General features: G+C 40.3%; 77 protein-coding genes, 1 tRNA gene and 1 pseudogene (1 of these 79 only partly in view). 28 read left to right on the forward strand and 51 right to left on the reverse strand.

Going from position 1 to position 54,444, the window contains the following annotated elements:
• Positions 1-120: 120 nt before the first annotated feature.
• The 13 genes from A9500_RS10685 to A9500_RS03600 form a co-directional block, all read right to left on the reverse strand.
• Positions 121-294, reverse strand: coding sequence for a hypothetical protein (locus tag A9500_RS10685; protein ID WP_179854551.1), 174 nt, complete (start codon positions 292-294; stop codon positions 121-123).
• Between the two features lie 56 nt (positions 295-350).
• Positions 351-707, reverse strand: a complete 357-nt coding sequence (locus A9500_RS03550) for a hypothetical protein (RefSeq protein WP_065243913.1) — start codon at positions 705-707, stop codon at positions 351-353.
• The gene (locus A9500_RS10690) at positions 688-840 is read right to left on the reverse strand and encodes a hypothetical protein (protein WP_179854552.1); all 153 of its coding nucleotides are present in this window, start codon (positions 838-840) and stop codon (positions 688-690) included. The genes A9500_RS03550 and A9500_RS10690 overlap by 20 nt, the downstream gene beginning before the upstream one ends.
• Positions 840-1,181, reverse strand: a complete 342-nt coding sequence (locus A9500_RS03555) for a hypothetical protein (protein WP_065243914.1) — start codon at positions 1,179-1,181, stop codon at positions 840-842. The genes A9500_RS10690 and A9500_RS03555 overlap by 1 nt, the downstream gene beginning before the upstream one ends.
• Positions 1,162-1,665, reverse strand: a complete 504-nt coding sequence (locus tag A9500_RS03560) for an enoyl-CoA hydratase (RefSeq protein WP_065243915.1) — start codon at positions 1,663-1,665, stop codon at positions 1,162-1,164. The genes A9500_RS03555 and A9500_RS03560 overlap by 20 nt, the downstream gene beginning before the upstream one ends.
• A complete protein-coding gene (locus tag A9500_RS03565) occupies positions 1,658-2,203 on the reverse strand; it encodes a hypothetical protein (protein ID WP_373554054.1) in 546 nt (181 codons plus the stop codon). The genes A9500_RS03560 and A9500_RS03565 overlap by 8 nt, the downstream gene beginning before the upstream one ends.
• Before the next feature lie 64 nt (positions 2,204-2,267).
• Positions 2,268-3,932, reverse strand: a complete 1,665-nt coding sequence (locus A9500_RS10860; protein ID WP_257005666.1) for a tail fiber protein — start codon at positions 3,930-3,932, stop codon at positions 2,268-2,270.
• A gap of 10 nt (positions 3,933-3,942) precedes the next feature.
• Positions 3,943-4,518 (reverse strand): DUF2612 domain-containing protein, encoded by a 576-nt coding sequence (locus A9500_RS03575; protein WP_065243917.1) that lies wholly within the window; start codon positions 4,516-4,518, stop codon positions 3,943-3,945.
• Positions 4,518-5,660: a baseplate J/gp47 family protein gene (locus tag A9500_RS03580; protein ID WP_065243918.1), complete on the reverse strand. Its 1,143-nt coding sequence runs from the start codon at positions 5,658-5,660 to the stop codon at positions 4,518-4,520. The genes A9500_RS03575 and A9500_RS03580 overlap by 1 nt, the downstream gene beginning before the upstream one ends.
• A gap of 113 nt (positions 5,661-5,773) precedes the next feature.
• Positions 5,774-6,661, reverse strand: a complete 888-nt coding sequence (locus A9500_RS03585; protein ID WP_065243919.1) for a phage antirepressor N-terminal domain-containing protein — start codon at positions 6,659-6,661, stop codon at positions 5,774-5,776.
• Between the two features lie 307 nt (positions 6,662-6,968).
• On the reverse strand, positions 6,969-8,285 hold the full coding sequence (locus A9500_RS03590; RefSeq protein ID WP_065243920.1) for a DUF4041 domain-containing protein: 1,317 nt from the start codon (positions 8,283-8,285) through the stop codon (positions 6,969-6,971).
• Between the two features lie 129 nt (positions 8,286-8,414).
• A complete protein-coding gene (locus tag A9500_RS03595) occupies positions 8,415-8,768 on the reverse strand; it encodes a hypothetical protein (protein ID WP_065243921.1) in 354 nt (117 codons plus the stop codon).
• Positions 8,765-9,409, reverse strand: coding sequence for a Gp138 family membrane-puncturing spike protein (locus A9500_RS03600; protein WP_065243922.1), 645 nt, complete (start codon positions 9,407-9,409; stop codon positions 8,765-8,767). Before A9500_RS03600 ends, A9500_RS03595 begins: the two co-directional genes overlap by 4 nt.
• Before the next feature lie 69 nt (positions 9,410-9,478).
• Here A9500_RS03600 and A9500_RS03605 point away from each other — a divergent pair, with 69 nt between their 5' ends.
• On the forward strand, positions 9,479-9,799 hold the full coding sequence (locus A9500_RS03605) for a type II toxin-antitoxin system RelE/ParE family toxin (protein WP_065243923.1): 321 nt from the start codon (positions 9,479-9,481) through the stop codon (positions 9,797-9,799).
• Positions 9,789-10,073 (forward strand): helix-turn-helix domain-containing protein, encoded by a 285-nt coding sequence (locus A9500_RS03610; RefSeq protein ID WP_065243924.1) that lies wholly within the window; start codon positions 9,789-9,791, stop codon positions 10,071-10,073. Before A9500_RS03605 ends, A9500_RS03610 begins: the two co-directional genes overlap by 11 nt.
• A gap of 30 nt (positions 10,074-10,103) precedes the next feature.
• On the opposite strand, the gene A9500_RS03615 is transcribed toward A9500_RS03610, so the two are convergent.
• The 24 genes and pseudogenes from A9500_RS03615 to A9500_RS03730 all read right to left on the reverse strand — a co-directional run bounded on the left by A9500_RS03615 (position 10,104) and on the right by A9500_RS03730 (position 27,594).
• The gene (locus A9500_RS03615) at positions 10,104-10,961 is read right to left on the reverse strand and encodes a hypothetical protein (RefSeq protein WP_065243925.1); all 858 of its coding nucleotides are present in this window, start codon (positions 10,959-10,961) and stop codon (positions 10,104-10,106) included.
• 2 nt (positions 10,962-10,963) lie between these two features.
• Entirely contained in the window at positions 10,964-11,122 is a 159-nt protein-coding gene (locus A9500_RS10695; protein ID WP_005654633.1) for a hypothetical protein, read from the reverse strand.
• 92 nt (positions 11,123-11,214) lie between these two features.
• Positions 11,215-11,523 (reverse strand): hypothetical protein, encoded by a 309-nt coding sequence (locus A9500_RS03620; RefSeq protein ID WP_065243926.1) that lies wholly within the window; start codon positions 11,521-11,523, stop codon positions 11,215-11,217.
• A gap of 11 nt (positions 11,524-11,534) precedes the next feature.
• The gene (locus tag A9500_RS03625; protein ID WP_065243927.1) at positions 11,535-12,308 is read right to left on the reverse strand and encodes a phage baseplate protein; all 774 of its coding nucleotides are present in this window, start codon (positions 12,306-12,308) and stop codon (positions 11,535-11,537) included.
• 5 nt (positions 12,309-12,313) lie between these two features.
• Positions 12,314-14,404: a tail length tape measure protein gene (locus A9500_RS03630; protein ID WP_065243928.1), complete on the reverse strand. Its 2,091-nt coding sequence runs from the start codon at positions 14,402-14,404 to the stop codon at positions 12,314-12,316.
• A gap of 150 nt (positions 14,405-14,554) precedes the next feature.
• A complete protein-coding gene (locus A9500_RS03635; RefSeq protein ID WP_065243929.1) occupies positions 14,555-14,965 on the reverse strand; it encodes a phage tail assembly chaperone in 411 nt (136 codons plus the stop codon).
• Positions 14,965-15,396, reverse strand: a complete 432-nt coding sequence (locus A9500_RS03640) for a phage protein (protein WP_065243930.1) — start codon at positions 15,394-15,396, stop codon at positions 14,965-14,967. Before A9500_RS03640 ends, A9500_RS03635 begins: the two co-directional genes overlap by 1 nt.
• Before the next feature lie 50 nt (positions 15,397-15,446).
• A complete protein-coding gene (locus A9500_RS03645) occupies positions 15,447-16,955 on the reverse strand; it encodes a DUF3383 domain-containing protein (RefSeq protein WP_065243931.1) in 1,509 nt (502 codons plus the stop codon).
• Positions 16,956-16,959: 4 nt separating this feature from the next.
• Positions 16,960-17,463, reverse strand: a complete 504-nt coding sequence (locus A9500_RS03650) for a hypothetical protein (protein WP_257005667.1) — start codon at positions 17,461-17,463, stop codon at positions 16,960-16,962.
• Positions 17,387-17,758, reverse strand: coding sequence for a hypothetical protein (locus A9500_RS03655; RefSeq protein WP_065243933.1), 372 nt, complete (start codon positions 17,756-17,758; stop codon positions 17,387-17,389). The genes A9500_RS03650 and A9500_RS03655 overlap by 77 nt, the downstream gene beginning before the upstream one ends.
• Positions 17,755-18,267: a hypothetical protein gene (locus A9500_RS03660; protein WP_065243934.1), complete on the reverse strand. Its 513-nt coding sequence runs from the start codon at positions 18,265-18,267 to the stop codon at positions 17,755-17,757. Before A9500_RS03660 ends, A9500_RS03655 begins: the two co-directional genes overlap by 4 nt.
• Positions 18,268-18,630 (reverse strand): DUF4054 domain-containing protein, encoded by a 363-nt coding sequence (locus A9500_RS03665; RefSeq protein WP_065243935.1) that lies wholly within the window; start codon positions 18,628-18,630, stop codon positions 18,268-18,270.
• A gap of 9 nt (positions 18,631-18,639) precedes the next feature.
• Positions 18,640-19,554, reverse strand: a complete 915-nt coding sequence (locus tag A9500_RS03670; RefSeq protein ID WP_065243936.1) for a major capsid family protein — start codon at positions 19,552-19,554, stop codon at positions 18,640-18,642.
• Between the two features lie 10 nt (positions 19,555-19,564).
• Positions 19,565-20,014, reverse strand: a complete 450-nt coding sequence (locus A9500_RS03675; RefSeq protein ID WP_065243937.1) for a hypothetical protein — start codon at positions 20,012-20,014, stop codon at positions 19,565-19,567.
• 10 nt (positions 20,015-20,024) lie between these two features.
• Positions 20,025-21,128, reverse strand: coding sequence for a DUF2213 domain-containing protein (locus A9500_RS03680; protein ID WP_065243938.1), 1,104 nt, complete (start codon positions 21,126-21,128; stop codon positions 20,025-20,027).
• Between the two features lie 62 nt (positions 21,129-21,190).
• Positions 21,191-21,547, reverse strand: a pseudogene (locus tag A9500_RS03685) (DUF2513 domain-containing protein).
• Positions 21,548-21,728: 181 nt separating this feature from the next.
• On the reverse strand, positions 21,729-22,946 hold the full coding sequence (locus A9500_RS03690; RefSeq protein WP_257005668.1) for a phage minor head protein: 1,218 nt from the start codon (positions 22,944-22,946) through the stop codon (positions 21,729-21,731).
• Entirely contained in the window at positions 22,918-24,249 is a 1,332-nt protein-coding gene (locus tag A9500_RS03695) for a DUF1073 domain-containing protein (protein WP_065243940.1), read from the reverse strand. Before A9500_RS03695 ends, A9500_RS03690 begins: the two co-directional genes overlap by 29 nt.
• Before the next feature lies 1 nt (position 24,250).
• The gene (locus tag A9500_RS03700; protein WP_065243941.1) at positions 24,251-25,591 is read right to left on the reverse strand and encodes a PBSX family phage terminase large subunit; all 1,341 of its coding nucleotides are present in this window, start codon (positions 25,589-25,591) and stop codon (positions 24,251-24,253) included.
• Complete coding sequence (locus A9500_RS03705) at positions 25,581-26,090, reverse strand: terminase small subunit (protein ID WP_065243942.1); 510 nt, start codon at positions 26,088-26,090, stop codon at positions 25,581-25,583. Before A9500_RS03705 ends, A9500_RS03700 begins: the two co-directional genes overlap by 11 nt.
• 22 nt (positions 26,091-26,112) lie before the next feature.
• Entirely contained in the window at positions 26,113-26,313 is a 201-nt protein-coding gene (locus A9500_RS03710) for a hypothetical protein (RefSeq protein ID WP_065243943.1), read from the reverse strand.
• Positions 26,314-26,508: 195 nt separating this feature from the next.
• Positions 26,509-26,841, reverse strand: coding sequence for a DUF2570 family protein (locus A9500_RS03720; RefSeq protein WP_065243945.1), 333 nt, complete (start codon positions 26,839-26,841; stop codon positions 26,509-26,511).
• The gene (locus A9500_RS03725) at positions 26,802-27,356 is read right to left on the reverse strand and encodes a lysozyme (protein WP_065243946.1); all 555 of its coding nucleotides are present in this window, start codon (positions 27,354-27,356) and stop codon (positions 26,802-26,804) included. Before A9500_RS03725 ends, A9500_RS03720 begins: the two co-directional genes overlap by 40 nt.
• Positions 27,337-27,594, reverse strand: a complete 258-nt coding sequence (locus A9500_RS03730) for a hypothetical protein (protein ID WP_065243947.1) — start codon at positions 27,592-27,594, stop codon at positions 27,337-27,339. Before A9500_RS03730 ends, A9500_RS03725 begins: the two co-directional genes overlap by 20 nt.
• 252 nt (positions 27,595-27,846) lie before the next feature.
• Here A9500_RS03730 and A9500_RS10865 point away from each other — a divergent pair, with 252 nt between their 5' ends.
• On the forward strand, positions 27,847-28,035 hold the full coding sequence (locus A9500_RS10865; RefSeq protein ID WP_257005669.1) for a hypothetical protein: 189 nt from the start codon (positions 27,847-27,849) through the stop codon (positions 28,033-28,035).
• Positions 28,036-28,154: 119 nt separating this feature from the next.
• Here A9500_RS10865 and A9500_RS03740 read toward each other — a convergent pair whose 3' ends face one another.
• The 9 genes from A9500_RS03740 to A9500_RS03780 form a co-directional block, all read right to left on the reverse strand.
• Positions 28,155-28,673: an antiterminator Q family protein gene (locus A9500_RS03740; RefSeq protein WP_065243949.1), complete on the reverse strand. Its 519-nt coding sequence runs from the start codon at positions 28,671-28,673 to the stop codon at positions 28,155-28,157.
• On the reverse strand, positions 28,674-29,234 hold the full coding sequence (locus A9500_RS03745) for a recombination protein NinG (RefSeq protein ID WP_257005670.1): 561 nt from the start codon (positions 29,232-29,234) through the stop codon (positions 28,674-28,676).
• A gap of 168 nt (positions 29,235-29,402) precedes the next feature.
• Complete coding sequence (locus A9500_RS03750) at positions 29,403-29,822, reverse strand: recombination protein NinB (protein WP_257005671.1); 420 nt, start codon at positions 29,820-29,822, stop codon at positions 29,403-29,405.
• Positions 29,812-30,345, reverse strand: coding sequence for a phage N-6-adenine-methyltransferase (locus A9500_RS03755; protein ID WP_065243951.1), 534 nt, complete (start codon positions 30,343-30,345; stop codon positions 29,812-29,814). Before A9500_RS03755 ends, A9500_RS03750 begins: the two co-directional genes overlap by 11 nt.
• Positions 30,346-30,981 carry a replication protein P gene (locus tag A9500_RS03760; RefSeq protein ID WP_065243952.1) on the reverse strand — a complete coding sequence of 212 codons (636 nt, stop codon included), beginning with the start codon at positions 30,979-30,981 and terminating at the stop codon, positions 30,346-30,348.
• Positions 30,978-31,778: a replication protein gene (locus A9500_RS03765; protein ID WP_065243953.1), complete on the reverse strand. Its 801-nt coding sequence runs from the start codon at positions 31,776-31,778 to the stop codon at positions 30,978-30,980. Before A9500_RS03765 ends, A9500_RS03760 begins: the two co-directional genes overlap by 4 nt.
• Positions 31,775-32,536 (reverse strand): KilA-N domain-containing protein, encoded by a 762-nt coding sequence (locus tag A9500_RS10870; RefSeq protein WP_065243954.1) that lies wholly within the window; start codon positions 32,534-32,536, stop codon positions 31,775-31,777. The genes A9500_RS03765 and A9500_RS10870 overlap by 4 nt, the downstream gene beginning before the upstream one ends.
• Positions 32,537-32,578: 42 nt before the next feature.
• Complete coding sequence (locus A9500_RS03775) at positions 32,579-33,022, reverse strand: YmfL family putative regulatory protein (protein ID WP_065243955.1); 444 nt, start codon at positions 33,020-33,022, stop codon at positions 32,579-32,581.
• A 54-nt stretch (positions 33,023-33,076) separates the two neighbouring features.
• On the reverse strand, positions 33,077-33,316 hold the full coding sequence (locus A9500_RS03780; RefSeq protein ID WP_065243956.1) for a hypothetical protein: 240 nt from the start codon (positions 33,314-33,316) through the stop codon (positions 33,077-33,079).
• A gap of 100 nt (positions 33,317-33,416) precedes the next feature.
• Between A9500_RS03780 and A9500_RS03785 the strand changes: the two genes are divergently transcribed.
• From A9500_RS03785 to A9500_RS03795, 3 genes are read left to right on the forward strand one after another with little or no spacing between them, the layout of a single operon-like run.
• Positions 33,417-34,082 carry a S24 family peptidase gene (locus A9500_RS03785; protein WP_065243957.1) on the forward strand — a complete coding sequence of 222 codons (666 nt, stop codon included), beginning with the start codon at positions 33,417-33,419 and terminating at the stop codon, positions 34,080-34,082.
• Between the two features lie 60 nt (positions 34,083-34,142).
• Positions 34,143-34,880: a HipA family kinase gene (locus A9500_RS03790; RefSeq protein ID WP_065243958.1), complete on the forward strand. Its 738-nt coding sequence runs from the start codon at positions 34,143-34,145 to the stop codon at positions 34,878-34,880.
• On the forward strand, positions 34,877-35,692 hold the full coding sequence (locus A9500_RS03795; RefSeq protein WP_065243959.1) for a DUF3037 domain-containing protein: 816 nt from the start codon (positions 34,877-34,879) through the stop codon (positions 35,690-35,692). The genes A9500_RS03790 and A9500_RS03795 overlap by 4 nt, the downstream gene beginning before the upstream one ends.
• Before the next feature lie 98 nt (positions 35,693-35,790).
• On the opposite strand, the gene A9500_RS10700 is transcribed toward A9500_RS03795, so the two are convergent.
• The gene (locus A9500_RS10700; RefSeq protein ID WP_179854553.1) at positions 35,791-35,958 is read right to left on the reverse strand and encodes a hypothetical protein; all 168 of its coding nucleotides are present in this window, start codon (positions 35,956-35,958) and stop codon (positions 35,791-35,793) included.
• 725 nt (positions 35,959-36,683) lie between these two features.
• On the opposite strand from A9500_RS10700, the gene A9500_RS03800 reads away from it, so the two are divergent.
• Positions 36,684-36,761 (forward strand) — tRNA-Met (locus tag A9500_RS03800).
• Positions 36,762-37,296: 535 nt separating this feature from the next.
• Here A9500_RS03800 and A9500_RS03805 read toward each other — a convergent pair.
• Positions 37,297-37,629 (reverse strand): hypothetical protein, encoded by a 333-nt coding sequence (locus A9500_RS03805; protein WP_065243960.1) that lies wholly within the window; start codon positions 37,627-37,629, stop codon positions 37,297-37,299.
• A gap of 424 nt (positions 37,630-38,053) precedes the next feature.
• Between A9500_RS03805 and A9500_RS03810 the strand changes: the two genes are divergently transcribed.
• The 17 genes from A9500_RS03810 (at position 38,054) to A9500_RS03890 (ending at position 47,630) form a co-directional block, all read left to right on the forward strand.
• Positions 38,054-38,704, forward strand: a complete 651-nt coding sequence (locus A9500_RS03810; protein WP_065243961.1) for a P22AR C-terminal domain-containing protein — start codon at positions 38,054-38,056, stop codon at positions 38,702-38,704.
• A gap of 91 nt (positions 38,705-38,795) precedes the next feature.
• Positions 38,796-39,062 carry a hypothetical protein gene (locus tag A9500_RS03815; RefSeq protein WP_065243962.1) on the forward strand — a complete coding sequence of 89 codons (267 nt, stop codon included), beginning with the start codon at positions 38,796-38,798 and terminating at the stop codon, positions 39,060-39,062.
• Positions 39,062-39,256: an ANR family transcriptional regulator gene (locus A9500_RS03820; RefSeq protein ID WP_065243963.1), complete on the forward strand. Its 195-nt coding sequence runs from the start codon at positions 39,062-39,064 to the stop codon at positions 39,254-39,256. The genes A9500_RS03815 and A9500_RS03820 overlap by 1 nt, the downstream gene beginning before the upstream one ends.
• Before the next feature lie 4 nt (positions 39,257-39,260).
• Positions 39,261-39,554, forward strand: a complete 294-nt coding sequence (locus tag A9500_RS03825) for a hypothetical protein (RefSeq protein ID WP_065243964.1) — start codon at positions 39,261-39,263, stop codon at positions 39,552-39,554.
• A 12-nt stretch (positions 39,555-39,566) separates the two neighbouring features.
• Entirely contained in the window at positions 39,567-40,487 is a 921-nt protein-coding gene (locus A9500_RS03830) for a recombinase RecT (RefSeq protein WP_065243965.1), read from the forward strand.
• Positions 40,462-41,112, forward strand: coding sequence for a translocation protein TolB precursor (locus A9500_RS03835; RefSeq protein WP_065243966.1), 651 nt, complete (start codon positions 40,462-40,464; stop codon positions 41,110-41,112). Before A9500_RS03830 ends, A9500_RS03835 begins: the two co-directional genes overlap by 26 nt.
• Positions 41,112-41,543: a single-stranded DNA-binding protein gene (gene ssb, locus A9500_RS03840; protein WP_065243967.1), complete on the forward strand. Its 432-nt coding sequence runs from the start codon at positions 41,112-41,114 to the stop codon at positions 41,541-41,543. The genes A9500_RS03835 and ssb overlap by 1 nt, the downstream gene beginning before the upstream one ends.
• Positions 41,544-41,552: 9 nt before the next feature.
• A complete protein-coding gene (locus A9500_RS03845; protein ID WP_065243968.1) occupies positions 41,553-41,732 on the forward strand; it encodes a hypothetical protein in 180 nt (59 codons plus the stop codon).
• Positions 41,733-41,755: 23 nt separating this feature from the next.
• Positions 41,756-41,893: a hypothetical protein gene (locus tag A9500_RS10705; RefSeq protein WP_179854554.1), complete on the forward strand. Its 138-nt coding sequence runs from the start codon at positions 41,756-41,758 to the stop codon at positions 41,891-41,893.
• Positions 41,890-42,450, forward strand: coding sequence for a DUF5420 family protein (locus A9500_RS03850; protein ID WP_065243969.1), 561 nt, complete (start codon positions 41,890-41,892; stop codon positions 42,448-42,450). Before A9500_RS10705 ends, A9500_RS03850 begins: the two co-directional genes overlap by 4 nt.
• Before the next feature lie 453 nt (positions 42,451-42,903).
• The gene (locus A9500_RS03860) at positions 42,904-43,383 is read left to right on the forward strand and encodes a class I SAM-dependent methyltransferase (RefSeq protein WP_065243971.1); all 480 of its coding nucleotides are present in this window, start codon (positions 42,904-42,906) and stop codon (positions 43,381-43,383) included.
• An 18-nt stretch (positions 43,384-43,401) separates the two neighbouring features.
• The gene (locus A9500_RS03865; RefSeq protein ID WP_065243972.1) at positions 43,402-43,926 is read left to right on the forward strand and encodes a DUF551 domain-containing protein; all 525 of its coding nucleotides are present in this window, start codon (positions 43,402-43,404) and stop codon (positions 43,924-43,926) included.
• A 157-nt stretch (positions 43,927-44,083) separates the two neighbouring features.
• On the forward strand, positions 44,084-44,881 hold the full coding sequence (locus A9500_RS03870; RefSeq protein ID WP_065243973.1) for a hypothetical protein: 798 nt from the start codon (positions 44,084-44,086) through the stop codon (positions 44,879-44,881).
• Between the two features lie 249 nt (positions 44,882-45,130).
• A complete protein-coding gene (locus A9500_RS03875; RefSeq protein WP_065243974.1) occupies positions 45,131-45,799 on the forward strand; it encodes a BRO family protein in 669 nt (222 codons plus the stop codon).
• Positions 45,800-46,042: 243 nt separating this feature from the next.
• On the forward strand, positions 46,043-46,321 hold the full coding sequence (locus A9500_RS03880) for a hypothetical protein (protein WP_065243975.1): 279 nt from the start codon (positions 46,043-46,045) through the stop codon (positions 46,319-46,321).
• Between the two features lie 21 nt (positions 46,322-46,342).
• Positions 46,343-46,585 carry a hypothetical protein gene (locus tag A9500_RS03885; protein ID WP_065243976.1) on the forward strand — a complete coding sequence of 81 codons (243 nt, stop codon included), beginning with the start codon at positions 46,343-46,345 and terminating at the stop codon, positions 46,583-46,585.
• A 13-nt stretch (positions 46,586-46,598) separates the two neighbouring features.
• Entirely contained in the window at positions 46,599-47,630 is a 1,032-nt protein-coding gene (locus tag A9500_RS03890; RefSeq protein WP_065243977.1) for a tyrosine-type recombinase/integrase, read from the forward strand.
• Between the two features lie 148 nt (positions 47,631-47,778).
• Here the strand turns inward: A9500_RS03890 and rplY are convergent, their stop codons facing one another.
• Entirely contained in the window at positions 47,779-48,066 is a 288-nt protein-coding gene (rplY, locus tag A9500_RS03895) for a 50S ribosomal protein L25 (RefSeq protein ID WP_065243978.1), read from the reverse strand.
• Between the two features lie 226 nt (positions 48,067-48,292).
• On the opposite strand from rplY, the gene A9500_RS03900 reads away from it, so the two are divergent.
• Positions 48,293-48,901, forward strand: a complete 609-nt coding sequence (locus tag A9500_RS03900) for a DedA family protein (RefSeq protein WP_065243979.1) — start codon at positions 48,293-48,295, stop codon at positions 48,899-48,901.
• Positions 48,902-48,965: 64 nt separating this feature from the next.
• Here the strand turns inward: A9500_RS03900 and A9500_RS03905 are convergent, their stop codons facing one another.
• A complete protein-coding gene (locus A9500_RS03905; RefSeq protein WP_065243980.1) occupies positions 48,966-49,577 on the reverse strand; it encodes a riboflavin synthase in 612 nt (203 codons plus the stop codon).
• A 54-nt stretch (positions 49,578-49,631) separates the two neighbouring features.
• Between A9500_RS03905 and A9500_RS03910 the strand changes: the two genes are divergently transcribed.
• Positions 49,632-51,029 carry an MATE family efflux transporter gene (locus A9500_RS03910; RefSeq protein ID WP_065243981.1) on the forward strand — a complete coding sequence of 466 codons (1,398 nt, stop codon included), beginning with the start codon at positions 49,632-49,634 and terminating at the stop codon, positions 51,027-51,029.
• 43 nt (positions 51,030-51,072) lie between these two features.
• On the opposite strand, the gene rng is transcribed toward A9500_RS03910, so the two are convergent.
• A complete protein-coding gene (gene rng / locus A9500_RS03915; protein WP_065243982.1) occupies positions 51,073-52,548 on the reverse strand; it encodes a ribonuclease G in 1,476 nt (491 codons plus the stop codon).
• Between the two features lie 117 nt (positions 52,549-52,665).
• Between rng and putP the strand changes: the two genes are divergently transcribed.
• Both putP and cmoB read left to right on the forward strand, forming a co-directional pair.
• Positions 52,666-54,180 (forward strand): sodium/proline symporter PutP, encoded by a 1,515-nt coding sequence (putP, locus tag A9500_RS03920; protein ID WP_065243983.1) that lies wholly within the window; start codon positions 52,666-52,668, stop codon positions 54,178-54,180.
• Positions 54,180-54,444: the start of a tRNA 5-methoxyuridine(34)/uridine 5-oxyacetic acid(34) synthase CmoB gene (cmoB, locus tag A9500_RS03925; RefSeq protein ID WP_065243984.1), read on the forward strand. The gene runs 701 nt beyond the window's last position; only the first 265 of its 966 coding nucleotides appear in the window; its start codon is at positions 54,180-54,182; its stop codon lies beyond the right edge, outside the window. The genes putP and cmoB overlap by 1 nt, the downstream gene beginning before the upstream one ends.

Raw genomic sequence — 54,444 nt, forward strand, 5'->3', positions numbered from 1 at the left:
TTTGAAGTCAAAACGTACAAATTTAAAAACACCAATTTTTAATTAATAAAATCAGCTTATTACGTGTATGTAATATTATTTACTTCCGAAACTATATACATTTTTCCGAAACTACGAAAGTTACAAGGCTGTAATAATGCCATAAAATAAGGCATAAAGACATTCGGATACTTCAAAATGTCTATTACGCCCCTGATATGGCGGAGGTGGCGGCATTACTTGATTAGCTAATACGTTTAGCATTGATCCGCCCCCAGCGACAAAAACAAATAAAACGCCCCCATAAATCATCATTAAAGGGCGTTTAAATTTAGATATATAAAAACGGCGGTTACCCGCCGTCACTTTTATCACCCCGCCTCACTCACAAAATCCACCTGTTCAGGGTCTGCAAACGCAATGAAATACGCAGGTAAAATTTCTGGATAATTAGGTATTTCGTAAATTTCTTTGAAATAGGCTTTTTCCACGGTAGCATTGGCAAATAATACCATACCCGCTTTCCCCACTAATTCAGGATTGACTTTCACATTAATCCAAGATTCGGTTGAACCTGGTTTTAACGTCACTTTCTGTACCCATTGGTTTTTTGGGCGAGCGGTAGCGGCGGTTTGTAATGCTGCCACAGCCTCTTGTAAGTGGGCAATGTCTTTTCCAAGTTGATAGATAAAAGCTTGGTCTTGTTGGTTAATTTCTAATTTTTCCATTTTTGTAGTCCTCTTTAGCTTGGTTGTAAATTGTTAAAAGTGCTTTATCAAACAGTGCAAGGCTTGCCAGCTTTACACAAGGCTTAACCTGGATTTGCACGGTTTGTTTGGGTTTTACTTGGATAGTTTGCATCATACTCTCCGCGTAATATCGTGTTGTAACCGCACTTTGCCGTTACACCACGTTTTAATTTTGCCGTCTGGCGTGGTTTGTTGCAGGTCAAATCTTGCCTCTTTCCACGTTACATTTTCTGTTTGTTCATGGGCGATAATGAGGCTGACTTCATTTCCACTGATAAGAATGCCTTGGTTGTCCGTCGATAGATGAATCTTCTCGCTCGTACTGCCAAAAGGCACGATATCGCAATCAAACCGACTGCCTGTAAAATCTAAGGGTTCGCCGTTTTCTTCAGTAAAAACGAGGGTTTCTGCTTCGTCATCGCCACGAATCCAGTTAAAGATAATATCTTGCATGGTGTGCTCCAAATATAGCCACTAGTTGATTCGGACTAAACCGCCAGCCGTTCTCGCCCCCCTGAATCGCATTAAAACACCATTCTGAACAAAAATATTTTGAGCGTTTTTGTTTGATGCCAAGTACGATTCCTAGCGCTCCCCACCAGTCGTATTTACAACCCAAAGTGCGGTCAAAATAGGCTTTGATTTGTGCTTCGGTTATACCGTCGAGCGGAATTAAATCCCATTTTGTGCTATCGGACACATCAATCTGTTTGCAACGCACGCCACCGTCTTGTACCGATGATGAGTAGCAGTCATATACTGTCGCATGCTCATAATGATGTCCGTTGCCAAACTCAATGCACTCAATGGCAATCTCACAGTGCGAGTATTTGCCCTTTGTGAAAAATCGCGTTACTGCATCAGCTACCGCTTTTAACGGCTCTTTTAAAAAGCTGCGCTTGTGCTTATAAAAAGCGAGATAAATACGGTTAGCCATTGTTATAAGCCTCCATTAATGCATCCATTTGTTTAATAATGTCATCCTGAATGGACTGCATTTTATCTATTGTCAATCCAGGTACTTTAAGCTCATATTTGCGCATGCGCTGATTAGCCAGCTCAACTTGTAGCTTCTCAAGGCCAGCCGCTTGCACCAAAATCAAATCTGTTGCAGATTGATTGTTTAAACCTGCACGTTTGGCAAAATCTGTAATATAACGACTACAGTCACCTTGATAGTTTGCTGCCTTATAAGCTTCAGCTGCTGTTTGGCGCTCACGATATTCCGATTCAAACCGCGTCCACGTGCTGTAGATTTTTGCTGCATGGTTGTCAATTTGCTCAATTAAGCTGTTACGTTTTTCCGTTAAAAGTGCGACCTGTTTCCCTGGAGGAAGCACCCAGCCATTACCATTCCACACGTGGTCTAAGGTCGGCTGTTTTTCAACTAATAGAATTTTGTCGCCTTTTAATATTGGGGTGTACTCCTCCAAGTTTTGTTCCGGGTCGATTTCCAACTCAATGTATCGCTCCAAATCGTCCGGGGCTGGAAAAATAACGTATTCACTGATGTTCTCTTTTAAAAAATAAACTTTCACTTTATGCTCCTACAACAACTACCTTCTTAATAATAGGCTTACGGGCGTTTTCCGGCGTAAGGGTTATTGATTTACCGTTTTTGGTAATTTTTAAAGCCATCGAAAAATTATAGTCCCCCGCAGAACCACCCGCGTCCTGGTCACCAATCGACGTATTGTGGCAATTAGCAATAGGTGCAGATAACCACATATCACTAACCGTCCCCGCTCCACTTGATTTTGTTACGCAAACAAATAAGATCCCTTTTTCAAAAGGGATATTCACAGTTATGGCATTATTGCTCGACCCTTGCCATACCACTTGTTCTTTTATCTGTAGTTGTTTATAGAGTTCACTCAGGGCATATTCACTCACGACTTTATCTTTTGCTTCACCGGTCGTTGCATGAGATATTTTGTTAGATTGGATAGCATTATTAAGACTAGCACCTCTGCTAGTTTTAACATCAGCGGCTGATAAAAAATCGCCGTTATGCTCAAAGCCCCAATATTTATGAGATCCATTATCTTCAATAAGATGGATAACGCCTCGGCCAAACCCATCGCCTTCGCCTTGCTTGGTCGTGTAACCAAGTGAAAATCCAGCGCCATAACGTCCTTTTGACCGCACCAACCCTTTAACAAATGGATGATACGTATCACGATCTTGAGATCCCTCGGCATTAACTAAAAACGGTGCGCCGCTGGTATATTGATTATCATAGTTACCATACCCATAATGTTTAGATGAGATGCCGACGGAATACAAAATGCCAGTCATAGAATCACCAGCTTTATTTACCGCCCAGCTTCGATAGGCAACAACTTCACCGTCATTTCCCAGTGTTGGGAATGATAGATAGACACGATTGCCTATATTAGGGATAAACATCATATTAAAACGACGATTAGCCTCTTCGTGCGAATTTGGGTGAACCTCTAACTGCCAAAAGCCTTGTGATGTCTCAAATTGATAAGCGCTCCATCCTCCAGATGTATTTTTAGCCCTCAATGTACCGTTTATAGTTGTGTCACCTGTTTTCGGTACTCGACCCTCAGCGTTTTGGTTTGCATTATCTGCGGCAGTTTTTGCTTCCACTCCTTTGTCATAAGCCGTTTTAACCGCAGCACTGGTTGCGACGGTGTCTGCACTATTACTATTTACTGCAGAGGATTTTTTGCTGTTTGGGATAACATTGCCAAGCGCACGTGTGTTGGAGTCAATAAGCTGTTTTAGCTGATAGGCGGTTTTAGGTGTTAAGGCCAAATCCTCACTTTGGCTATCGTAGCCAGTGTAGAGTTGGGTTACCCCATATTGAGTTAATGTTGCGCGAGCAATCTCACTCAACGCAAACCCCCAGCGTACCCAATATTGGGAATTTGATTCATTCGGGCGGTTGTTTTTACTGTCTTTTAATGCACGGTAGCTTACGCCATCAAACTGGACACAAGAGCCTTTTGTATAGTCTTGTGTAGCAGACCATTCGGGCAACCCTCGCTGCATCAAATAAGTGTGTTTTTCGTCAAGTCGTTTAAACAAGAAGTTAAACCACTCCATCGGTGGAATTCCTCCTGTTTGTTCAAAGGAAATTCCCCAACCACGCAATAAGTCGGGGAAATTATCGACCTCACCCTGTTTTGCAGATGATGCAAAAATGCTTTCATCAGGCTTATTTACTAATGCCATATGTGACCTCTTATATTAAGTTGAAAAGATATTGCACACCTGCTTGGCGTGGCAGAATATCTAGGTGATTGATTGCGAATTTTTTAAAATCAGATGTGCTAGCACTTGGCACAGCGATAGAGACGGTCATATCGTAGTTATCGACAATGTGGCTGCCTTCGCCAAAAATAAATAGGCACGCCTCAATCAAGTTTGGTAGCGTGCCTATTTGGTAGTTTTTAAGAATTCTGCATTTAATCAGGAACCGATAATCATCATCAGATAATCTGACAGAATCAGACAGTGGGTCTCGTTTTCGATACCATTGCGCACCGCCTAGTCTTTTTTTGCTAAATCCCAGTGCGTGAGGCGAATTGCGGAAACCAAAAAACTTACGCAATTGATAGCCATTAATAACCCGAAACTGCCCGACGTGTTTACCGACCAAATCAAGCTGATGCCCTGTTGCTGTTTCAATGTTCAACACATCTTGCAATCGATATAAATCGATAAAGCCTTGCCCGATAATGTTTTCAAACAGCTTAATCGTTGAGACGGCCTTTGGCTTGTTTCGGTATTGCCAAATCAACAAATCAGAATAGCCCATTATTCCACCTCAATGGTTATATCCGTTGCTAAAATTCGGATTAATTCACGTGGTTGCGCGGTAATGTTTTCCGTGGTGAGAGACTGCCCTTTACGCCCGATTTTTAGTTCTTTCACCCAGAAACCGCCTACTTTATTAATTGGCGAATAAAGTCGGGAAAGCGAAAGATTTTGCCCGATGCCAAAACGTTGAATGGATAATAATCGTTTGATTTCATCCTTATCTACTTCAGTAAAATCCTCATATCGAACACAACGCATAGACACTTGCACATCAACAGGTGTTGCACGGTCGAACCGCAATGCTCTACGTTCGCCATTTACCGTTAAAGTTGTTTCTGTAGCACCTTGCAGCCCCACCCCTGCCCCTTTGTTTTCGTAAATAACGTGGGCAATTTGCTCATCTGCCCCGCCATCTACAATAATATTCAAGGAGTTAGGCTCGACCCCATATTTATCACGTTGTTTAGTGTTATTTTCTAGCACTTTAACTTGTCTAACATCAGGTAATGCGGCAATTTTGGATTGGATAGCATCGGCAGAATTTTGCGCATTTTTGGTTCGGCTGATGAAAAAGCGTTCTCGTAATTGCAAGTCGGTTTCTTCTTCCTCGCCAATTTCGGCATTTTCGAATGTGGTTGCCGAGGTTAGCCCAAGCGTAACGGTCTCAATGGTTAAATTCGTGTTTTTTATGAGGTTAAACGCACCTAATTCTTCGCCGCGGAAGTCCGCACGGGCAGAACCATTGCTATCTAGTTGTACATCTGCCGTTAATACCCACCGCACTTTATGTGGGTCAGACACTACAATCCCCGCATAAAGGTGAGTTAATGGCTCTCCTGTCAAAATCACTGAGCGCAAATAGCTATAGCTTGCCGCTCGTCTTATCAACCCTGCATAAGCAACTCGCTGGTCGAGCCAAGCACCTGTTGCAACATTAGGATCTAACTGTCGATATACGTTCTCGGCAAGCTCCTCAATATCCATCTTCATTTGAGCAAGTAAGCCGACCATTTGCCCATCTGGCGAGTTGGGCGATAGGTCGATATTCTGCCCATAGATTTGTCTAAATCCATCTTCAAATCGTGCCACGATTTCGTTTAATCGCTCAATTTGAATCCCTGTTTCAATCAGTTTTGCCATATTTTCTCCAATAAAAAACCCGATCGGAAATGATCGGGTGGTGATTTTAAGCACGCCAAAAGCCGCTTACAGTTTCCCGTAAGCGGTAAGTGCGGTCGGATTTTCCGTTGTTTTTAGAAGTCGATTTTGACAGCTTTCTGGTCAAACTGGCGCAAGTGTTCTAATGCTCGCCAATTTGTCATTGGGTCAATCTCAAACTCTTGTGTAATGCGGTTTAAGATTTTGTTTGTTGAGCGTAATACACTTAAATATTCGTAAGCCTGTCCGTAGATTTGCCCGCTCATATTTGAGCCTAACACGTTAAAAGCTCTTTCAATGTGTTGGAAAGTGCCGACACCACGTTTGAAAGCGAACCATAACCAAATAAGCTGTTGGAGTTCGTACTCGGTAAATTCAAAGGTGAATTTCTTTTCACGGCTAGGCAATTCAGCCTCAGTGATTAATTCCCCTTCTAAAATTATTTTGTGAACATACTCTACTGCTTGCGGTAATTGCTCAAGGGTTAAATCCTCTATGCTTTCCACATTAAAGCGTTGATGGACTAAATGATAAGCCTCAGAATAAATTAATCCCTTTTTGCTCACGAGCATATTCACGGCATTGCGTAATCCTGTGCGATCATCTACTGTGGTTTTACGTTCAGCTTTACCGTTAAACCAATAATCATGTAACGCTTGATAACACTCTTTTTTGTATTTGATTAATGTGTCACGGATTTCTGGTTTACAACGATTAATATCAATACCAAATAACCAACCGTTTAAATATTCGATTGGTAAGCAAATCATATTTTGGTTGCCGCCATTAGTAGGTATGATCATAACGATCATACCTTGAGAAAGAACTTCATCACGTTTGATACGTAATACTTGAGGTTCCCATGCAAGACCAATATTTTCACAAATAGGCTTCATTGCAACATAGTGATTGCCATTTTGTTCAACGGTAATTAATGACTGATTGTTGAATGAAATTGTTTGGGTTGAGATTTGATTAGCCATTTCTGACTCCTTTGTTTTATTTTACGAAGATTTGACCTAATAGGGTCGCCAAGAGGTTCGTAAACCGAAACAAAGAACGGCCGGGATTATTCCCCTTTCGGGTATTTTATTCTCCGCCCTCTCGGCATAGATAAGATGTGGTTATGCGTAATGAATGTTTAATGGCAATAAACAAACAAGGTTACTAAATTTCACGCATAAAAAAACCGCTATGCTATCGGGTGCGGACTTCCGCTTTGTTTTAAGGTTACGAGCCTTGATACACAATATAAAGTAAAAACCCCGTCTTGTAAACGGGGTTTTGAATTTATTCTTCTTCTGATAAACCTTCATCATCAGATCCAATAATATCAGTATATTTGTGCTCTTTCTCCATTGCCAAGGATTGATAATATTCCGACGCTTCGGCCAGCATTGTAAACTCAATTTTAGCATTGCGTTTTTTGACCTCGTCGGCAATTATCTCTAATGGTACCTTAAAGAACTCTTTACGTGGATTGACACGGTTTACTTGATGATCCGCAAACACCTTGTGCAATTCATTTTCTAATGCCGGCGCATCTTCACTATAGATCAATGCGTGAACATCAAAAGAGAATGGCACGCTAGCATCGCCCAATTCTCTTATACGGTCTAATGGCTCTAATCGGCGTGTCATACCAATTTTAAACACATTCTCACCAAATGAACCAATATTACTGATTACATAAACGTGACCTGATTTTGTTAGTTGAGCTTGAGAAATAGCCCTCTGGCTATTTTCCAAGGCTTCTTGATATTTCAGCTCCAACTCGGCGATTCTTGCCTGAAGCTCAGTGTTAGCCTGATCTTTCTCAAGCAGTTTCCGAGCATTTTCCAACTCTTTCTCGGCATCTCGTTGAGCTCTTTCCGCCTCAGCTTTAGCTTTCTCTAATTCTCTTTGTGCTCTAGCCTCTTCTCTCATTTCCTCTTTAATTCTGGCTTGTTCTGCCTTTTCTTCCTCTTTCTTCAAGGCATATTCATAGGTAGCCATTAATTCTTTTAGCTTAAGAGATAAATAAGCTGGATTAATAGATATTAAATTGTGTTGATTTAGCTTATTAATATGCTCATAAGAATGTTGGATTCCATTTCGTATTTTTTCAAAATTACTACTGCTAACTTTACTAATCAGCGCATCACATTCATTATTGAAAGCTCTTAAAGCTAAATCAATATTATTTTTTGTCATTTTAGCACCTTGCTTTTTAGCATCTTTACCTGTCCCAACAGTCCATGTTGTAGAGCAAGTACAAGCCAAATTACTTTTAAATAGTGCTTTTTGCTTTTCTCTTAATTCAAGAATTTTTGCTTTATATTCTTCAGAGGTATCAAAGCTAAATATAGGCTGATATAATCCAACCCTTAATAAAGCCCCTTCTGGTTCATAACTCTTAAGCTCATCCTTAATTAAAGATAACTCTTTTGACTTTTCATTAATCTCATCTTGTAGGTGTTTAATTTTTGATGATAGGTCGTTATATTCCGATTGTATCTTTTGATCCTTGCCTTTTCTTATTTTCTTTATAATCAGATAAACAAGATAAAAAGGGCTAAGTAACATTAAAATTACAATAATTGTGGCAAAAATATTGCTTGGTTCCATAGTATGCATCCTTCATTAAAAATAGGAATATCTATTCTACGAAACCAAAATTGCTTATGTAGGTTTTTAATCAGAAATTTTCTATTTTTGCGATCTCCATCACAAAACTTTACTTAATTTAACCGCACTTTAAGCGTCATAACGTGCGGTTTGTTGTTGTCCGTAAATATCTTGGTAATCAATTGATATGGTCAGCTTGCGTGTGTCTGCATCAAAATTAGCTTGGTAATCGGTAATTTTCGACACACCTTCAGTTTCCAACACATAGCGTTTTATTTTGATTTCCCAATCTGCCATATTTACCCCTCGCCCCATTTGTTCAAGCCAAGGCAAACCGTGTTCTAGGTCTAAAAACCAATCATTAGTAAATGACCAAAGGCGAGTTTGTACATTTTGAGCAATGGCATCTGATTCTGTTGCGTAGTTCGAAAAGCCTTGTCCAAATGTCCAATCGTGCTCTTTATTAAGTCGTCTTACTCTCATTCTGGCACTCCTGTTTTACCGCCACTATCGCCTGTATGTTTATGGTTTTTACCTGAAATACCGCCAGCTTTCACATCCGTATCGCTCGAGATAACGCCTGTGGAGCTATGCGAGCCTGTTTGCGAGGTATCGCCATGATGTTCGATATTTCCTTTAATCAAAATCGAGCCGTTTTTGATTCTGATGTATGTGTCGCCATCAAGGGTTTGCATAGATAGCCCTTCGGTAAAAAATCCATTGATAGCTTTCGGCACAGAGCATATGCCAGGAATAAACATCGCATCGGATAAATCATGTAGCCTAAAATCTAAAGGAGTTGATGCGCTGCCGTTTTGCCACCATCCGTCAATGCAACGCTCGGAAAATATCGCTATCCCCTCATCGCCTGCTTTAAGCGGGAATGTCACTGCAAAGCCCCCGCCTCGAGGAAAACTCACGGGCACATCAAGAAGTGGCGGTATATCTGCCCCACTCCCATCAGCTAACTGCATTTTTATTTGTATCGCAAGTGATACAGTTTGTTTTGCTGGGTCAAAACTCACAACTTTTGCAGGAAGTGCGGTATGTAAATTCAGTTGGTTTTGTTGGATTTGATGGTCAGTTGCGGTTTCTGGCGTTGCTAAGGTTTGTGCGTAGTTCATTAAATATAACCTTTGATTTATATTTTAAATATGTTATGATTTGCATAACTTAAAAGTTATGAGAGTTTTATGTTCGAGTTATTATTTCACCCTGAAGCATTCGCAGAAATTGAAGCCTTATCTCCAATAATGCGAGCTAAAGCGTTAAATGCTCTGGATAAGTTAGAAACATTAGGCAGTGAGCTTCGTTTCCCGCATACGCGCGCAATGGGTAATGGTTTATTTGAACTGCGCGCCGGCAATAAAGATATTTCGCGCACCTTTTTTGCTTTTGCCATGGGGAAGAAAATTTACATCCTGCGCACTTTTGTTAAGAAAACACAGAAAACCCCACCGTCAGAAATTGAATTAGCTTTAAAACGTTTAGGAGAAATGACCGATGAAAGTTAAATCGATAAGTTACAAACAAGTAAAAGAGACCTTACTTCAAGACGAAGAAACTAAAGCACTTTATTTGCAAGAAAAACGTATTGAGGAACTGCAATCACTACTCCAAGAAATGCGTATTCGTGCAGGTCTCACTATTTCTCAAGTTGCCGAAAAAATGGGTGTAACTCAACCGGCAATCAGCAAATTAGAAAAGAATGCCAGCCGGGCTTCATTTCTAACACTACAACGCTATGCGCATGCTTGCGGTGCCGAATTGCGTGTAGGTGTCATTTAATATAAATGACTGCACTTAACAAAAGTGCGGTCATTTTTCCCTGTCTTTTTTGTCCGATTTTTTAGGCTTTTCTACCTTTTGGAACTTGCCGCCGACAACTGTTAGTTTGCTGTGCCAATCCCCACCGATACCATCGCCAGAATGCGCAAGTTTTACAATCTTGTACTCCCCATTGAAGTACTCAATGATAGATTCAACTTTCACAAGTCCGCCAATTTGTAATGCAGGGTTGAGTAAACAAGTCAGCTCTAATCCCTCATCAGTTTGCTCTGGTGCATTAATCATTCCTGTATCTTGAGAAATCAGTACGGCATCATCACTTAGCACTTTATCTTTCGGCAGGAAAATAAGCGAGCCATCTTGGATAGACCAATCAGCCTTATTATTGCGTGCAATTTTGGTGAGAATATCTCGACTATTGCCGTTTAATACTCTGCCACGAGGGAGTTTGCGCTGATTAGGAATGTCAATGGCACCAGTCTGCACTTTAGGCATCGTCTTTTGCAATTCCTCAACAATCTGTTTGTCTGTTGCCCCTGCTTTTAATGTTGTTTTAGCTCTCGACTGAGTATAAGCTTGATGCCCATCTGAACACTCAAGCGTAAGAACAAAATCCAATCCCTCTCGTTGGATTCTTGTCTTGGTAATATCTCCCCCATAGATTTGGCGTAACTCGCCATAACCAACCGATAAGGCGACTTTCTTATAATCTTGGCTTAATAATTGGTTGATATGGTCTCGATTTAAGTTCCACACTTGGATTTTAGCGGGATTAGGCTTTTCATTGATGGTTTTATCAATTTCAAATGCAACACGTAATTGCTCAATGCTTAACGTTTCTTGGTCGTTGCTAATGTCGAGTTTCCAAAGTCTGCCAAATTGTTTCATATTTACCACCAGCGAATTGCAGTAATTAATTCAGGCGCACGCCATACTGCAAAAGATAAAACCACTGCAATTAAAATGGCAATAAATCGCCACGCTTGTAATTTTGACGTCATTTGCAATACCCCTTTAATTAAAATCAAAATAGATGTAAAATTATCCACAGATGTATCTACTCCTTTCCTGCTTGTGGAATGGAAAAACCCCGAAGTGCTTGCAACGCTTCGGGGTTTGTTCTTAAAAGTGCGGTCGTTTTTTAAGATGATTTTTCGCCTATATACAAAAAACAGCGAGTACCCAAATCTTCCATACTCATTGGGTCTAATTCAGCACCGCTTTCATCGTCCAAATAGAAGAAGTAAGGCTGTGTAGTGCGAGCCAATAATGGCACTCCGCACGCAAGCGCATGGCCTCGGCAAATCTGCTTTTGGTTTACTGGCTCAAATACATCCATTGCCCAAAACTGCCCAATACTATTAAATCGCAAGGTTAAGCGGATTTTTATGCCGTTAAATTCAAAAGTTTGCTCCTGATAAGGATGTTGTGTTAATGGAATTTTACGCATACGTCTTACCACTATTTAAAAAGATTGAAAAGCGAGGAGGTTCTTTTAGGTGTATCGTTTTTTGGTTGAGTCGAGCCTTGCTGTGATTTTGTTGCGGATTGAGCCGCTGCTCTACCGCTTTTACTCTTGCCCGATGCAGATGATTTAGATTGAGCTGTTTTTGTCTCAACAATAAATATCTCACGAGCCGTTATCGTAAATGTTGCACTGCCATCTTGTGATTGATTGACCGCTACAGATTGGATTAGCATGTTTTTGTACAAGTTGATACCTGTCTGTATGTCAATCGTTTCCCCTGATTTCTGGCAAGCAACAAGGTCGGCATAGCATTTTTGTACTCTGCTATCCCCTGCACTGCTATCAAGCAATCCGCCTAATCCAAAGTCAGGCAAAAAAGGGGCAATGGCTCGCGCTTGATTAAGGATGCTCTTCGCTTGACTATACGCCCCTGCAACTTGGCTAATCGCTCTCCCCGCTCTTGCGATAGATTGTGATGTTTGAGTGATAACCTTAACTGGCAAAGGGAAGTCATTAAGAAAGTCTATCCCGCCACGAATATTGCCGATAAACGGAAGGTCTAAACCAAAAGTCGAATGGTCGTGATCAACCATTACACCATTAATGGTAACTTGTTTAGGCTGAATAACCGCATGGTCAGCAATGGCAGCCCCTGATTCAATCGGGTTTTCTGTAATAGATAAATCCGACTGATGGTCTTCTGTTGTGACCACATCAAAGATAATTTTGCCAATCTTGCGATTGGATACTTGAGCAAAATTTAACATAGAGGCTACCCCACAACAGGTGAAAGTTGATTATTGATCGCTCGAGCCGATTGGTCTGCCACTGCTTTTGGATTGTCCGTACCTTGGATATTTTGCGTAATGGTGATTTTGTTATTGCTGTTCTTTTGGCTATTGTCTGTCATGGCACCATTTGTTGTTGCACCTGCCGCTGCAACTTGTGGTGCAGAAGCATAAGATGGATCAAACATCATCGTGTCATAGGCTTTCGTATTTTGACTTGCCGTACCTACCTTTTCGCCACTATCACTAAACCACCCTTTTATTGTATCAACAATCGGTCCGATATATTGGTCGTAATAGCCCTTAACCCAATCAAATGCACTTTGGAATGGCTTTTTAATCCAGTCTGTAACTTGAGCAAACTTGGTCTCGATAACATCCAAATCTAACTGTTCGCCAGTAAATAAATTCCACAAACCACCAACAAGCGCGAGCCCAAGTTTAAATGGTAACTCAAGCATATCTGTGATGAGGGATAATGTTGCACCAATTGGATCGACACTAAAGTTATCAACAAAATCTTTCCACGTGGATTTTACCCATAAAAGTGCGCTCTTAAATGGCTTCCAAAATTCACCTAATGCACTTTCACCACCTTCAAGATAAGTGATAAAGTCATCAAAAAGTAAAAATATAACAGAAAATATAGCAATCCATTGAGTAAGTGGATTAGACATAAACGCTAACAATATCCGACGACTTAACCATAATAAAACCCCGCCTAGTGCGATTAATACCGTTTTCCAACCAACGGTATATTCAACAACATTATCGATGGCTGCGGCTAACTCAAACAAGAATGAAAGAATTTTGCCAAAGCCGTTGAGTGTGACCTTGATAAACTCATTATTCTCAGTGAACCATTTTGTAAATCGCTCAGCTAATCGCTGAATGGATGGCGCAACACGGAGTGATACATATTCGCCAATAGCTGTAAATGCCTGAGAAACCTGCGTCAATGCATCTTTAAAAGCGGCGGCAGTTTCTGCATTTTCAGCATTACCTACGCCAAGTGTGAGCGCACTTGCAAGGGCGATTTGTTCTTTCAGCTCATCATTACCAAGACGCAAGGTTTGAATCATCGAACCATCAATACCAAGCTTAGCAAGCATCGCAATTTGCTCTTGCTCGCCCATGGCTTTCATCTTGTCCGAGATTTCACCTAGCATTTCGCTTGAGGTTTTAACATCTCCATTCGCTTTTTTGGCGCTTAGTCCATATTGCTCAAATGATTTCGCTCCTCGCCCGATACCTGTTGCCGCCTCACCTATAACACGAGACAACCCTTCAATAGACGATTGGGCAGCCTGTGCGGATGAGCCATTGACCTCTGCAACCTTGCCTAAGTTGTAAATTTGGTCAGCTGATTCGCCCGTGACAGCTGAGAGTTGTTTAATTTCATCAAGCGCATCAAGATTAGCATCAACAAAATTCTTCACCCCGATTGTGGCAGCATAGAAAGCCGCACCAAATGCCGCAACTTTAAGTGTGGTTTTATTGATGCTAATGCCAAGCAATTCGAATTTATTCAATAATCCGACTGCGCCATATTGGGTCGCCCATAAGTCAATGATATTGTCAGATAAATTTTCTGTGCTTTTGGCGTTATCTTCTACTGCTTTTGTATCTTTTTCGGTAGCATCGGTTTTTTGCTCAATTGCAGATTTGAGTTTGCCAATAACTTTCTCAACCTGCTCCACACTTAATCCCGCTTCTTGTAACTCCTTCGAGAGCTGTTCGGTGTTTTGAAGAAAGCTCTCACCAAACTCAGATAAGAGCTTATCCCCCTCGATAAGTTTCTGCACCCACGCATCTAAGGCTTCATCTTCAGAAAGATTTTCTGTTTCGTCTTGTAGTTTCTCAAGCGATGCAAAAAACTCGCTGAACTCAGGCATGTCTTTGACTTGCTCGGTTGCTTTATTCGTAGCCTCTTCTAGCGCTTGACCAAAGGCTCCTAAACTTTCTGCTGCATCTTCAGTGCCGTCTCCAATTACATTGAGGAATTGCTCAAACTGTTGCATTGCTTGGCTATCCGCATCAATGCCGATTTTAATCAGTAGTTCATCGAGTAGCATTACGTTGCTCCATTTGATTTAATTCAACAATGACTTCATGGAAAGATAAAAGGTCGGCTAACGAATAAACCGACCTTAATTCGTATAGTGAACAAAAGTTTTTTACAATGGGCGTAAAAATAAACCAGTCAACTTTGCTGTCTGACTGGCTTATTTCTTCGCTTTTAGATTGGCTTGAATATTGCTCAGCAATCCGCCCCCACCGATAAAAAAATCAGCAAATTGATACATCAACCCTTCTTTTAATACTGGGATTAAATGCCCACGGTGTTGGTTAAAATGGCTATCAAAGCGTTCAGACAGTCGGTATAGTTTGCCATCTTGCTCACATGAGGTATGTTTAAGCACGATATCCTCAAGCTCTTTAATGCTTGGGTCGCCTAAATTCGCCAACACGGTAGTTAATACGCTTGCACCGAGCTTTTTATTGTTACCTAATGATGATAAATCGACTGATTGCAATAATTTCATTGCATTTTTGAGTGCAGCCCATGCTGTCATCGCATTAGCTGGCGTCATCGTATAAGTGACATTTTCAATATTGATTTGTTTACTTTCCATTATTGAACACCTTTTTCAAGATTCATCGTCATTTTCTCAAACACAATCGTCCAGGTTGTTGCATTGTGTCCATTTCCGCGCACGTAAGGCGCAGGCGTGGTAAAATACCCTTTGCTTGCCGTGACAACATCATCATTGATTAAGTCGCGGATAGCGAGTGTCATTGGTAAATAGGTTTTAATACTGGTTTTTTGTTGATTAAACAACTTAGATAAATAGACGTTATCCTCAGAATGCTGTTTAATTTTCAGGGTTAATTTGCCTGATTGGTCAGGGTTTGCGATAAATACGCCTGTGCCATTTGCACCAATAACCATTTGCCCTGCATCAACTTGGTTGGTCGCATTAATCACATCTGAGCCGTCTGCCCAGTCACTTATTTCTTTGCCGTCTAATAACACGACAACTTGTTTTGGATCGAAAACTGCCATTGTTTTTCCTCTAGTAGAATAAAGCCAAGAATTTCTCCTTGGCTTTTGAATTATCGGTTATAGTTAACAATCACATCGCTTGAATGGATTGCGCCGGCTAATTTCACTGCGGTTTGAATTGGTGTCGCACGGCGTTGCTCACGGTCGCTATCAGATAGCGTATCCATTGGTGCTGCCCATACATAGTAACCCTTTTCAAGATAATCACCTGTCGTCAAGTTACCAAAGCTATCGCCCGTCCATTGACCTGGTGCGAAAGCACCATTGTTTACACCCTCTAAACAAACTTTCTCCACGGCAGCAATTAATACCGCTTGGCCTTTGTCTGTTAATGGGATTTTGGTCGGTGATTTATACAATCGAGCAAATACCTCTTTTTGCACAGCATCGGTAAACCAGTCTAAGATAACGATTTCATCCGCAAATTTACCGCTCATCACTGTACCTTCAGCAATCATTGCCACATCATCAAAATAGGTGTACACATTGATGCCTAAGCGTTTAGCCTTGGAGAACTCCGTTGCCGTAATTTCATCTGCCGTAATAGTTGGTTGTTGCTTGAATTTAAGCGTTAAGGTTGAATTGTTTGCCGCAAAGTTCGTTGATAATAAACGAGCCAATGCAGAAGATGCTGGGTACATATCGTTTTTATCGAACATCGCTAATGTGTGATCTAAACCTGCATCATATAATTTCTTATAGATGTTATCAGCAGACCATTCAAGCTGTTCAACGCGAATAACATTCGCACCAAACATTTTGGTATTAGCTTGTGCGTATTTTGCAGCAGATTCCACTTCACCATCAGTAAGCTGTGCAGCAAACGTAAAGCCATACCACGCATTATTCACTTCGGCTACGTTAAATAATGCCTCTGCAACGGTTTCTTTTTTCAAAGAAATTGATGCCTTACCTACTTTTCGGCTTGCTTGGCCATCTTCTAATTTAAGCAATGAGCCAATATACTCACCGTCACCGCCACCATTAAAGGCGTAATGGATTTCGGTCGCTTTATCTTCTCCAGCGTTGTTAGAAGTGATGATAAAACGTTGTCCTACGCTATCGTAAGAGATAGATAAAGATGAAGGAAGCGCGGTCAATTTTGCTTGGATTTTGGTTGCAATCGCATTGAAATCTGATGCGTCAGCAAAAGATAGTCCATTTACTTTCTTGGTTTCAGTGCCAATAGTCAGGGTGAATCGACCATTTACAACCGTTTTAAAACGCTCTAAATCATCCGATAAGGTTGCACCGCTTAATGTGTTTTTGGTTGCATCAATGGTTGCGGGTTCTTTTTGCCAACGCGCAATAATTAATTGTTTTGCACGAGGGCTTTGAGCAAAAAATGGCTGTGCCGCTTTCGCTGTTTCTGAATTGGTGCCGAATAACTGCTCTACATCACGTTGATTTTCGACATAAACATAACGCGTAGTCGCATCAGCAAATGCTTGTCCTGCCTCTGGCGTGAACAATGCCACGATACCGAATGATTTACGCGCGGCAGATTTAGGCACAGTATTTAACTGCACATTGACAATCTGCGAGATAGATAATGCCATAAGGCTATCCTCCTATTTGTTGAATTAAATGGTTTGTGCGTTGTTCAACGTTTTCTATCGGATCTAGAGGTGTATCAACAATGTGATGATGGCTAAATACAACATCAAACTGCCCTCGTTCTTCATAATCCGCCCCGACGGTAGCCGTTAAATTGCGGACATCTGAGAAACGAATTACGCCCCAGTGATTCGATTTGAGAAAGGAAAGAAACGCTGAACTTTGGAAAATGGCTTTTAGCTTGTAACACTGCGCAAGGGAATGTCGACCGAAACAAGAGACACTCACTGTGCTTTGCATTGTCTGGGTGATACGCTCACGCTTGCCGTCAAATTCTCTCGTGGCCTGCCCGATTTCATTGCTTGTCATCAAATCCACGGTAATAAAAGCAGGTAAAGGATTTTCAGGGAGCCAGCCACCAATAACAGCGCCATTAGGTAACTGTAAAGCCAGTTGAATCCACTTTCGCAGTTTGGCTGTGTCTAACGCCGATATTGTTGTGGTATCCATATTTTCCCCAATTTGCTACGGTTTTTATTTTGTAGGTTTCCCCCTCATAAATAACCAAATCACCTATTTTTAACGGCTTAATGGTGTAGATTTTTATTGAGGGAATAAAACGCTCACCTTCTGGCAATAACAACACATCATTAGGAGAGGTTGGCATAACAATGGCAGTCACGCTTTCATCGGTATAACTCGCCCCAAACCCATCAGATGAATGCTCACCTTGCAGATGTTTTACAGTGACAATTTGGCTAAATTTACTATTTATAAAGCGAGGATATTGGTTGATTAAACTCATTTAACGATACCTTTTACAGAACCACGCAAGTGCCCATCCCATATGAGTGGGTTTTTCTTAATACTTTTGGGATCTAATGTAGCCCTAAGTTTTTTCCTACGTTTAGGGTCTTTAACATCCTTAAGTTTCCATGCTATTTTGGTTGAATCTGCATTTTCAATCCATTTACCACTTGCTATATTAAGCTTGACGTCACCTTCAGCCTTAATCGCTAACTCTTTATAAATTTGCGCAATGTCCATCCCTTCCTGAAAATACCGAACAAAAAGTGCGGTGTATTTCTTTTGGTTTTCTGAGAGCGTTTGGCGTAAAAAAGGACGCGGTTTAATATGTTCATTGCCAAGCTCCAACACGGCCGCCAAAGAGGCAAGATTAAAATTCTCAGCCCCCTCGACTGGCTTATCAAACTCAGCAGGAAATCCAACGTAAACCGCTTTGTCTTTATCAGCCCTCAATCGCTCAATCAATGCTTTTGCTTGCGCTAAATTCCCCGTAATTTGCACCGCCACTTACGCCACCATTACACCAATGCCAACCAATCTACGTAATCGCAAATACTCTTGCCCATACGCTGTTAATTGATAATCCGCATCGGTGCCTGTTAATGTTGGTACAGCATAGCTAACCGATAACTCGCCAGCACTTTCACTGGCGAGATTCCGATTTGCTCCACCGCCACCTTCAGTCGTCCAAAGCGACAAACGCAATAGATGAGCAGTCAATGCCAACACACCACGTTGGTAGAGTTTTCCCCAACGAGATTGGCTTACTTCCATTTCTGCATCCGATAAAAAAAGGTCGATTTTTGTATAATCGACCTCATTAAATTCAGGATAGCGCTCAAGGAATACATCCGTATCAAATGTTGGCATAATGACTCCCTAGTAATCTACGTAAAGTGCGGAATTTGGCTCCATAAAGGTTACGCCGCCAAATGCCATGCGTAAGCCAGATTCATAAGCTAATAAGCCTTTTTGTTGAGCAGCTAACACAGTTGGCGACATTGGGACATCAAAGATAACGTGTTCTTTGCTGTTTACATAAACCATTGCACGAGTTTTGCCACTTGTTACACGAGTACCAAAGTTTGATGGCAAGGCTTTAATTGCCACTTCACGACCTGCAGCTGCAGACAAGCTCTTAGTTAGGAACTCTAATGCGGTTGTGTCAGTATTATTGCGTTGTGTTAACGCCAAGTGCGCTAAATCAAGTGAATCAATCGCAAAGGTGTTTGGTGCTTCAATGCGCTTGGTTTTTTCCATGCCTTGTAGGAAAATTTCTTTGAAGAATGCCACCGCTTTATCAAAGTCCATCGCCTGAACTTTGCTATTTTGCGCCGTGCCTTTGATGTTATACACCTCAACAGACTTGTTGTTTAGCAAACCAGTTAAGCGAGAATCTTTGGCATGACCCAAGAACGCAACTTTTTGCAAAGTTTGTTGTGCGTTTTTATTTAACGCCATAATTTTGGCGGTATCTAACGCTAATCCTAATAATTTACCCTGTTCAAGCTCTGGTGTTGTCCAGGTTACAGATTTAGCCCACGGCACAATGTAAGAGCGAGTTGGTGTAAAGCCTACTTCCACTTGGTCTAATGTACTTGTGCCAGTGGTAATTAAACCATCATCAAGCGAACCGTGCTCATCTGCACCATAGTGAAGTTTTTCAGTAATGCCTACTGCTGCTTGTTGGTCAACATAGACAAATTGCGGGAACACAATTTCAGGATATTTAGTTTCTGAAATTTCTTTGCTGACAGCCGTTAAGCCATTTTGTACATAAGTTAATAATGACATTCATCACCCCTTATAATTTTGTAATCATCGCTAATTGACCTTTAACGTCAATCACGGTGTAATCAGTTGCGATCGCATTGGTTGCATCCGCTTTGCCTTGGATTGTGCCGGCTTTCTTATTGCCATTTGCTACGGCAATAGCATAAACCTTATCACCACGCGCAACAGTTTCACCTTCTGCCACAATCACCCAAATAGCGTCGGCGGGAGCAATGTGCATTACATCAACCAGCTCACCTTCCGCCCATTCGTCTTTGATTCGGCTTGCTAAAACTACACCGGCGATCACGTCAGTTTTTGCCGCTAAGGCTTTTACACCGCCGGCAGCATTTAACGCAACGAATAATCCCGCTTTTAATGCGCCACCGGAAACCATTTCGGCACTTGTTTTTGCACTGGCAAGGTTGCCCTTACCTAATTCACCCGCACGAGCAGGCGCTTGTTCATAAGCGTAACTCATCTAATTACTCCTAACTGTTGTAAGTTTTATTAAAATCGATAGACGGCGCAGTTTTATTCATCGCAGCGTCACCAAGCAAAATACTGCCAAGTGATTTGCGTTCATCCGCTAATTTCGCCGCAACCGCTTTTGCTGTTTGATATGCGCCAGAAATTTCCTCATCGGATAATTTGGCCGCCTCATCTTTAGTAAAAATACCCTGCGCCACGACCGCACTTTCTTGGATTTCACGCACAGTAGCGTTATCCGCAAAATTGACTTCTTTAAATGCGGTTTTAGCATCAGCCAATACAGCAGCTTGTTTTGCTTCTGCATCACGTTTTGCTTGCGCATCTTTTAACTGCTGAATTTCTTCATCTTTAGCTTTAAGGCGTTTTTCAAGCTCTTCTTTTTCCACGTCATCTTCCTTTTTATTTTCAGGTTCAGATTGTTTTTCTTTTGGTTCGGTTGGTTGTTCGCCTTTTGGCTCTTTCCCTTCTTCACCACCAGACTTTTCTTCTTTATCAATTTGTTTTTTCTGTTCATCCGACAACTTGATGCCGAACGCACCTAAAAACGCATCGAGAATTTTTGCGGTTTTCCCCATAATGGTTTTATCCTCATCGGCAAGTTTTACACTTCCACCGCAGCGACCCTTTGCCACAATCGCTACGTGGTTGCCGATCATCGGCGACATCTCAAAATCTGCATCTTGTACAGTGGATGGCTTAATATCGCAGTCATAACCACAAGATAATTGCTCAACACCATTCTCCTGCACGGTCTTAATCGCAGATTCATCATAAATCCAAGCCTCTGCCGTGAGTTCATCGCCCACTCGCTTAACATTGCGCACGACACCGACAGAGAGTTGTTTCCAGTTCTTTGCATTCACCCCATCTTTCGGGTGCCCTACAGTTAGCGTGGCATTTTCAAAACTCTTAATCGTTTCATCGCTAAACAACGATTTCTCAGTGCGAGCGACCTTTTTAATGCTGTCTTCTTTTAGCCCAAGCTCTGTAGCGAGGTAATCAAATACCCCAACTTTCGAAATGGTTGCCGGTACAACTAAAAAACCATCTTTAGTGATGGTTCTTTGTGTGGTTGCTTGAGTAGTTTTGTCTGTAAATTTCATTTATTTACCCCAATAAAAAACCCGACCATTTCTGATCGGGTTGTTTGTTTTTTTTTGCAATATCACGCCAACATTTGGCTAATTATTGTTTGTGCTACCTGTTTTATTGTATCAAGTGATAAATCAAGGCTTTTGCTTTTTATTGTAGTTTTTAAGCTATTCCAGACAGTATCATTACGAATTTTGTCTAAGAATTCATGACCTTGCCAAGTCAGCGACCGAGCAACAAGGCTCAATTCATTTAGAGAGGAGTAATCTATCGCTTCAATCAGCCCTGCACTTTGCAATAACTTAAAATGATAAGACACTGTTTCTGAATCGAAACCAGTAAATCCATCAGGTGATAAACTCCCTCTAGCCTATGACTGAGTTTCCAATTTAAGCAATATAGAGCGAATTAAATCCCAATTACGTTTCATTCTTTACTACCTCTTGGCCAAAGCATATCTATAATCTAATCATAAGATGATGTTTAGGCTGTTTAACATTTGAACTAATAGTGGTAAAATAAGCTAAACCGTAGATTGAGTTTGGGAACGTTTTGGACGTATGCGGATGCGAGTTAATAAACTAGGAATTACGCACCAAACTATTCTACGGTTATTTTTTTGATTTCCGCCTAATCCACATCGTTTTCATTGTCAGTTTTTTGTGTTTTTTACGCACTTCTTGAACGGTAAATATTTCATCTTCAATCTCTTTTTTGATCAAAAACGTTTCATTCCCCATGTCACTTAATCCCGCATATTCAATACTGTCAAAACTTGAAATAATAAGCGGCAATAAAAGAATATCTTTTTTTGTTACAGCTCGTTGTCCTCGTTTACTTTCTGTCGTTTCATTGCCGTGCTGCTTAAATGTATGACGAATACCTGATTCATCCACACTATGTTGCCAGTCTGAAATATCAAGCCCAATACTCTCTTTTGCCTTAGCTACCAACTCTGAGCTAACACTGCCTATATCGGAATATAATTTATTGCCACCTCTACCACTTGATGAATCAATCAAGTCAGATAGTTCCATTTTCCCAGACTTCTGAATAAGAGATTCTTTTTCATCTTCGCTAGATTCAGGTTTAACAATATCATCAAGCACTGGAATCTGGACGCATCGACAATTAACATCATGACCAGGGTGTCCGGTATCCGCAGGAGGATTGGTATATTCGAATATCTGCCCATCTTTTTCCGCATGGCTTTCACGCACACGCTCATCACCCGATGTTGACCACATGTATTTTTTTATGCCAGCTTCTTCATGGCGTGCTCGAGTTAATGCTGCATTTAATTTTGAGGACTGGTCTCGAGCAATAAGCATTGCACGACTTTCTACATCTTTCCCTAGTTTTTTGAGTTGTTCGGCTAAGTCTTTATTTAATGACCCCTGAACCATTGCTTGCATGACGGCATTTTGCACCTTATCAAGATATTGCGTGCGAATGGATTTGATTAATTGGATGTTACTTACCGTTAATTCATTTACCCTTTCTACAATATTCGGACTATTGCGTAAATAGGCGGATAAATCGATGCCAGTTTGATTTTTTAGGTTAGTTGATACTTCGGCATGGTTTTGCGCATCACCACGACTAACAAAGCCATTGGCGATATTTTCGGCCTGTGAAGTGCGGTCAGATTTTTCGTACTTTTCTAATACTTTCATCAGTGCTTTCGCACTAATTGCCTGGAACCCTTTCGCATCATCCATAAAAAAAGAGCCTTGCGGTTGTTGCATGGCTCTCTCTACATCATCAGTCATCGTTTTGACGACCTGTTTAAGCTGTTGTCTATACCAAAGCTCCGTTCTCTTGCTCATCTTCACGGGCCTGAACTTGCGTGTTTTCGCCTTCTGGTTCTTCAAAATTTCTGGCAAGTTCATTAGCATTTTTCATTTCCTCAATGTCATCAGCAGAGATATTGGCAAATAAACCACTTTCTCGGAGTTCGTTTACCACTTGATATTCATTTAGTACGCCATTTTGAATTAACGTATTTGCTGCGGTGGCAAAGGTATTAAGCATATTGACTTGTTGTTCTTGTTTAACCACCGTAAGTGGTAAAAATTCAAACCACCAGTCATCAGGTTGCCCACCAAACAATTCATTGCATAGCAATGTATCAAGCACTTCAAGCACAGGGCGCAATCTTGTTTCTTGTAATCGATGGATGGATTCGTGATAGTTTTGGATATCCTCGTCACCACTTGCCAATCCCGAAACAGATTGCCCAAATAAAATGGTTACCGGCATATCTGCAGCACCAGCAACTGCATTACGAAATTCCGTGAGTAAATCTTTTAATCCAGCAAAGGTTAGCTCTTTTCGGTCGTACTCATTTTCTGCATCAAGCAAGAGGCTATTAGTCGCTGATTTAATCGACTGCACCGCTGAAATAACGTGAGCGACATCATTTTCTAAGCCTGCAGATATCTTGTCAGACAACCCTGCAATTTTGAAAATATCAATTTTACTCTCAAAAATAAGGTCGCCCACATTCGCAGAGGCGCTATCAAAGCGTTTAAGTACATCAATAATCTTTTCAAGGTCTGATACACCCCAAATATCGTTATCAGATAAAGGTGCGTCATTGGCATTGATAATTAATAAGCGAGAATGGTGTACTAAAACAGATTGTGTGCCACCAGTGATGGTATATTCACTATATCGACCAAAGTTTGGTGAAAACACATCATCATCTCTTTGCCCTGTCGGGGAGATTTTCCATTTAGGCAGGATGATTAATTGTTTTAATCGCTCTGTAGGCTGTAACGGCGAGGTGATATTAATAGTATCGGTTACAACCAATAAACCCACTGAGCCATACAGGCTAGACCATTGCAGCGCTTTAGTTAATGTCTCACGTAGTTTTAATCTGCGCTCGAGCTTAGTGAACTCGTCTAACTGTTCAGATTTTAAGTCATTGGAAAAAATATCGCGCCAATTACGCACCATATCTTCCGAGCGTTTAATACAGACCTTGTTTGCAATCCAGTTATCACGCCATAATGCTTCAATCTGCATTAAGTCATCTGTTAAACTCAGCCCACGAGCATAATACGTTTGCTCTTGTTTGCTGCCTAACTTTAGCGCAAGTGATTTGATACCATCTAAAATATTCATCTTATAAATCCAGTAGTGATTTAGGTTTTGTTGGGGCGTAGCACATGACTAAAGCATCTGCCATATTTGGGGAAGGTATGCCGCGTTTTTTCATATCCTTTTTGCTTTCTACTTTTACCCGCCCATTATTGTCATAATCAACACGAGGGCGTGACAATTCTGCTTTCAGATACTCAAGCTCTTTGATTTTGCTCGATAGGCTTATCAGTTCATCGTCAGGATAAACATCGCCATGCTTTATCGCCCGATAAGTTTTGTAGAACCTGTCTCGCAATGCCCACCAAGATTGAGCTTTAATGTTCGAAAACATATCTTGATTTTTTTTGCCTTTGGTGTATTCACGTTCAGGATAAGCAACTGCACCACCAGCATTAAATCCTTCCACTTGTAATGATTTCGGCAAGCGTTTAAAGTGAGCTTTTACACCCGCCCCCACGCCAATACTATCGAATATAATCAAATCAGCTTTAAATTTGACCGCACTTTGATTTGTTCGGTTGGCGGAATCAATCACATCGCCAGTCTTCCAAACCTCAATGCCAAGCACCACAGAACCATGAACAAATGCATTAGCGTTACTATCTACACCCTCATCAGCAACGTCAAAGCCAACTTTCTTCATTCCTTTAGCGGAAAAACCAAGCTTGAGATGCGCATCCACCGCATATTCAATCCATACAGGCTTAATAATGGCTAAATCAGAATCAGCCACAGGCTCGCCCTCATAAACGTGACGATAAAGCTCGTAATCACGCTCACGCATCTGCTCCATATCTTCCATTAATTCTTTCGGGAAATATGGATTATCTTGCCAGTTTACTAAAACAGATTTGCACCGCTCTGGCGGATGAATCACAAAACGTTGATAGGTATCATCAAGAATATTTTTAGGGTTAAAGCTCACAATAATCTGCGAACCATCTTCCCGAATTGTAGGAATAAGAACATCCCAACTGTCTTTTGAGACGTTTTCGCCTTCCTCAACCCAAACTACATCAATGCCTGTCATCGATTTGATCGAGGTGATATTTGTTTTAAGTCCTGCGAACGTAAATCTTGAACCGTTTTGACCGATGATTTGAGTTTTCTGCACCTCAAAGAAGTTTTGCAGCTCCAACCTTTCTATTTGGTCAATCAACATCTGAATAACAGAATCAGATATAGATTTCTGAATTTCACGACAACAAAGTACTCGTGTTGGATTGTGGTAAGCTCTAATAATTAACGCTCTCGCTATATTAAAACTCTTACCTGAACCACGACCGCCATAGAAGATAATGAAACGCCACATATCTTCAAAAAGCGCTCTAAACTTTGTCGGAAATTTAATATCAAGGCTCATCGCTAAATGTCACATTGATTACTGTTGGTAGTGGTTTGTCGCCAGTGGTCACATCTAATTTATCTTTAAACATTCCTAAGTGCTTGCCTAAAAGCTCTAAGGCTTTATTTGCACTTGTCGGCTCAAAGACAAACATTTGATTGTTAACAGTATCAATCTTGCCCTCTTGTGCGTTTTTGATTGTATCTGTCATTACAACCGACTTACGCCCCATGCAAATATCTCTCAACTCTTGCAAGTCTGCGATAATATTATCGACTGTAACGCTATGTCGTTTTAAGTGGTATTCTTGCAACTCATTAATACGGACCTTAATTGGACCTTTTTTAAGCATTTCCTTAGCTCTTGTATTAATGGTTTCAGTTTTCATATTTTCAGCATTGTAAGATTGTCTATATGCCTCACTTGCATTACCAAGCTCAATATATAACTGACAAAACTTTTCTTGCTTAGGTGTTAATCCACGCTCAGACGTGGATTTCTCTTTCACGTCTGACATAGGGAAATCCTTTTATATTTTTTTAGTTTAGGTTAATCACTTCTACTACATCTAACTGACTTTCATCATCTGCATAGAATGTACCGTTGGCATTATGCCAGTGAGAGAATGGCGGCTCTTCTGTTTCTGTCTTTTCAACTAATAACCATTTACCGAATTGTGTTTCATAGACTACATCGCACAATGTTCCATTACGGAGTTTTACAATGTTACCGACTTCCATTATTTACCTGCCTTACTGTTTTCAATCCACTTGTTAATGTTTGTGATTTGACTCGCACACATATCACGCTCCGCTTTCACAGTAATTAGATGCTCTACTGCTTCACCGTATGTGTTGCCCGTGAATGGTGTTTTCACGCAAGGTACCAGAAAAGCCTGTGGCGGATAAATGTATTCCGTCTTGGTTGTTACCTTGTTAGTGCAACCGCTCAATAGCGTCATCGTTAATACGAGTGCTATAGCAAGGTTGTGTCTTAATAATTTTTCTAACCACTTGGATTTTGTCTTGGCTTGCTTGTTTGATTTCATCGTGGATTGCTCTCTGTTGTTCCACTGCTTGGCGCTCTATCTCAATCGTGTCTTTTAATGATTGATTGACTTGCTCTTGGCTTTTAATGGTTTGGGCTTGCACTTGGTTTTCGGCACGGATATCAGAGATAGTGTCGCTTTGATACCAAATCCAACCGCACAAGCCCAAAATGGTTAATACTACCGATGAGATTGCGTAGATTTTAAATCTGCTAAACATAATGCCCTTTCCTTTTCTCTACGCTTAACCAAGCCTTGCAGCTTTCGCCCGTCAGCATAAACCCAATTTGGTAGCTGATTGCACCCATCTATATATCTTCCGCGTCGCATAAACCCAAACATCGTTGAGTTTTTAACCTTACCGCATCCATTATTAAACGTGACAGATACCATAGCATCAAACACAGACTGAGGTAATGCTCTTCCATTGGCATATCTATCAACGCACGATTCAGCAAGCTTAATATCGTTTTTCCATCGGTAAGCAATTTCTTCATTTGTGTATTTCTTGCCAGGCTCTATCTTTTGGCCAGAGTATTCTGTTGAGCCGATACCAACAGTCAATACATCAGCTGGGCATTTATATGGAGTTGCCATACAACCCTCAGCATTACCGATTATCTCAGCTCCAGCAGGGCTTAATCTTAGCTCTCCGCCAAATTGAGAATACATGATTCCAATAACCGCAATAACGGAACAGGCACCAAGCGCTTTTCTAGTCTTCCCTAACACCATCATCAAGCCCCTGCTCTAATCGTCTCATTCTTGCCTTGTGCATTTCTTCCGCTCTGCGTTCCTCGTTCTCCCTAACCTTTCCCTCTTGGCATTTGGCGTACATATTAACGAGACCACTGATTAAACCGATGATTAAACCAAAAATAGCCAGCCATTCTTGAAATGAATACATTGCCCAGAATGCGCCAAAGCCAGACCAAAAAATACTTTGATTCCCTGCGTCTTTAAACATTTTCATACTCCACCCCATTTCCAGGGCAATAAAAAAGCCCACCAATTACGGCGGGCGTGAATTCTGCTAAAATTAATTTTCCACAACTAAATCAGCAGAGGTTAAACATGATTGAAATTGATAAATTAAATGATGGTTACTATAACTTCCCGTACCAATCAGGAGAAGGAGACTCAACAAACGATACATCATCTCCCTGTGTCGGAGGTTTCAACTTAATTCAACACCCACCGCGAACAACTGGGGAGTGAATTTGGCGTGCCGCCTCAAGCATTTGATACAGCTCATTTAGCTTTTGCCTGGAATTATCGTCCATTTTCTTATTTTGGAAGCGAAGAACGCATCTTGCTCTATTTTCAAGCTGGTAGCCCACAACATCAAGATCTCGAAATATTCCTTGATCTACTTCATCGTTTTCTAACCGAATATTTACAAGTGCCATCATAATCACCAAATAAAAAAAGCCCCGACCGTTTCCGATCAGGGCTGTAAAAATTAATCTAGGTGTTCACTACTTACACTGCGACCACCATACATCTAAATAGTATGACACTTTGCCAAATATGTCAATATGTAATTTTGATTTTTTTGATATTTGTTGCACGTTCTCTGCTAGTTCTCTGAATAATAAAGCAAGTTATAAGCAGTTCGTGAATTATTGCTTTTGCAAAGTGTATCTCTTTTTCGACTTCACGATAGATTGTCCTAAAACTTGGCACTCTTACGTTAGATTTACCTGCACAAGGTCTCATTTCCTTAGCTTTGGCTTTGTTGTGTAGGTGTTCTGCTATAAAATTGATTGTTCTTTTGTTTACATAATAAGCAAACACAATAAAGTGTAAGATTTGGTCATTTTTCTTAAAAAACATCTCAATGGTTTGACTAATCATAAACCCAGTTTCATCATCGCAAATTGGTTCATTTGGCTCTGCAGGAATGACTGATTGCATTAGTTTTGCAATAATATTTAATTGAGGTTTATCAAGCCTACCACTGCGCACCCAAGCCCCCCATTGATACATATACCGGTCAACAAATTCTTCTTGTTCAATCGTTATTTCTGGTAACTCGCTAAATTTACGCATTTATTCCTCTAACTCTTTGATTTTCGCTCTGTAAACTTTGATTAATTCTTTAAGCTCGGATATTTCCCATTTCTTAATTCGATGTTGATTTTCTTCTAACCACTGAACTTCTTGCTCGCCAATCTTCTCAACCAGTCTTGGTCTATATCCGTGAATATTTCCGCCACCAACAAAGAGATTGCATCTAATACAGCCGGAATGAATGTTTCTCTCATCAAATCTTAGGAATGAGCTTCTACCTTGTGGAATAAAGTGTGAGGCTTGAAAACTTGGTTTCCATACTGCACCGCAAGCAATACAAGGCTGACCTTTGTCTCTTAATCGGATAAACTTATTCACTTCTTTTTGAAGTGCTTTCAGCCAATGGCCCCTATCGTTTTCTAGTAGTTTTTTCTTCCGCTCTTTTAGTTGAGCTTTTTCTTGTTTCTCTCGTTTCTTCCTTGCTTGCTCTTTTGATAACGCTATCGCACATTTTGGCGAACAGACTTTCTGCATTGAGCTTATTGTTTTGACAAAGTAACAACCACAGACTTTGCATTTGGTTTCCTTAGGTTTAGTCATATCTACCACCATTTACCAGTGATTAAGATTGTCCCTATAACAACACAGGCATAAGCTATAATTAAAATCTTTAACTCTTTATCACTCATCGTCCGCACCCTCAATAAAACAAATAATCACAAACACAACCACGAAAAGAACTACTGATAGGGCTATTTCTTCTCTCATTCAAAATCTCCACACATCGTTAAACTTAACACCGTTCTCAATGCCCCAAGCGGTTGTGTATTCAATTAGGCTTGCCATTCTCTTAACGCCCATTTTTGAGGTCCTTTCTCGAACGTTTACCAGCTCACCCTCAATGCCGGTAACTATTTTATATGGCTGCTTTGTTGCGATGGTATGCCCGCTAACTAATATGTTTTTCCAACCGTATAAATCGTATTTATCGCCTTGCCATGTCGCCTGTTTTGAGATATCACCTAGCATTGCGTGAAATTTATCGTTTTGCTCCATTGATCGGGTTTTAACTTTTATCTCAACAACAAGCGGATCTGATTCGTTAATCGGTAATTGGCGGATGGTTTCGATAACTCGATTTCTTACTGCCTCATTGACTAAATACATCCGAGGATAATTATGCTCCATCGTAACCACCTACTTTCTTGATAAAATCAAGACTTACTGAGCGTTGTACAAAGTCTTCCATTGTTGGATCAAAGACTACGACCATTTGCCCTTTGCTATTTCCCTTGATTTCTTTTCCTGTTACAGGGTTGATAAATGCAATTCGTCCACCTGTGATATCAATCACTTCATTCGCCACGCCTTGAATGTGGTTTTGATACCATTGAGTAGATTTATCATTGTTGAGTAACATCACGACTAAATGACCATCATCGCATAACACCCTGGCGCGCTTAATAAATGGCGTTACATTAGAGTACGGAGGATTGACAAAAATAGACGCTTTAGACAAGCCGCCTTTAAGTGCATAAAGGTTAAAATTTAAAAAATCATCAGCTAATCCACCTTCCCCGAAATAAAGCTTAACAAGTGCATTATCTCCATTAGCACAGCCATCAATATCAAAACCGAACCGTTTGTCTAGCCATTTAAAAACATACTTCGGTGTCTGCCATGTATCTTTATCAAATTTTTGTTCTGTCATCTACGCAATCCCCATAATCTCTTTAATCTTAGCTACACCGTTTTTTGATACTTCTGGAGGAATAACTTTTGGCTTTTGCTCTAGCAGTTCTGGAATTTGAGGAAATTCAAATCCAGTGCGAGCTTTATCAACTACTTCGGCAAGGATTTTCGGCATAGCCTTTTGGCAATCTTCCCATTTCTTCTTGCTGTAACCGTCATAAATGGTTTTAAGCAAATAATATTCAGCCTTTGAGCGGAATTTGAAATTGTGAGGTTCTTTTGCGTAACCAAAGTATTTTTGAATTCTTGATGACAATTCTTCGGGCGTTGGCAAGCCTAATTCGTGGTAATTTTCAAACTCGCACCAAGCAATGAATTGACCTACACTCGGGAAAAATGGGCTTTCGGATTTTGCTGCCAAGTCCAGTCCTCGTTTTAGGAATTGAGGATTCACTACGCCCGCTTTGAATAATTCTTCGAGCCAAACTTGCTTTGTTTCGTTGTACTCAATCTCGCTATCAAATGCGTGTTTCCAGGCAGGAAAGATTGATTTCAATCGCACAAACATTCGGTCAATTAAGCGAACAGCATTGTTGGGAATATCGGATTTTGTAACCGCACTTTTTGCGGGTTCCATTGGAATTACGTTTTTCATCTCAATTCCTCCGGAATGAGTTCAGGATTGATATTTAATTTTCTACCTACAGCCCAAGAGCCATCATCGGCAAAAGCGCTTGTTTTTCGGGTGTTTGTAGTCGTTGCTACGTTGTCATCACGCCAATTCCATCCTGCTTTAAAACCCTGCCAATTGCGCTCGATGGATATTGTGATTGCTTCGGTAAGAGGTATTCCTGCTTTGTGCGCTTCTCGCTGATAGCCAACAAGTACGGTTTTTGTGATTGCTGCTCGTTTTGATTTTCGGTGGGCAATAAAATCTTCAGCAAGCTGACCAACGATTCCGAATTCAGCAAGCAAATCGAGCGAATTTTTTTGCGTAGTTTTTTTATTTGTATTTTGTATAGTGTTTTTAATATTGTTTATTGTGTGTGAACTTTCTTCACAGGTGACTTGTGAACTTTCTTCACAGGTGCTGTGAACTTTTTTCACAGGTGAACTTTTTTCACAGGTGACTTGTGAACTTTCTTCATGGGTAATTTTTGAGTAAGAATTCACGGCATAAACACCAGTATTTCTTGCTCCATTTTCTTTCACCAACAAGCCGTATTGAACAAGGGATTCGCAGGCTTTAATCACCGCACTATTGCTTAATCCAGTAGCTTTCATAAACTGACTGATTGAGATATTGTCGCTTTCTTTATTCCAGCCTTTGGTTTTTCTGATGACAACCAAGTAACACTTCAATTCCGCCCCGGTTAAATCAGGCAGTAGCTCATCAATAACAGCATTTGGCACCTGTAAAAAATTAGGAATAAATTTAGATTCGTTACTCATGCTGCTACCTTCTCTTGTATAAATTTGCCGTTCCACGTTGCTTTCATCGGCAACAACCCTTTTGCGTACCACTCATAGAGTTTCGCTGCGCCTTTTTTAAGTAACGTTGGCTTGTATTTGATAATCGGATCCGCTCCGTGAGGCACAACCTCGCTAGTTTCTTCGGTCATATACCGATCGCGAGCATAAGACGTTACGCGCCATTCACCGCGTTGGTCTTTATAAAGCCAATTCTTTTGTTGCAAAAATGCATTGATTTGCGTCGAATTTACGCCGTTTAAGCTCTTAACGAATTGAGGTGCGGTCATTCCCGCCCGGAAGTAATTACTCATCGCTTCAATGCGATCGGCTTGCTGTTTGTTTTCCAACTTTAAAACCTCTTCCCGCTCAACAGATTCCGCCAACTCACGCAATGCTGCGGCGTAGTTTTGTGGCAAAAGTGCGGTCGGATTTTGATGACCGGCTAAGCTGTCAAACGTGCGAATAACGTATAAGTGGAATTTCGGACTAATCCACATTGCGTAAGCGTAAACAAGTTCTTTGTTTACGAATGTTCCAAGCCCTTGTTTTGTAAGGATAGACGGAATTCCGTCTTTTGAAATTTCGCCGATTAACTCTTGCGTTTGCTGATTTGATAACCAGTAAGCAGGACGATGACGACTTTCACCACCGCTTGCTTGATGTAAATCATTTAAGCAAAAACGCCCTTGTTCATCTTGGCGAATTTGTGTATCATAAAGCTGTATTTTGGTTTTCATAAAAATTCCTTCGTACAGAACCACGGTTGCCGCCGTGGTTTTTTATTGCCGTTTATTTAGCGAGATCACGCACTCGATTGAGTGTTGTGTCGCTGCTAAATGCTTGTTTAATAATTTGCGGATCGTGTCTTCTTCATCGCTTGTGATTTCGCCATCTGCCAGCGCTTTTTCTAACACCTCAAACAATAATCCACGCGCGGACAGTTCACGCAGTTGCAAGGTTGAGATTTCTACCGAGTCCAATTCGCTCGCTACTGGTGCCGGTACAAAATGGCCACCAGCACTTCGGCAAAGCTCCTCGATAAAATCAGTACAGCCATACTCAAGCTGCAGCGCAATCAATTCTTCGTTTTTAAAACGTTGACCTTTCGTGTGATACAAGCGGTTATTCAGTTCCGCCTCTGAAAATCCGAGAAATCCGGCTACCGCACTTTTGCCGCCCGGTATGTTCTCAATCATTTCGATGATGACTTTCTTCATTCCCATAATTTTTGCCTTATTTTTATGGTTTTCTTTTCTGTTGGTGTTGGTAAATTACAGTCATGCGATAATCGCAGAGCCTGACTTAATGGGATTACTAAAGTTTCTAATCTCTTCCGCAGAAATACCGTTTTCCAAGGCTTGAGATAGAATCTCTGAATATCTGGTCTCACCTGTATATTCAGTTCTTGGTAGAGAATTTGATGCGCGCCATTTGTAAACTGCACGCACAGAAATACCGCATAAATCTGCTACTTTAGCTGCACCCAAAGAGTCAATAATGTGTTTTAAGCTTTTCATATACAACCCCTTTAAATGAACTTAGAGTACATAATAATCCAGAACTGAAAGTACTTCAAGTTTTATTTATAATTGAACCAATAGTTCAAAGGTGAAAAAAATGATTACTGAAGAAAAAATTAAACAGGACTTTGCCGCACGGCTAGACATTGCATGTAAGAGAAAGAACTTGCCAGAAAAAGGCAGGGGGAAAATCATTGCGGATATACTGAAAATAACGCCAAAGGCCGTGAGCAAATGGTTCAATGCCGAGACACTACCAACTCAAGCAAATATTTATGTATTGTCTGATTTTTTAGGTGTAACAAAAGAATGGCTAACTTATGGCGATAAGAATGCCTCTATTGAGAAAATCGAAAAACAGAAAGCCTACCCTTTATTAAGCTCAGTCCAAGCTGGACTATGGACTGATATTAGCTCTCTTGAGGGCTTTGACGGTTACGAGATGATCCCAAGTACAGTTATAGCCTCTGAAAATTCGTTTTATTTACGAATTGAAGGAAAATCTATGCTCCCTCGTTTTAATGAGGGCGATTTAGTTTTAATCGATCCTGACATTTTGCCCACTCCGGGGAAATTCGTGGCCGCAATCAATGGCGACAACGAGGCAACGTTTAAGCAATACAAAGAGCTTGGCACGAGAACACCAGAAGGCATACCGCACTTTGAGCTTGTTCCGCTCAATCCGATGTTTCCAACATTAAGCTCGCTCAACCAAGAAATCCGTATTATTGGTGTAGCAAGAGAAAGAGTTGAAACATTATAACACCGAGCAGCAAGGTAGGTTTGGGTTGTGAAGGCAGAGGACGTGTGATTGGATAAGAGAATGGATAAAATCATATTTATCAGAGAAAGAATGGAAATGGGGATAACCCATCCCTTTATTTGTCAAACAGATAAAGGAAATTGGTTTATCATAAAAACATTGTCTATGATGCCAATCAGTCAATTATTAGCGGAAGTCATAGGTTCAACACTGGCTCATGAAATAGGGCTCCCCTGTCCAAGTATTGATTTTGTTGAAATAACACCTGAATCAACCCAATACGTTTCCTCAGAGTGGCGGCAGGGCTTGCCTAACGGGATAGCATTCGCATCATCCTTTGTGGTAAATGCCAAAATTGCTAAAACCGTTCAAGTTAAAAATTCTACATTTTTATCGGAACCGGAACAAAAATTGCTCTATATGTTTGATCGTTGGATTTTAAATTCTGACAGAACCGCATCACAAGTCGGCACAGGAAATATTAATCTGCTTTTTGACGAACAACAGCAAAAAATTTTAGTGATAGATCATAATCTTGCCTTTGACGAAGGAGCTGATTTTTCTGAACATATCTTTTCACCACAAAACAGAGACTGGCGACTTGACTGGGTGGATAAACAAACTTTTACGGACAAAGCCGTTGACATACTCAAAAATTTTGACGATATTTATCAGTCCATTCCTGATGATTGGTTTGTGGGAGATGAGGTATTTCACAAAATCGATCAACAAATCAACCGAATAAAAGAACTTTTAAACCGAATAACACAAGAAAATTACTGGGACAACATAGAATGAAACAACCTATTTTATACAGCTTCGTGCGGTATCGTCCGTACTTTGAAACAGGCGAATTCGTCAATGTTGGCTTATTGATGTGCGAGCCTGAAAAGAAAAAACTCACTTATCAACTTGTACCTAAAAATAACAAGCGTGTGAATGATTTTTTCTATAAAAGCAAAATGTTTGAAACTGTCCGCGAGACTATTAATGATGAATTACAATATATCGTTAGTCAGCCATTTAACGGAAGTGCGCAGGATATGGCAACCTTCTTTCACCATTACATTGATGTGAAAGAAGGTATTGTTCAATATAGCAATGCAGCGGTAGGCATGGTGGATGATCCGCAAGGTTATTTTAACAAGCTATATACGCAATTCATCCAAAATGCTGGAGTAAAACCAGAAAACCAAGAACAAGCGATTTTGAAACATTACAAAACCTTGTTTAGACAAGAAAACGACAGTGTTCTTGCACAATACAAACAATATATGGTGAATGGTGATTTTGCTAAATTTGCCCTTCCTTTGGCATTGAAAAACCAACAAGATAAACATATTTTAAAAGCGGTAAAACCTCTTGCATTCGATCAGGTTGAAAGCCCGAGCATGATTGAACATTGTGACAGCTGGGTAGCGAAAATTAATCGCGCAGAGCAAGAAGGATTTATTAAAAGAGAGAATATTTTATTTGCTCTTGATACACCAAACACAGCGCATAAAGCTAATATCCTCGATACAATTAAGCGAACATTTGATCACTTTAAGTTACAACACATTAGCTGGAATGAAGATAAACAAATTATTAATTTCGCTAAAGCCATTTAACCGTTAAACCACGCACTGACGCGGGTTCATCCGATGTTACCGACATCAATGTCGGAGACATACCAACCACAATAAACCGCCTAACTGGCGGTTTTTTATTAACATTTAAACTCCGCAATAAACTCCTCTAGCACAATCCTCTCCTGCTCATTAGCGCGCACAATCCTCAACTCTTCATCTACGCGCGACACTATCTCATCAATCCCTAAGCTATTAATCCCTTCGCAATTCAGAGAGATTAGCCATTTTTTAAACTCTTTTTTCATAATTCGCCCTCCTTATCGGCAGGGGCATAATAAACCAACCTCAATTTAAACCAACTATCGCTACCAAAATTTGCGATCAGCATCGCAAAAATCTTAAAAACACACCACAAAACACAAACTTTACTTCGCAACAGATTAAAAAATAAGCAATTAAACGATATTTCAAAAAATTTATTTCTTTAGAAATCAACCCAATATGAACAAAAAGTACATTTTATTAAAAATATGTACTTTTTGTTCTTGACTATAATGAACTATAAGTACATAATGATCCCATCAAAACGAGATACACATAAACAAATATCTCGATGCTCTTTAACAATACGATTAAAAACACATCGACCAACACTTAAGCGCAGTTAATACGGCAGTGAGAATGACAAATCTCACCGATTAATTAGCGATAAGTAGTTAGGAGTAAGTGACTTATGGTCTTGTTGTGATAACACGCCAATCCAGATGGATCGCAAATAGCGATGAATGGATGGGGAAAACTTACATTGCGGTGTGAATGCTTACGGAAATGCAAACAAAGCCAATGGGTGGGAATAGCTAAACGTAAGCAACCGAACAGAGTCTTTTATTGCAATGTTAGACAAGCCGATGACTCGTAGTGAGACTGACAGTAATGCTCTTCCAAGAGGAAGGCTAACAAGGCGGCATGAAACAAACTATGCACGTCAACGTGACGTAAGAAACGTGACATACCGGAGAGACGGTAAACTGCCGCGGTAGCTTAATAGGTAAAAGCGACCGGCTCATAACCGGAGGATAGTTGAGTTCGAATCTCTCCCGCGGCACCACTTTAAAGCACATTTGAAGTACAGAGACACAGAGGCTTGTGAAACCTCTGCGAATGATAGAGAGAAGTGTGCTTTGAAATGGCAAACATAAAACAAATGAGGTTAAAAATGGAATATGTAACGATTTCCAAATCTGAATATGATTTCTTAGTTACCTACCGACCAAGCTAAACCGGGTCAAAACTGTATCAGCTCAGGCGGTCACGGTAATTAATAAATATTCTGGCGGGTCCACTTTCCCGAAGTTTCGTCTGAAAAAGTGGTGCGTTACCGTGGCTGGTAATTAAGACATGAAATACCGAGTGGGATTAATACGACGTTTCCCAAACTATGTAGGGTTCGGTGCGGACGCTGTCGCCAAGCAGCCAAGCGCCGACGTGAACACTGCGTGAACGTGTTACGCAAAGCCTGTGAGCGGGGACAAAAAATCAGGCACTATCGATTTCATAACTTGGTTCCTTTGGTTATTTGCCCTCCGTAAAACGAGGGCTTTTTTAACTCCCTTAAGGAGGGCGTAATGAAACTCAAAGAATGCTTAATCTTTTTGCTTGCGATCAACCTTAACCCGCTCGGATTGTGGCTCAACGCTTCCACGTTTGAAAAATTTTTCGAGCAAAAGAGCTGCAACATCCAACAAGATGAAGAACATTTGCCAAAAGCTAGTTGCGGCAACCAAGTAGAAAAGGTAAACCAGAGCATAATCAGGTAAAGCAGGTAGTGGTCTTGCCATTAGCTCAATCTGAATATGAACAGGAATAAGCAACCAACAAAGAATAAACGACAAAAACCACGTTGTAATACGCATAATCACCTCATCAAAATGAGATTTGAGGATGGAAAAGATGGAAGTAATTAACGCTTCCCACATAATAAATTCCTGTAATTGTTGAAGTAAGACGCAACAATTATATTCCTTGTTTGAAGTAAGGCGCAACAAGGCGAGTTTTTCGGTTCTCGTTAAAAAACCGTATTGACACCCACCGCCCAATCATTTAGGATATTCTCACTTTCAACAGAAAGTCGGGAATTGGCGTTCCTGAATGAGTGGTGCGGAATCTGGTCGCACAATGCGACTTTTTTTATATCCGTAAAACAGCAAATCAACCTTTTTTCCAAATTTGGAAAAAAGTCCCAATGATGAGCTGATTGAGAGATCGAAAGATCGCCGTCAATAGTAGCTATCACACGCATAGCTCACCGCTCAACGGTACGCCAATCTTGATCAGTTCATCACCAGTAATTGGCGTTGCTTGTGATGAGTTTTAAAAAACTTAATTATGAGAGCGGTCAAAATGACAAATTTAAATTTAATCCCTGTTTTCAATGGTTCAATCCAAAATCAACCTGTTCAACTGTGCAACGCACGCGATCTTCATTCATTCTTAGAAGTAGGAAAAGTATTCGGAGCTTGGATTCAAGACCGCATCAATGAATATGGATTCATTCAAGATGAAGACTACTTCGTCATCACCGAACGCACCAACGGACGCCCACGCAAGGAATATCACATCACCCTCGATATGGGCAAAGAACTCGGCATGGTAGAAAGAAACGAACGAGGCAGACAAATCCGCCAATACTTCATCCGTTGCGAAAGAACATTAAAAGCCTTGCAACAACCGCAACAGCTCGCCTTGCCAGAACCTGAGAAATTCACGTTTGAATTTACCGAGTATGAACTTCAACAGCTTGCTTGGTTATGGTTCGCTTTCAAACGTGGCATAGGCACTTTCCAACATATTGAGAGAGCCTTTAACGTTTTAGGCTCAAACATGAGCTCACAAATATACGGACAGGCTTACGAATATTTAAGCGTGCTACGCTCTACCAATCAAATCTTAAACCGCATCACAAGTGATTTTGACATCGACCAGATGACAAATTGGCGTGTACTGCAACACTTGCGAGACTTTAATCAAAAAGCAGTCAAAATCGACTTCTAAAAACAACGGAAAATCCGACCGCACTTTTGAAAAATCGTGTGGCGGATTTTTACACCCTAAATTCACCAAATTGACGAAAAAGGAAACAAAAATGCAAAAATTTACTGATGTATTCGCAGAAATCACACGACCTTTAGCAAAGATTGCCTGTGCGATGTTTATCGCCTTTTTGATTGGCGGAATCTCCTATTGTTTTGCAAGCGAGCCAACCGCACTCGAACGAGAAAAAGCAAGAGTGCAATGGATTGCTGAAAACGGTCAATACCAACCAAATCTAACCGAGCCTGCTAAAGAAGAGTCCCTAGCTTATACAGAACAAAAACAAGCAGAAATTAACCGCACTTTAGATGGGAAATAATGAAACTGACTTACAAAACCTACGCAGAATCAGCAGTAAAAGCAGAAAAGAAAGGTAATTACCTTGAGGCTGCAAAGAATTGGGCGGATGCAAAACGTAATACAGCAGTCAAAAAGAATATTGAGTATTGCCAACATCGCATTGATTTTTGCCGAAAACATCACTCTCGATTGAAATCAATGGGACTGGAGTAAAGCAATGAAACCTTACGCTAATCACTACTCTCAACTTGATGCAGCTAACCAACGTGAAGTTGATTGGCAAGCAGGCTATGAAATCGCCTTAGATGAAGTCGCCACGGAAATCGACAACGATTTAAAACAAGGCGACCAAACGCATTATCACGAACTCACGGAACTGTTGTGCGATAACGACAATTTCTGGCTTGCCATTGGCAGTGGTGCAAGTTATGAGCCTTATAGACAAGAGGCGATTAAGAAAATCGCAGAGCGTGAATTAAACGACAGAATGAATGATTATGACCCGGATTAATGGAGGGGCGAGATGACAAACCAAGTCCAAAATCAACAAAATAAACAGCCACCTGCGCTTAAAACATTTTTTGAAAGTGCGAATGTTCAAAATAAGATTAAAGAGCTTGTCGGAAAAAATGCGGCCACCTTTGCGACAAGCGTAATGCAAATCGCAAACAGTAACTCAATGCTTAAGACAGCAGACCCAATGAGCATTTTTAACGCTGCCTGTATGGCGGCAACGCTTAACCTACCACTTCAAAACGGGCTAGGTTTTGCCTATATCGTGCCCTTTAAGAATAACAAAGAGCGAAAAGTAGAGGCTCAATTCCAAATTGGATATAAGGGGTTTATTCAGCTTGCTCAACGCTCTGGGCAATTTAAAAGACTGGTGGCTTTGCCAGTATATAAAAAACAACTGCTCAAAAAAGACTTTATAAACGGATTTGAGTTTGATTGGGAGCAAGAGCCTGAAAAAGACGAAAATCCAATCGGATATTACGCTTATTTCCTTTTGGCGAATAACTTCTCTGCCGAGCTTTATATGAGCCACGATGACATCGTTAAACACGCTCAACGTTACAGTCAGACATTTAAGAAAGGCTTTGGCGTATGGCATGACAATTTTGAGGCGATGGCATTAAAAACCGTAACTAAGTTACTACTATCAAAACAAGCTCCATTATCGGTTGAGATGCAACAAGCAGTATTAGCCGACCAAGCCGTTGTGAAAGATGTGGAAAATCAAGAGTTCAACTACACCGACAATATTCAAAATGCCGAATTTGTAGCAGTTGTAGATGATGAAACGTTTAACAACTGCAAGCAAAGCATTATCAACGGTGAAACTACTCTACAAGACTTGTGCGATAGTGGTGCTTATGAGTTTAGTCAAGAGCAGATTGCGGAATTAGAGGCGGTTGAGAATGGAAATGTACAAACTGAAGGCTAGATGCTCTGGGCTTGCTGATTTAATGGTTAAACCGAAAAGCGGTGGCGGTATATCTGCCACAGCTAAAAGTGCGGTAAGAAAGATAGTTAAATATGACCTATTTGGCTATCAAGATTTTGAGGGTAACAAGTATACCGAAAAAGGCATTGCACTTGAAGAACAGGCTATTAAATTAAGCGGTCGCAAGCGTGGGTTGGCGTTAAAGAAAAATGAAGAAAGACGGGAAAACGATTGGATTACTGGTGAATGTGATATTTACGTTCCGACCAGAAAGCTGATCATTGATACAAAATGCTCGTGGGATATTGGCTCGCACCCTTTCTTTACAGACGAGGCGGAAGAAAAAGCTAAGAAATCCGGTTATACAATCCAAATGCAAGGTTATATGTGGCTATGGGATTGTGAAGAGGCTCAAATTGACTTTGTCCTCCTCCCCACTCCTTATGACCAATTATCAAGCTATGACGACCCGACACGGTACATTGATTTAGTGGAGCAAATACCACAATCAAAACGCATTACAACTGTTACGGTTAAGCGTGATGACAAAATCATCGAAGAAATCAAAGAGCGAGTTAATGCAGCTCAAGAATATTATCAACAACTCATACAGGAGATGAGCTAATGGCTGGAATTAATAAGGTAATTATCGTGGGCTTTTTAGGAAATGACCCAGAAATCCGCACAATGCCAAACGGTGAGCAAGTAGCAAACATTACAGTGGCAACAAGTGAAAGCTGGACTGACAAGAATACCGGTGAGAAAAAAACTCAAACAGAATGGCATCGCATTGTACTCTACCGCAGATTAGCTGAAATCGCAGGTCAATATCTTACCAAAGGCTCGCAAGTCTATATTGAGGGGCGATTAAAAACCCGTAAATGGCAAGATAGCAACGGACAAGACCGTTACACTACAGAAATTCAAGGTGATAACTTACAGATGTTAGGCGGTCGCCAAGATGAGCCTAAACAAGCAAAACCAAGTAAAGCAAAACATGAGCCATTAAGTGCAATGGCTGAACAAGATGATCTTTCAGACGGGATTCCGTTCTAGGGGTGAGTTATGAGTAAGAAAATAACTCTAACGTCCATTACTGGCGAGCTTGGTGAGATTTATGTTGATGAAATAGAAAGCGTAGATGTTGTAAATAACTTAACTTTCATAGTGACAAAAGATGGTTTTGCCTTTCACGTAAAAGAAAGTAAAAGCCGAGTGTTAAAAATGATTGAGACCGCCAAATAAGGCGGTTTTCTTTTAGGTGAATCATGAACAAAGAACAAGCAGAACACGAATTAGCGGAACTTCACGAAAAAGAACGGAGTTTAGAAAAAGCTCTTGAGATTGTGCGTGAGAAAATCCGTGAATTAGTTAATTACACAGATAAGAATAAGGAACAGAAATGAAACCAAATTTTAGATATTTTAAATGCAAATTAGACGTTGAGCCTATTAAATCATTAGATGAGCAATGGCGGAAAGATAGAGAGGTCAGAGATAAAAAACTTGACGCTATTTTTGACACTATCCCATTTTATGAATGCTGGAGAGGAAGTGAACGTAATATATTTGGAATTGTTTGTAGTTTAGATAGCGATGAATTTGCCAAAATAAAAGAGGATAAGACCTATAAATTTGAAATAGTTGAAAATGAGAAAGTTGTCATCACTGGAAATGGCAGAACAAAAGCTGGTAAGGAATTTAACGCTAAAATTCAAAGCATTAGAGATATTTTAAATCAATATCCAAGCTTTAATGATTTTATGTTGCGAAAATTAAAACTTACTTGCTGGGTGTTTGGCTATCGCACTGGTTATGTGTCGGTATGTGGTGTTGCAAGTGGCTACTTTATCGTATCAATACCAGAAAAATCAGAGGGTTTTGGTGGTGATAAATTTCCAGAAATCCCAGAGTGCCTAATCGAAATTAAACAAAGCGAGTTTCTTGCTTTACAAGGTAAGTGAGCGGTAATAAAAAATAAATGATAGTTGATCAATATGGAAACCGTATTAAATATGATGATTGCCGATCTAATCATTCTTTATACTCTTATTATTTTTAATAGGCACCAAAAAAGAAAGTTATCGGAAGAAGCTTTCTTTTTTAATTTGAAAATATGGCTTATCTCTCGTGGAGTAAAAGATGTTTAGACAGGACGTACAAGTATCAAATGGCAAAAGATACGTTGTCATTGAGTGCCAATTTGGACGTGAGTGGGGAATGGTTAGAGAGACGAGGGAAACAGTCAGCGAGGGAGAGGCATTGGAAATCGTCCAATATTGGATTAAGTACAAAAGAATAAAACCAGAGCAAATTATGGTCATTGAAGTGCCTGATATTTGCAAACCGTGGTGAATTAATATTTAACAACCCAATAGGCACTCACTTGGAGCGCCTTTTGTTTTAAAGGAGATAAGATGAAACCAATTCTAGATGCTTGCTGTGGCGGTAGAATGTTTTACTTTGATAAGGATAATCCAAATGTACTTTTTGCAGATATAAGAAAACAAAAACTAAGTTTTAAGGATCGTGACAAAATTAGACATTTAGAAGTATCGCCTGATGTGATCCATGACTTCACTGATATGCCATACCCTGATAAATCTTTCAAATGCGTTATTTTTGACCCTCCTCACTTAATAAAAGGCGGTGACAAATCTTGGTTAGTCAAAAAATACGGACGGCTTGACGAGGATTGGCGAACGCAGCTTAAAAAAGGTTTTGACGAGTGCATGAGGGTATTAGACGACGGCGGCACGCTAATTTTTAAATGGGCCGAAACTCAAATTACAGTAAAAGAGATTTTATCCGCAATTGGGGCAACACCTATTATCGGACATAAATCCGGTAGGCTAAATAATACGCATTGGATGTTGTTTGTTAAGTGTGTTAGTTGATTAATTGGAGATGACAAAATGACCAAATATTTTTCAGTAGATATATCAAACGATATCCACATTATTAATTTGTGTGAAACATTAGAGCAAGCAAGAGAGACTTGTTTGGCTGGCGCTGTCGAGGCTCACGAATTTGCAGACGACATGGACGAATACGAAAATTATGAGAGTAATGATTTACCGTATGCCGTTTATGGTGTGGTTTTAGGTAAGGCCGAATGCAAGAAAAAAACGTTAACCGAAGAGGAGAAAGATGAGCGTTGTTCCGATTTTGATTACGTCCTTGAAAAACCAGAAATTGTAGATTATCCGAAAGATGACGACTGGATTAAGTGTAGTGATAGATTGCCTCCGGTCAACGAGGACGGCGAGAGTTGCTCTGTTTTGCTTTATGGTATGGATATACTTAGTGACTTTGGATCTCATCAGTTTATTGGGTACTTGATGGAGGGTAAGTTTTATTGCGATGACGGAAATAGTCCACATCAATGCTATTACGTCTCTCACTGGCAACCACTTCCAGAACCGCCGAAAGATGAATAGCTTTCGCCTCTATAACTATTTTCGTTAAGGAAGAAGATTTATAGAATTGATTTACATTGACACCGCCCTTACTTCGGATTAAGATAACAGTACTTTAAATAGAAAGTCGATAGCCACAATTAAGTGGCTTTTTTTGTATCTAAATCCAGGAGCGGTTATGGTAGCTGAAGCACATTACACGATAGACAAAAATATGAAACTACTCATTGAAATCGATAATAGCGAACCATTACAACTCTCTACTTTTTGCCAAAGTATGGAAGGCATCGCAGCAGAATATCGCCAATTTATCCAAGATAATAAAATTGACATAGAGCCTTGTGAACAGCACATCTATGTTGAAAAAATAACGCAAGGATGTTTTCTTGTTGAGCTTGCCGCATTAGTTTCAAGCACCTATCCCCTCATAGAACAAGCAAATGCCATTTTAGAATTTGGAGGACATCTCAAAATGATTTTTGATTGGGCAATGAATAAAGGAGAAAGACCTGAACGACTCACACCGACAATGTTAAAAAATGCGAGCAATATTTTAGAGCCGATTGCAATCGACCCCAAAGCGCAATTTAACCTTCAAGTAACGGATAATAAGGGCGATGTTCATATTCACCTGCACGGTGACAATACTTTAGCAGGATTAGCTCAAAACAATATTAATCGTGAACTAAGACTACTGAAAGAGCGTGACGATAACACCTTACACAATACTCCGCTATATTGGTCATCAACTGCTGATGCACAAAGTAAAGCACAAGATCGGGCTATTATCCCTGCAGTATCTAACAAACCTGTAAGAGTAAAATTTGAAGATAAAACCCTCAAAGAAAAGATGATCTTAAATGAAGAATACCCTTATCATAAGATTTTCTTAGTGGATGTATTGGTTGAATACATTGATGAAGAACCGGTAATTTACAAAATCCTAAGACTAAACAGCTCAATGAATAAAATCTAATTGACAGCTGTAAAAAACTAAAATACTATTCGCCTTAAGGTGTCGAAACCTCAATATGTTCAAGGCGGATAGTTCAACTGATCGCCGCAAGGCGATTTTTTTATATCCGTAATCCTGACTATGTCGGGAGGGCGACTAATACAATACCTTCGGGAAATACGTCCAGCCCTTTCCTTGAACGGGGTTTTCGAACCTCCCGACGCCACTGTCGAAAGTGGCTTGTTCAACAAATAGTTCAAGGATTACAAAATGTCAAATCTTACAATTTTCAATTTTGAAAACACTCCTGTTCAAACCATTGTAGAAAACAATGAAATCTTTTTTAGAGCAACTCAGCTTGCAGAATTGTTGCAATATAAAAATCCACATGACGCGTTAAGAAAACACGTTGATTCTGACGACCTAGCAAAACGCGAGATCGTGAATACTATCAATAAACGTGCTCAAGTTATCTTCGTGAATGAAAGCGGAATGTATTCATTAGTCTTGAGTTCAAAATTAGAGCAAGCTAAAAAAGTAAAACGTTGGATAACTTCAGAAGTTTTACCAGCAATTAGAAAAACAGGAAAATATCAACTTCAACCACAGCAATTAGCCTTGCCAGAACCTGAAAAGAAATTCAGTTTTGAATTTACCGAATATGAACTGCAAACCGTAGCTTGGGCGTGCTTCGCATTCCGACGCAACAACAACCTACTGCACGAGCTTTACAGCCCGCTTGCTGCCATCGGTTCAAAATTCGCCGTAGAAGCAAGAGATAATGCTGTTGAATATCGCAACACACTACGCCGCTTCAACGAAGTAGTGAAACGTATCACCGTCGACATTGAAGCAGATCCAGAAACAAACTGGCGCGTACTGAAGCATATCCGCAGCTTTAACGAAAAAATCTTCGGCAAAGTCGAAACCACCATCTAAAACACCACAAAATCCGACCGCACTTTTGAAAAATCGTGTGGCGGATTCTCACACCTAAAATCCGACAAAAGGAACAGAAAATGAACAAATTAATCATTACGCTCGTGTGTGCATTTGTGGTGTATATGGCGCACGCCCTAAATCTTAATCAAGACTGTGACGGCAAAATCTGTCACACCGAACAGACACAACAATATTAACAAACCACCGCTCTTATGGGCGGTTTTTTATTGGAGCGAAAAAATGAACTTTACACCATTATTTATTTGCAGATTGCTAAAACGAGAACCTGTCACCCCGTGGAAAGAATTAATAGACAATCTAGAGAACAATCCTTTTGATTGGGTTGTAGATAGATTTACCGTGGATAACAAAAACAATAAAGCTAGATTTTGGATCGGAAATGGATACTCGCATTTTGAAATGTATCCTGGAGGATTAAAAATCCCAGTATCGCAAAGATACAGAGTTTACAAAGCAGTAAATGAAATACAAGCAGCTTTGTTTAAATCAAAAGAATAATGAATTTCTATTGGAGCTTTTATGGAAAGAGAATTTTTTGATGAATACTGCAGTCCAGAATTATTAGCTTTAATAACTGGATATGTTTGTCCTAAATATCAGATGAAAAGCTTAAATGAGTTCGGAATTCCTTTTCTTCATCCAAAAGGAAATAGGAAGTTCCCGCTTGTACTACGATCTGATGGCGACAAGATTTTGAAAGGTGAGAAAGTGCAGCAGATTACCCAAACAAAGGAAAGAAGGCGGTCTGCAGTATTAAGTTAGTAAGGGGGATATTATGGCACGCCCAAGAAAAAGAATTAATCAAGGATTGCCACAAGGTTTGGTGTGTCGGAATCGCAAAAGAGCGGACGGCTCAATCGTAGTTTATTACTACTACACGATGGCCGATAAAAAAGAAGTTGCTTTAGGTAAAGATAAGCACATTGCTATTCTGGAAGCAGCAAAGCTTAATATGCAGTATCTGACGAAAAAAGATAATATCCTTTTCATTGAAGTGCTTGAACGATATGAAAAAGAAGTTGTGCCGCTTAAAAAAGCGAAGAACACTCGAAACTCAAACATTCAGGCAATAAAGAAATTACGCCAATACTTCCAAGATCCACCATTTACTCTTGATGAAATAGAGCCTATACACATTCGTGAATATTTAGATTGGAGAAAAGACGTTAAACCAACCGCAAATATCGAAGTTGGGTTATTTGGTCACATTTGGAGCATGGCGAGAGAATGGGGGTATACTGAAAAGATTAGCCCGTCCACAGGGGTAAAAAAATTCAAAGTGAATTACCGTGATGTGTACATTGAAGATTATATCTTGGATAAAATCTACGACTGCGCCACAGGGGATATGAAAGACATTATGGATGTGATGTATTTAACCGGACAACGTCCAATAGACGTGGTTAAAATCCATAGTTCGCACATTTACAACGATTTACTGCATATTACACAGCAAAAAACAGGTAAACGTGTTGCTATTAAAGTTATAGGTAAACTAAAAGAGATTATCGACAAGCGGATCACTGAAGAAAATCAGTTTCTGTTTACGAATAAATGGGGACGAAAACTCGAGCGGAGATCGCTTACAGATTATTTCAAAGACACCCGTAATGCGGCATCAAGAAAATATAAAGAGCTAGCCGAAGAGATCAACCAAGTGCAATTGAGAGATCTTCGAGCGAAAGCAGCAACAGACCTTTCATTAATGATTGATGATGAACGAGCAAGAAAACAACTTGGTCATACTTCTGCACGTACTACTCAACATTACATCAGAAAAGAAAAACCACTCAATCCCACAAAATAAAAAAGGCTCTTCAAATGAAGGGCCTTTTTTTGTCACAAATCACGTTCCGAAACGTTTTTGAAACTCATTGATTTTATTAAACTTTAAAACCTAAAAATAAGAAAAGGTTTCGGAATTAAAAATGACTTTAGATAGCGTAAATACTGAATTATGCTCTTTTGAAGTCAATGTGAACCAATTTTGGTTTGAATGGGTGACGTTGCATTGCTTGAACTTTCACTGCAACTTCTTTACCTTCAACCACTAAAGTGATTACATCGCTATAGAAAGAATCGTGAGCTTGTGCGTTGTTTAATTCATCGTGATTTAAGATGATTGAAACAGGTGCTTCGCTGCCACCATAAATGATTGCAGGGATTTGACCGTTATGACGCAGGCGGCGGCTCGCACTCTTACCTTGCGCTTGACGAACTTCAGCGTTAAATTTAAATGCCATTTTAATGTTCTCTTGATTAAAAGTTTAAAATAAAAAATTGCAGGCGACCCAGCAATTTTCCTAAATTTGCTCAAAGACAAACTTTGAGAGCGACGGATTATAAAATATTCAGCCCCACAATGCAAATTTACACAGCAAATTTTTTCTAGGCTTTTCAAGGCAAAGCGATTAAAATAAGCCCCAATTTTTAATTAATTTTAACTAACTGATTGTAAGTGGGTTTCAAATGGAATTTCTTATCAGCTTTTTTACCGATTACGGTTATTGGGCGGTGCTATTTGTTCTGATTATTTGTGGCTTTGGTGTACCTATTCCAGAAGATATCACGCTTGTCTCCGGCGGTGTAATCGCTGGCCTCTATCCTGAAAGCGTCAATTCCCACTTAATGTTAGTCGTGAGTATGATTGGTGTACTTGCCGGTGACTCAACCATGTACTGGCTTGGTCGCATTTACGGCACCCGAATTTTACGTTTCCGACCAATGCGTAAAATTGTAACATTAGAACGCCTCAAAATGGTGCGTGAAAAATTTGACCAATACGGCAACCGTGTTTTATTTGTAGCTCGTTTCCTTCCAGGATTACGCGCACCAATTTATATGGTTTCAGGCATCACCCGCCGAGTCAGCTACACTCGCTTTGTATTAATTGATTTCTGCGCCGCGATTATTTCCGTGCCAATTTGGGTTTACCTTGGCGAATTTGGTGCGAAAAACTTAGATTGGTTACACGAACAAATTAAAAAAGGCCAACTCGTGATTTATATCCTAATTGGTGTTTTAGCGCTGTACCTATTTTGGAAATGGAGAAAAGCGAAGAAATCTAAAGCTAACTAATCTTATACAATAAAAAGTGCAGTAAAAAACAACATTGTTTTCTATCGCACTTTTTTCATTCCAACTAAGCTTTAGCTGCTAAATACCGTTCCACTGTATCCACAATCGCTTGTGTTTGTGGATCAATTTCGATATTCACTAAATCACCAATTTGGCGTTTGGCGATCAAGGTTCTGTGCAAGGTTTCAGGAATTAAATTCACACAGAATTCATCGTCTTTCACTTCACCGATGGTAAGGCTTATGCCATCAATCGCAATAAAACCTTTGGTGAGTATATATTTCATCACGTCTTTATTGGGTAATTTAAACCAAACCTGACGATTGTTTTCGCTTTCGATAATCTGTGAAACGCTTGCAGTACAATAAACGTGACCAGATAAAATATGTCCGCCAATTTCTGCACCCATTTGCATCGCGCGTTCGATATTCACAAAATCCCCTGCTTTTAAGTTACCAAGATTGGTGATGCGCAAGGTTTCTTGCATTAAGTCAAAGCTCACTAGATCATCATGAATTTCAGTCACCGTTAAGCACACGCCATTATTCGCCACTGATGCACCGATTTCTAAGCCTTTTCGCATTTCAGCTGGTAATTTTACGATCTGTGTTCTAAAATTATCGCTATCTTTAATTGCATGAATTTGGGCGATGCCCTGTACAATACCTGTAAACATTATTATTCCTTCATTAAAAATTTTTCCAATATTATAGCAAAATTTGCAAAATTTATGAATTCTCGTCTTTTTTCTCAATACCGTATTGATATTAAAAAACTTATCCGAATTGCGACACCTATCGGTCTTGCCCAGTTAGCTCAAACTGGCATGGGCACCGTGGATGTGATTATGGCGGGGCGCGTGAGCTCTGCTGATGTTGGCGGTGTCGGTATTGGTGCCTCCATTTGGCTACCTTTGGTACTTTTCGGGCAAGGATTATTACTCGCCTTGCCACCAACAATTTCCTATTTAAATGGTTCAGGACAACGCCATCGTATTGCTCACCAAGTAAGACAAGGCCTTTGGATTTCATTTTTAGTGATGATACCCCTTGCACTCATCATCTATCATAATGATTTCATATTGCAGTTTATGAATATGGATGCCCACATGGCAGATGTGACGATGAATTATTTGCGTGCGATGGTATGGGGCTTACCAGCCTATTTATTGCTGATTAATTTCCGCTGTTTGAATGATGGCATTGCTAAGACCAAACCGGCCATGGTGATTACCTTCATGGGGTTAATGCTGAACATTCCGCTGAATTATATGTTTATTTACGGCAAATTTGGTGCACCTGCATTGGGCGGTGTCGGTTGTGGTGTGGCAACGGCTATTGTCAACTGGGCGATGGCAATCTTGATGATTACCTATTCGGCCAAAAACTATAACGAACGTAGTTTGAAAGTCTTTGAAAAGATTATTGAAAAACCTGACATCAAAACACTTAAAAAATTGACCGCACTTGGCTTGCCTATTGCCATTGCGCTGTGCAGTGAAGTATCACTGTTTGCCTTAAGTAGTTTATTACTTTCACCATTAGGTGCGGATGTGGTCGCGAGCCACCAAATTGCTTTAAACACCAGTGCCGTAGCCTTTATGTTCCCCATGTCTATTGCGATGGCCGCAACCATTTTAGTGGCACAAGAGCTCGGTAATCATGCGCCACAAAAAGCCAAAATCATGGCTCACGCCGCTATTATTCTTGGTTTGATCGCGGCAAGTGTATTGGCTTTGGTAATTTGGGTATTTAGTGCAGAAATCGCTGCATTAATTGTGGGTGATAATGCCACCGTTATTGCTCTTTCAGGCAGCTTATTAGCAATGGCGGCGATTTATCAGTTTTCAGATTCAGTGCAAGTCGTCGTGAGCGGTATTTTACGTGGCTATAAAGACACTAAAATTATCCTTTATATCACGTTACTTGCCTATTGGGGCGTGGGTATCCCCGTTGGGTATATTCTTTCCCGCACGGATTGGATTGTTCCAAGCATTGGTGCAAAAGGTTTCTGGGTGGCGTTTATCATTGCATTAACTATTGCTGCCGCTTTACTCTTTATACGTATGCGAAAAATCCAATCACAACCTGATGAAGCCATTATTCAACAGTTAGAAAGATTGAAGTAGTTAAAGTAAAAAGTGCGGTCAAAATTGACCGCACTTTTATCTTTTACATTACCACCACATCAAACTGTTCTTGGTTGTAGTATTGTTCTGTTTTGACTTGAACCTGTTTGCTGATGAACATCTCAATCTCTGGCAATAAACCGTGCGATTCTTCTTTAATTAAGTAATCCGCCACAGCTGGAGAAGCATAAACCACAAATTGTTCACTCGAAAATAAGTGATTAACGCGGATGATCTCACGCATAATTTCGTAACATACCGTTTCGACGGTTTTCACGCGTCCACGACCTTGGCAAGTTGGGCATTCATCACATAAGACATGCTCTAAACTTTCGCGTGTGCGTTTACGGGTCATTTCCACTAAACCAAGTTGAGTAAAACCATTCACATTCGTTTTTACGCGATCTTTTGATAGGGCTTCCTCCAAGGATTCAATCACGCGATTGCGATGCTCATCGGTTTGCATATCAATAAAATCAATAATGATAATACCGCCTAAATTACGCAGTTGTAACTGCTGTGCAATGGCTTTAGTGGCTTCAATATTGGTGTTAAAAATGGTTTCATCTAAATTTCGATGACCAACGAATGCGCCCGTATTGATATCAATGGTCGTCATGGCTTCGGTTTGCTCAATAATGAGATAGCCGCCCGATTTTAAATTCACGCGTTTTTCAAGTGCATTTTGAATACCACGTTCTACGCCATAAATATCAAAAATCGGCTGACTGCCCGTATAAAGCATTAATTTTTCACTTAATTCCGGCATAAATTCATCGGTAAATTCTTTCACTTCGTTAAAACAAAGTTTGGAATCAATATGAATTTTCTCTAAATTAGCACCGATAAAATCACGTAAAATACGCTGTGGTAATGCGGGTTCGCCATAAATTTTAGAATGGGTTGGATATTTTCCTTTACGCTCAAGCACTTTACGCCATAAACGTTTTAAAAATTCTGCATCTTGGCGCAATTCTTCTTCCGTTGCCCCCTCGGTGGCAGTACGAATAATAAAGCCGCCTAATTCATCACAAAAAGGTTCAACTAGCGCTTTTAATCTTGCGCGTTCCTCTTCGCTTTCAATACGTTGCGATACACCAACATGACTATTTTCTGGCATAAAGACGAGATAACGAGAAGGCAATGTAATATCAGTGGTTAATCTTGCACCTTTGGTACCCAAAGGATCTTTTACCACTTGCACTACAATATCCTGTCCTTCGCGTACGAGTTCAGAAATACTTTTTGCTCGGAATTGCTTTTGTTCATTCACATCCACACACTCGGTATGTGAAACAATATCGGAAGCGTGTAAAAATGCGGCTTTTTCTAAACCGATATCCACAAATGCAGACTGCATCCCTGGTAAAACACGGGTTACTCGCCCTTTATAGATATTCCCCACGATGCCACGTTTGGCTTGACGTTCAATATGAACTTCTTTTAAAACGCCCGTTTCCACCAACGCAACGCGGGTTTCATTGGGCGTAACATTCATTAATAATTCAACAGAATTCATTTTTTCGACCTTAGTTTTAATGGTATAAGTCTATCGAAAAGGAAAATAGAATAATAGACCCAAATAAGGTAAAATATGACCTTTCTCAAATTTTCATGACTTTTTTTGGGGTATTTAATGTTTGGTTTAGACCCAACACTTATTACTTTTAGTATTTATATTTTCGGCATGATTTTAATCGGCGTTCTTGCCTATTATTATACAAACAATTTATCCGATTACATCTTAGGTGGCCGTAAACTCGGAAGTTTTGTGACAGCCATGTCTGCTGGCGCATCTGATATGTCAGGCTGGCTATTGATGGGCTTGCCAGGTGCGGTATATGTATCTGGTTTAGTAGAAGGTTGGATCGCCATTGGTTTAATCTTCGGGGCTTATTTTAACTGGTTACTCGTGGCGGGCCGTTTACGGATCTATACCGAATTTAACAACAATGCGCTCACATTACCGGAATATTTCCACCATCGCTTTGGCACATCACATAATCTCTTAAAAATTGTGTCTGCATCAATCATCTTAGTATTCTTCACGATTTATTGTGCTTCAGGTGTGGTTGCGGGTGCTAAATTATTCCAAAACCTATTCTCAGTGGACTACTCCACCGCCATTTGGTACGGCGCATTAGCGACGATTATTTATACCTTTATCGGTGGATTTTTAGCGGTGAGTTGGACTGATACCATTCAAGCTACTTTGATGATTTTTGCCTTAATTTTAACGCCACTCTTCATCTTTTTAAGTTTGGGCGATACATCACAATTTACGGAAGTACTCCATCAAGCTGAAATCGCAGCGAATAAAGACTTCACCGATTTATTCACGGCGACCACACCATTAGGTTTATTAAGTTTAGCCGCTTGGGGCTTAGGTTATTTTGGTCAACCGCATATCCTTGCGCGTTTTATGGCGGCTTATTCGGTGAAATCATTAATTAAAGCACGCCGCATCAGTATGACATGGATGGTGATTTGCTTAGCAGGTGCTATCAGTATCGGTTTCTTCGGTATCCCTTATTTCTTTGCGAATCCTGATGTTGCGAGCGTAGTAAATAATGAACCAGAACAAGTATTTATTGAACTGGCTAAATTGCTCTTTAATCCATGGATTGCCGGTATTCTGCTTTCTGCAATTTTGGCAGCGGTAATGAGTACACTTTCTGCACAATTATTAATTTCTTCAAGCTCTATCACTGAAGATTTTTATAAAGGGTTTATTCGTCCAAACGCCGCTGAAAAAGAATTAGTTTGGTTAGGTCGTGCAATGGTTTTAGTTATTGCCGCTATCGCCATTTGGATTGCGCAAGATGAAAACAGCAAAGTACTAAAACTCGTTGAATTCGCATGGGCAGGCTTTGGTTCTGCATTTGGTCCTGTGGTGCTTTTCTCCTTATTCTGGAAACGCATGACTTCATCAGCGGCGATGGCGGGCATGGTTGTTGGCGCAGTAGTTGTCTTTGCTTGGAAACCCGTGATTCCCCAAACCAGTGAGTGGTTTAATGTTTATGAAATGATCCCTGGATTTGCTCTCGCTAGCCTAGCAATTATTGTGGTTTCTCTTCTGTCTGGAGAACCGGAAAATGAAGTTAAAGAAACTTTTGAGAAAGCCGAAAAAGCCTATAAGGAAGCAAAATAATGATTGATTTTCGTCCTTTTTATCAGCAAATTGCCACCACCAATTTATCGGCTTGGCTAGAAACGTTGCCTTTGCAATTAAAAGAATGGGAAAAACAAACCCATGGTGATTATGCCAAATGGTCAAAAATCGTGGACTTTCTCCCTGATTTACAGGCAGATACTATTGATTTAAAAAATGCCGTGAAATCTGACCGCACTTCCCCACTTTCGGAAGGCGAAAAACAACGCATTATCCATCATTTGAAGCAATTGATGCCGTGGC

The sequence above is a fragment of the Haemophilus sp. CCUG 60358 genome (assembly GCF_001679485.1).
In the GTDB taxonomy this organism is placed as follows: domain Bacteria; phylum Pseudomonadota; class Gammaproteobacteria; order Enterobacterales; family Pasteurellaceae; genus Haemophilus_D.

Coding starts and splice junctions, on each gene's coding strand:
- rplY (WP_065243978.1), bottom strand. CDS start 48,066: ATGGCATTTAAATTTAACGCTGAAGTTCGTCAAGCGCAAGGTAAGAGT.
- A9500_RS03755 (WP_065243951.1), bottom strand. CDS start 30,345: ATGACAGAACAAAAATTTGATAAAGATACATGGCAGACACCGAAGTAT.
- A9500_RS03560 (WP_065243915.1), bottom strand. CDS start 1,665: ATGGCTAACCGTATTTATCTCGCTTTTTATAAGCACAAGCGCAGCTTT.
- A9500_RS03605 (WP_065243923.1), top strand. CDS start 9,479: ATGTTCGAGTTATTATTTCACCCTGAAGCATTCGCAGAAATTGAAGCC.
- A9500_RS03785 (WP_065243957.1), top strand. CDS start 33,417: ATGATTACTGAAGAAAAAATTAAACAGGACTTTGCCGCACGGCTAGAC.
- A9500_RS03900 (WP_065243979.1), top strand. CDS start 48,293: ATGGAATTTCTTATCAGCTTTTTTACCGATTACGGTTATTGGGCGGTG.
- A9500_RS03640 (WP_065243930.1), bottom strand. CDS start 15,396: ATGGCAGTTTTCGATCCAAAACAAGTTGTCGTGTTATTAGACGGCAAA.
- A9500_RS03810 (WP_065243961.1), top strand. CDS start 38,054: ATGACAAATTTAAATTTAATCCCTGTTTTCAATGGTTCAATCCAAAAT.
- A9500_RS10860 (WP_257005666.1), bottom strand. CDS start 3,932: ATGGCATTAGTAAATAAGCCTGATGAAAGCATTTTTGCATCATCTGCA.
- A9500_RS03870 (WP_065243973.1), top strand. CDS start 44,084: ATGGTAGCTGAAGCACATTACACGATAGACAAAAATATGAAACTACTC.
- A9500_RS03615 (WP_065243925.1), bottom strand. CDS start 10,961: ATGAAACAATTTGGCAGACTTTGGAAACTCGACATTAGCAACGACCAA.
- A9500_RS03610 (WP_065243924.1), top strand. CDS start 9,789: ATGAAAGTTAAATCGATAAGTTACAAACAAGTAAAAGAGACCTTACTT.
- A9500_RS03885 (WP_065243976.1), top strand. CDS start 46,343: ATGGAAAGAGAATTTTTTGATGAATACTGCAGTCCAGAATTATTAGCT.
- A9500_RS03740 (WP_065243949.1), bottom strand. CDS start 28,673: ATGCGTAAATTTAGCGAGTTACCAGAAATAACGATTGAACAAGAAGAA.
- A9500_RS03890 (WP_065243977.1), top strand. CDS start 46,599: ATGGCACGCCCAAGAAAAAGAATTAATCAAGGATTGCCACAAGGTTTG.
- A9500_RS03820 (WP_065243963.1), top strand. CDS start 39,062: ATGAAACTGACTTACAAAACCTACGCAGAATCAGCAGTAAAAGCAGAA.
- A9500_RS03580 (WP_065243918.1), bottom strand. CDS start 5,660: ATGGCAAAACTGATTGAAACAGGGATTCAAATTGAGCGATTAAACGAA.
- A9500_RS03805 (WP_065243960.1), bottom strand. CDS start 37,629: ATGTGGGAAGCGTTAATTACTTCCATCTTTTCCATCCTCAAATCTCAT.
- putP (WP_065243983.1), top strand. CDS start 52,666: ATGTTTGGTTTAGACCCAACACTTATTACTTTTAGTATTTATATTTTC.
- A9500_RS03675 (WP_065243937.1), bottom strand. CDS start 20,014: ATGAGTTACGCTTATGAACAAGCGCCTGCTCGTGCGGGTGAATTAGGT.
- A9500_RS03765 (WP_065243953.1), bottom strand. CDS start 31,778: ATGAGTAACGAATCTAAATTTATTCCTAATTTTTTACAGGTGCCAAAT.
- A9500_RS03655 (WP_065243933.1), bottom strand. CDS start 17,758: ATGAGTTTAATCAACCAATATCCTCGCTTTATAAATAGTAAATTTAGC.
- A9500_RS03745 (WP_257005670.1), bottom strand. CDS start 29,234: ATGACTAAACCTAAGGAAACCAAATGCAAAGTCTGTGGTTGTTACTTT.
- A9500_RS03780 (WP_065243956.1), bottom strand. CDS start 33,316: ATGAAAAGCTTAAAACACATTATTGACTCTTTGGGTGCAGCTAAAGTA.
- A9500_RS03550 (WP_065243913.1), bottom strand. CDS start 707: ATGGAAAAATTAGAAATTAACCAACAAGACCAAGCTTTTATCTATCAA.
- A9500_RS10870 (WP_065243954.1), bottom strand. CDS start 32,536: ATGAAAACCAAAATACAGCTTTATGATACACAAATTCGCCAAGATGAA.
- A9500_RS03665 (WP_065243935.1), bottom strand. CDS start 18,630: ATGCCAACATTTGATACGGATGTATTCCTTGAGCGCTATCCTGAATTT.
- ssb (WP_065243967.1), top strand. CDS start 41,112: ATGGCTGGAATTAATAAGGTAATTATCGTGGGCTTTTTAGGAAATGAC.
- A9500_RS03875 (WP_065243974.1), top strand. CDS start 45,131: ATGTCAAATCTTACAATTTTCAATTTTGAAAACACTCCTGTTCAAACC.
- A9500_RS03850 (WP_065243969.1), top strand. CDS start 41,890: ATGAAACCAAATTTTAGATATTTTAAATGCAAATTAGACGTTGAGCCT.
- A9500_RS03760 (WP_065243952.1), bottom strand. CDS start 30,981: ATGAAAAACGTAATTCCAATGGAACCCGCAAAAAGTGCGGTTACAAAA.
- A9500_RS03720 (WP_065243945.1), bottom strand. CDS start 26,841: ATGTTTAGCAGATTTAAAATCTACGCAATCTCATCGGTAGTATTAACC.
- A9500_RS03730 (WP_065243947.1), bottom strand. CDS start 27,594: ATGAAAATGTTTAAAGACGCAGGGAATCAAAGTATTTTTTGGTCTGGC.
- A9500_RS10685 (WP_179854551.1), bottom strand. CDS start 294: ATGATGATTTATGGGGGCGTTTTATTTGTTTTTGTCGCTGGGGGCGGA.
- A9500_RS03650 (WP_257005667.1), bottom strand. CDS start 17,463: ATGGATACCACAACAATATCGGCGTTAGACACAGCCAAACTGCGAAAG.
- A9500_RS03680 (WP_065243938.1), bottom strand. CDS start 21,128: ATGAAATTTACAGACAAAACTACTCAAGCAACCACACAAAGAACCATC.
- A9500_RS03635 (WP_065243929.1), bottom strand. CDS start 14,965: ATGGAAAGTAAACAAATCAATATTGAAAATGTCACTTATACGATGACG.
- A9500_RS03775 (WP_065243955.1), bottom strand. CDS start 33,022: ATGGGAATGAAGAAAGTCATCATCGAAATGATTGAGAACATACCGGGC.
- A9500_RS03555 (WP_065243914.1), bottom strand. CDS start 1,181: ATGCAAGATATTATCTTTAACTGGATTCGTGGCGATGACGAAGCAGAA.
- A9500_RS03705 (WP_065243942.1), bottom strand. CDS start 26,090: ATGTCAGACGTGAAAGAGAAATCCACGTCTGAGCGTGGATTAACACCT.
- A9500_RS03575 (WP_065243917.1), bottom strand. CDS start 4,518: ATGGGCTATTCTGATTTGTTGATTTGGCAATACCGAAACAAGCCAAAG.
- A9500_RS03590 (WP_065243920.1), bottom strand. CDS start 8,285: ATGGAACCAAGCAATATTTTTGCCACAATTATTGTAATTTTAATGTTA.
- A9500_RS03865 (WP_065243972.1), top strand. CDS start 43,402: ATGACCAAATATTTTTCAGTAGATATATCAAACGATATCCACATTATT.
- A9500_RS03790 (WP_065243958.1), top strand. CDS start 34,143: ATGGATAAAATCATATTTATCAGAGAAAGAATGGAAATGGGGATAACC.
- A9500_RS10705 (WP_179854554.1), top strand. CDS start 41,756: ATGAACAAAGAACAAGCAGAACACGAATTAGCGGAACTTCACGAAAAA.
- A9500_RS03595 (WP_065243921.1), bottom strand. CDS start 8,768: ATGAGAGTAAGACGACTTAATAAAGAGCACGATTGGACATTTGGACAA.
- A9500_RS10700 (WP_179854553.1), bottom strand. CDS start 35,958: ATGAAAAAAGAGTTTAAAAAATGGCTAATCTCTCTGAATTGCGAAGGG.
- A9500_RS03620 (WP_065243926.1), bottom strand. CDS start 11,523: ATGCGTAAAATTCCATTAACACAACATCCTTATCAGGAGCAAACTTTT.
- A9500_RS03600 (WP_065243922.1), bottom strand. CDS start 9,409: ATGAACTACGCACAAACCTTAGCAACGCCAGAAACCGCAACTGACCAT.
- A9500_RS03670 (WP_065243936.1), bottom strand. CDS start 19,554: ATGTCATTATTAACTTATGTACAAAATGGCTTAACGGCTGTCAGCAAA.
- A9500_RS03825 (WP_065243964.1), top strand. CDS start 39,261: ATGAAACCTTACGCTAATCACTACTCTCAACTTGATGCAGCTAACCAA.
- A9500_RS03645 (WP_065243931.1), bottom strand. CDS start 16,955: ATGGCATTATCTATCTCGCAGATTGTCAATGTGCAGTTAAATACTGTG.
- A9500_RS03725 (WP_065243946.1), bottom strand. CDS start 27,356: ATGGTGTTAGGGAAGACTAGAAAAGCGCTTGGTGCCTGTTCCGTTATT.
- A9500_RS03830 (WP_065243965.1), top strand. CDS start 39,567: ATGACAAACCAAGTCCAAAATCAACAAAATAAACAGCCACCTGCGCTT.
- A9500_RS03690 (WP_257005668.1), bottom strand. CDS start 22,946: ATGAGCAAGAGAACGGAGCTTTGGTATAGACAACAGCTTAAACAGGTC.
- A9500_RS03910 (WP_065243981.1), top strand. CDS start 49,632: ATGAATTCTCGTCTTTTTTCTCAATACCGTATTGATATTAAAAAACTT.
- A9500_RS03585 (WP_065243919.1), bottom strand. CDS start 6,661: ATGGCTAATCAAATCTCAACCCAAACAATTTCATTCAACAATCAGTCA.
- rng (WP_065243982.1), bottom strand. CDS start 52,548: ATGAATTCTGTTGAATTATTAATGAATGTTACGCCCAATGAAACCCGC.
- A9500_RS03815 (WP_065243962.1), top strand. CDS start 38,796: ATGCAAAAATTTACTGATGTATTCGCAGAAATCACACGACCTTTAGCA.
- A9500_RS03880 (WP_065243975.1), top strand. CDS start 46,043: ATGAACTTTACACCATTATTTATTTGCAGATTGCTAAAACGAGAACCT.
- A9500_RS03835 (WP_065243966.1), top strand. CDS start 40,462: ATGGAAATGTACAAACTGAAGGCTAGATGCTCTGGGCTTGCTGATTTA.
- A9500_RS03695 (WP_065243940.1), bottom strand. CDS start 24,249: ATGAATATTTTAGATGGTATCAAATCACTTGCGCTAAAGTTAGGCAGC.
- A9500_RS03905 (WP_065243980.1), bottom strand. CDS start 49,577: ATGTTTACAGGTATTGTACAGGGCATCGCCCAAATTCATGCAATTAAA.
- A9500_RS03750 (WP_257005671.1), bottom strand. CDS start 29,822: ATGGAGCATAATTATCCTCGGATGTATTTAGTCAATGAGGCAGTAAGA.
- A9500_RS03860 (WP_065243971.1), top strand. CDS start 42,904: ATGAAACCAATTCTAGATGCTTGCTGTGGCGGTAGAATGTTTTACTTT.
- A9500_RS03700 (WP_065243941.1), bottom strand. CDS start 25,591: ATGAGCCTTGATATTAAATTTCCGACAAAGTTTAGAGCGCTTTTTGAA.
- A9500_RS10690 (WP_179854552.1), bottom strand. CDS start 840: ATGCAAACTATCCAAGTAAAACCCAAACAAACCGTGCAAATCCAGGTT.
- A9500_RS03795 (WP_065243959.1), top strand. CDS start 34,877: ATGAAACAACCTATTTTATACAGCTTCGTGCGGTATCGTCCGTACTTT.
- A9500_RS03630 (WP_065243928.1), bottom strand. CDS start 14,404: ATGCTACTCGATGAACTACTGATTAAAATCGGCATTGATGCGGATAGC.
- A9500_RS03710 (WP_065243943.1), bottom strand. CDS start 26,313: ATGGAAGTCGGTAACATTGTAAAACTCCGTAATGGAACATTGTGCGAT.
- A9500_RS03625 (WP_065243927.1), bottom strand. CDS start 12,308: ATGTTAAATTTTGCTCAAGTATCCAATCGCAAGATTGGCAAAATTATC.
- A9500_RS03845 (WP_065243968.1), top strand. CDS start 41,553: ATGAGTAAGAAAATAACTCTAACGTCCATTACTGGCGAGCTTGGTGAG.